Raw genomic sequence first — 57,431 nt, 5'->3', positions numbered from 1 at the left:
TTTTGTTACAGTACTTGCAGGATTAGCAATTTTCCCAGCGATTTTCGCATTAGGAGTTAAACCGACTGAAGGACCGGGATTACTGTTTATCGTCCTTCCAGCAGTATTTGCAAAAATACCATTTGGTCAATTTTTCTTTATTATGTTTTTAATTTTATTCTTCTTTGCGACTTTAACATCAGCAATTTCAATGCTTGAAATTGTAGTAGCATCTGTTGCGAAAGGTAATGAGAAGAAGCGTCCGTCAGCATCATTATTAATTGGTATTCTTATTTTTGCAGTCGGTATTCCATCAGCGTTATCATTTGGGATTATGAGTGACGTGAAAATATTTGGGAAAACATTCTTTGATTTAGTCGACTTTTCGGTAAGTAACGTATTGCTGCCGTTAGGAGTACTAGCTATTTCATTATTTGTACCAAATAAAATGAGTAAAGAGTTGTTGATGAAAGAATTAGAAGTGACGGAAACGAAGGGGAAAACGTTATTTAACATTTGGTTCTTCTTACTTCGTTATGTCATTCCGATAACTGTAATAATTGTATTTTTAAATGTGATAGGTGTATTTAAAATGTTTGCATAAAAAAAGGCGGGGATCTCCCGTCTTTTTTTATGTTGTTGAATGTAATAGACGATTATACGCTTTATAGGCTGTGGTGACTGCGAGGAATGAACCGATTAAAAATAAAACTGATCCGCCAAATGTAAATATCCGGCCGATAAATGTCGCTCTAGCTTCTTCTATTTTTTGTTGTAATTGCGTATTCATATTGATCACCTCGTAAACTATAGGCATTTAGTTATAGTCTATGTAGAATGCCTATATTGTGTGAAGTGTAAATAAAAAACCTCGGTAGGTACCGAGGTTTTTTATAATCCGATATAAGGAGATGGGTCGACTGCGTTTGTCTTGCCGACATTCCATTCTCCAAGATGAAGTTCGAAGTGTAAATGTTGTCCGTATGATTGGCCCGTGTTCCCCATAAATCCAAGCTGATCGCCTTGTTTTACAGTTTGTCCATTCGATACAGAACGGCTATTCATATGAGCATATACTGTCGTATATGTTTTTCCGTTTATACGGTGAGATAAATACACTACGTTTCCGTAACTAGATGATAATTCTGAGCGAATAACAACGCCATCTGCAGCAGCGATAATTGGAACCGTTCCCGAAGCGGCGATGTCAATTCCTTTATGGTTATCTAAAGAACGTACACCAAATCCGGAAGTTTTTGATCCAGCTGCTGGTTTGATAAAGCCACCGATGTTTGTATCATGTGGTGTTGGAGCTGCTTGAGTTGCTTGAGCAGATTTAGTAGCTTGTTGTTTGCGAGCCTCTTCTGCCTGGCGAGCTTCTTCCGCTTTACGAGCTTCTTCGGCCCGTTTTTCTTCTTCAATTGCTTTTTGCACAGCTTGACGTTGATTTTCTAAAATGCCTTTGGATTCTTCTAATCCTTCAATCTCTGAATCTACTTTTGCTACTTTCGTATGTAGATCGTTAATAAGAGTCTGTTGCTGCAGTTGGTTATTTTGTAATTCTTGTTGTTTTTGTTCTAGTTTTTGCTCAGATTCTTTCAGTTGTTGTTCTTTTTTCTCAACAGCTTCTTTTTCTGTAGTTACAGCATTTTGATCAGATGTTTGTTTTTTTACAATATCTGTATCGTTGTTTAATATTAAACTTACGGAGTACATATTATCAACAAGATCAGCAATGTTTGTAGAGTTTGTTAATACTTCTGTAATGATATTTGTACGCGGTTTTTCTTGCATAGATTGTAATCGTTGTTTAATAACTTCCTGACGTGTATCTATGTTTGTTTGTAATTGTTCTATATGTTTCTTTTTGTCAGTAATTACTTGTTGTGTTTTGCTAATTTCTTTTTTTGTATCGTTTAATTCAGCCTCGTTTTTATTAATAGAAGTAGTTAATTCATCGATTTTTTTCTGTAATTCTTGAATTTCTTTTTCTATTTGTTCTTTCTCGACTGATTTATTTTGTAAGTCACTTTGTTTGCCTTCTAATTCAGATTGAATGTTAGATAATTTATCTTGATTTGTTTCAGCGTATACGGGTGAAAGTAACGGGGAAGCAAAAATCGTTCCTGCTGCTAAAACACTAAACGCTGCAAATTTCTTTTTCATAGTTGTCTGACTCCTTTCCCTATGAATGTTATATATCATAAGAAGAAGAGTGTCTATCGTTGTAATCATAATGTAAAGAAAACTTTATAAAATTGCTAAGTTTTGTCGGAATTTATCATTTTTCAACTTTAATTGTCATAGTACTTACATTTTATTTATGGCTGTAATAAAGGTATATTTTGGGATTTATCTGTAAAATACAGGAGGAAAGTAATAGTTTTTATGGGGTGAAATAGTACTTAGAAAGCTAATAAAACACTAGTAAGGAATCGTTCTCATGTGAGGTTTTCTAACATGGGTTTATTTTTTGTCAAGAAAATTATTTGCATTCGGGGAAAGTTATTTTGTTGTCAGATTTTAAATTTTGATTTATGATTTTTAACAGGGACAAAATGTAGTGAATTGTCGAATAATATGTAATACTCTTAATTTCTTAGTTTTATAGAGATAGAATGAGAGATAGAGTGACACATCGAAGAGGGGGTTACAACAAATATGAAAAGAATAGGACTTGCATGGCAAATATTAATAGGGCTTGCGCTTGGTATTGCGGTTGGGGCGATTTTCTTTGATAATCCAGCTGTTGTTAAGTACTTACAACCAATTGGTGATATTTTCATCCGATTAATTAAAATGATCGTTGTACCGATTGTTGTAGCAAGTATTGTTGTTGGGGTTGCTGGTGTTGGCGATGTTAAAAAACTAGGTCGACTAGGCGGAAAAACAATTCTTTACTTTGAAATTATTACAACAATTGCAATTATTGTTGGTCTATTAATAGCGAATATTTTCCAACCAGGAAAAGGCGTAAATATGGAGCAGTTAACAAAGACAGATATTTCGAAATATACACATACGACAGAGCAAGTACAAAGTCATTCATTTGCAGATACGTTTGTAAATATTGTTCCAACGAACATTATGAAGTCATTGGCTGACGGAGATATGCTTGCTATTATCTTCTTCTCTGTACTATTTGGTTTAGGTGTAGCAGCAATTGGTGAGAGAGGAAGACCAGTTCTTCAATTTTTCCAAGGTGTAGCTGATGCAATGTTTTATGTAACAAACCAAGTTATGAAATTTGCACCATTTGGTGTGTTTGCACTAATTGGTGTTACAGTTTCTACATTTGGTCTTGCTTCATTAATTCCATTAGGGAAATTACTAATTGTCGTATATGGAGCAATGATCTTCTTCGTCGTAGTTGTCTTAGGACTTACAGCGAAAATATTTGGAATTAACATTTTCCAATTCTTTAAGATTTTAAAAGACGAGCTGATCTTAGCGTATTCTACAGCAAGCTCAGAAACAGTTTTACCAAAAATCATGGAGAAAATGGAGAAATTCGGTTGTCCGAAAGCAATTACATCTTTCGTTATTCCGACAGGTTATTCATTTAACTTAGATGGATCAACTTTATATCAAGCAATTGCAGCTATTTTCTTGGCGCAAATGTACGGTATTGATTTATCTATTACACAACAAATTACATTATTACTTGTATTAATGGTTACATCAAAAGGTATCGCAGGTGTACCGGGCGTATCATTCGTTGTATTATTAGCGACACTTGGTACAGTAGGTATTCCACCTGAAGGTTTAGCGTTCATTGCTGGTATTGACCGTATTTTAGATATGGCTCGTACAGCAGTTAACGTTGTAGGAAACTCTTTAGCAGCTGTAGTTATGTCTAAGTGGGAAGGTCAATATGACGCTGAAAAAGGACAAGCTTATTTAAAAGAGATTTCTGAAAAGGGTCAAGCTGCTTAATTATAATATGAACAAGCTCTCACATAATATGTGGGAGCTTTTCTGTATATAGAAGAGGAGTATACATAATGAAACGTAAATATGGTGACGGTTCTTCGTGGAAAAGACTAATAGAAAAGAGTTATAGGCTTAAGCAAGTGGAAGAGGGAATGCTCGGAATACTGGATATAAAAAAGGTGAGAGAGCCTAGTTGTAAAGAATATGATGGTAAAGAAATTTGTATTGCAAGTGATGGGTATATGTGGGTTCAATATTTCATTAATGGAAAGAACTTTGCGATTACAGCTATGTTAGATGATAGGCACAATTTAGTGCAATATTATATTGATGTGACGAAAGAATATGAAATAGACGATCGTGGTTTACCGTATTTTGATGATTTATATTTAGATGTAGTATTATTACCTAGCGGTAAGGTGTATGTATTAGATGAAGAGGAGCTAGAGGATGCTTATAAAAGTGGCGATGTCACGAAGGAAGAGTATGAGTTAGCTTGGTACACTACGAAATGGATATTAGAAGCAATAAAAAATAGTGAATTTTATTGGATTTCAATATTGGAAGAAGAAATCGAAAAGTTAAAATGATTATTGTATTCAAATTTTTGTATAATTACCAAAAAAATCTATACAAAAAATAATTGACTTTTGTTTTGTAAGCGAGTAAAGTTAGGGAAGAAATTATTATTAAAAAATAAATATGAAACCTTCTTATAAAGAGAGGCGGAGGGACTGGCCCTACGATGCCTCGGCAGCGGACTCGATTTCAGAGTGCTGTGCCAAATCCAGCAAGCATGTGCTTGAAAGATGAGAAGAGCGTTTCTTATAGATGTATAAGACCTCTTCTCATCGGAAGAGGTCTTTTGTTATTCATTAGAAAAAGGTTGAAACTAGGGAGAGATGGTACTTTGAAAGAAACGAGAGGAAATGGTTTAGCTTTATTACCACTTGGGATATTTTTGGCGCTATTCATTGGTTCTGGAATTATTACAGGTGATTTCTATAAATTGCCGATACTTGTAGCAATTTCAATTGCTGTAGGAATCGCTTTAGTGATGAATCGTAAAGAAAGTTTTAATGTGAAAGTCGAGCGGTTCGCTAAAGGTGCAGGAAATCCGGATATTATGATTATGGTATTAATTTTTGTGCTTGCAGGTGCATTTTCTGAAACGGCTAAAGGAATGGGCGGAGTAGACTCAACTGTTAATTTAGCGTTAACTATTTTACCGCCAGGATTTATCGTAGCTGGAATCTTTGTTATTGGTGCATTTATTTCATTAGCAATGGGAACTTCAATGGGAACAATTGCAGCATTAGCGCCGATTGCTGTAGGTATTAGTGGTCAAACTGATATCTCAATTGCGCTTGCAATGGCTACTGTTGTTGGGGGAGCGATGTTTGGTGATAATTTATCATTTATTTCAGATACAACAATCGCAGCTGTTCGTTCACAAGGAACAGAAATGAAAGATAAGTTTAAAACGAATTTTTTAATTGTGTTACCAGCGGCTATTATTACAATTGTACTATTAGTAATAGTTACTTCAGGAAGTGACACGCAAATTAAAGCACATAGCTTTGATTGGATAAAGATTTTACCGTACGCAGGAGTACTTATTACAGCGCTACTTGGCTGGAATGTACTTATTGTATTAACTGGTGGAACTGTATTATCTGGTGTTATCGGTCTTATAGATGGAAGTTACACGTTAGAAAGTTTCTTTAAAAGTGTAACGACTGGAATGGGCGGTATGATGGAGTTAGTATTACTTGCTATATTAATTGGCGGTATGGTTGAATTAATCCAATATAATGGTGGTATTCAATATTTAATGAATGTATTAACACGTAATATTCGTTCGAAAAAAGGTGCGGAATTTGGTATTGCTGGTTTAGTAAGTATGACGAATATGTGTACAGCGAATAATACGATTTCGATTATTTTTACAGGCCCGCTTGCAAAAAATATTGCAGATCAATATGAAATAGACCCTCGTAAATCAGCGAGTGTATTAGATCTTTTCTCATGTTGTGTACAAGGATTAATTCCGTACGGTGCCCAAATGTTAACGGCAGCAGGATTTGCAGCGTTATCTCCGGTTGAATTGTTGCCATATGCATTTTATCCAATCTTAGTTGGAGTATGTGGGATTGTTTCTATTTTAATTGGATTTCCAAGATTTTCTAAAGTAGCTGAGAAAAAAGAGTATCATAAAACAGCTTAATTTAATATGAATGTTAGTAATTAAAAAAACGTGCAGAGAATAAACTCTGCACGTTTTTTTGCGTAAAGGGCTGAATATGACTCGGTCTTAAGTCTGAGTTAAAAACGGTTCTTAAGCTCGTTATGGAAAGATGAAAAAATAGTTAAGATAAGAGTATCAAATCGAAGGGAGGCAAGCACAAGATGAAACAATTTCTAGCGTTTATCGCAGCCGGTATTTTGGCTTTAATTGCTCTTGGTAGTCTTGCTGGTATTGTAGGATTCGCAATCGGAGCAGGAGTTGTATATTGGAGCTATAAATCATTTGTGCGAGCTAAGTCATTTTTTGGAAAGTTAGCTTGGGGTATTGTTGGTTTAATCGGTTTATCCATTGCGCTTTCTCATTCACCAGCATTAATCGGTATCGCTGCTTTAGTGGTTTTATACTACGGATACCGTGAGTGGAAAAAAGAAAAAGATGTAGTTGTTGAATCTGCTCCAGAAAGTTCTAAACCATATAGCAACTTTGAAGATGAGTGGAACAAATTAATGAAAAACTAAAACAATAAATCAAATTATAAATAAAGTAGAAGAGAGGAAGATTTATAATGAAACAATCTTTATTCGGACGTGTACGCGATGCAATTTTAGCTGATTTTCATAACGTGTTAGATGAGAAGGAAAGAAAAAATCCAATTGCGATGTTAAACCAATATTTACGTGATAGTGAGCGTGAAATAACAAAAATTGAGAAGTTAATTGAACGTCATAAAACATTAAAATCTAACTTTGCTCGTGAGCTTGAGCAAGCACGTTATTTCGTTAACAAAAGATCAAAGCAAGCTATCATTGCTCAAGAAGCAGGCGAATTACAATTGCACGAACGTGCGTTAGAAGAGGTAGCTTATTATGAAGGGCAAGTAACTCGATTAGAAGAAATGTATGCAGGTGTTGTAGAGCAAATTGATGAGTTAGAGCGTCGTCTTTCTGAAATGAAAAATAAATTAAAAGAAATGCACGCAAAGCGTATGGAACTAATGGCACGTGAAAATATGGCACATGCAAATCGTCGTATGAATACTGCAATGCATAAAATGGATGAAAATAATCCGTTCTTACGATTTGAAGAAATTGAAGATCACATTCGTGACTTAGAAACTCGTATGAATGAAGAGCATGAGCGTGACACATTTGATATGAAAATTGCAAAACTTGAGCGTGAAATGAAAGAAAAGAATGATGTATCGTTAACGAAAGAGTTAACAAAATAATAGTAGTATATTATAAAACAGGCTTATGATATAGTGATAGGAGAAAAGGTGTTGGAAAGCAATGCCTTTTCTTCTATGTATATGTGACAAGAAGGGGGGAGCTGAAATGAAGAAACATTTTTCAAAGACACAATTAATGGGGATGCTCCTCATCATATTTGGATTCGGTCTTTTTCTTGATATGATACTTGGACATTTTGAACCAGGTGGTCTCATTTTTGCATTTATTATGCTTATGTTTGGAAGGCATTATCGTAAAAAGAATCGTTATGTACGGGGAAATGTATTTTTATTTGTTGGTGGTATCGTATTTTTATTCTTCTTATTTTCATCAGCAGCATTTGTTCTTGTCGTATTTGCTTGTTTAGCTTTAATTGGTTATCAATTGATTCAACAAGGGCATCAGCAAAAAGCAATGAAGGTTGAAATTAAAGAAAAAGGGATTATAGACGAAGAGAAGCAAATATATCGTACAGAACCATATTTGAAAAATATGTTTGTAGGCAATGTACGAATGATGGATCATATTTATGAACTTGAGGATATTAATGTTCAATACGGTGCTTGTGATGTGGAAATAGATTTAACTACTGCTATGATTCCAGAAGGGGAAACGGTAATTGTTATTCGGGGTGTCGTTGGTAATATTCGTTTATATGTGCCATATGATATTGAACTTTCTTTAAATCATTCTGTTATTGTCGGACGTGTGCTCTTGCCAGGTCATGAAGAGACAGGGTTTAACCGCAATGTTACATTTAGAACAGAGCAGTATAAAGAGGCTCCTCGTCGTATTAAAATTATTTCTTCGCTTGTCGTAGGCGACACGGAAGTGAGGAAAGTATAATGAAGAAACAAAAAAATATTTCGTGGATGTATATTCGTTATTCTATGTTGTCCTCAGTTAGTATCGCACTCATTTGTACAATTGTATATGTATGGAAAAGCGAGCAACAAGTGTATGATTTATTATGGAAGGAATCCATCGCTTCTGTTCCAATTGGCTTGTTTATTATGACTACAAGTTTACTTATCGGGGGAATTGTAGGATATGCAATCGGTTACTATATAGAGCAGCGTATACAAGGATTAAATACGTTTCTATTTGAAGTAGAGCGAGGGAATTTTCCGAGCGATGTTTCGTTTACTGCAGATGATGAATTTCATGAAGTGGAACGAAAAGTAATCGTTTTGGCTCGTCGATTAGAGGAGCAAGCTGGACTCTTTCAAAAAGTAACGAATGAACGAGCTCATTGGAATGAAGAGATGAGACAAGAAGCGATTTCTCAAGAAAGGCATCGTTTAGCAAGGGAGTTGCATGATTCAGTAAGTCAGCAGCTTTTCGCAATGTCGATGATGATGTCAGCGATTAATGAACAAATAACTGAATTTCCAGATGTGACAAAAAAACAATTACAACTTGTTGAAAATATGGTTGTAAATGCTCAATCAGAAATGAGAGCATTGCTCCTTCATTTACGTCCTGTACAATTGGAAGGTAAGAAACTGACAGAAGGTATAGAGGAATTATTAACGGAATTATCGCGAAAACAACATATGAAAATTGAATGGCTTATTGAGCCAATAGAATTAAAAAAAGGTGTAGAAGATCATTTATTCCGTATTGTGCAAGAAGCGCTATCAAATACGTTGCGACACGCAAAGGCAAAGAAAACAGAAGTGCGCCTTCGAAAAATTGATCAATATGCGATTTTAAAAATTATTGATGACGGCGTTGGGTTTGAAGTAGGCGTTAATAAGGCAGGTTCATATGGCCTAAGATCGATGCAAGAGCGTGTTCATGAAATTGGTGGGACACTCAAGGTGCTTAGTTTCCCGGCCAAAGGTACACAAATAGAAGTAAAAGTACCGATTATGATTGAGAGAGGGGGAGAAGTATGATAAAAGTATTGCTTGTCGATGATCATGAAATGGTTCGTATGGGTGTATCGGCATATTTATCTACACAGCCAGATATTGAAGTAGTAGGGGAAGCTGAGAATGGACGAAAAGGATCAGAATTAGCATTGCAATTAAGACCGGATATTATTTTAATGGACCTTGTTATGGATGAGATGGATGGTGTCGAAGCAACACGTGCTATTATTCAAGAATGGCCAGAAGCAAAAATTGTAGTTGTAACAAGCTTTTTAGATGACGAAAAATTGTACCCTGTTATTGAGGCTGGTGCGACCAGTTACTTATTAAAAACATCAAGAGCAAGTGATATTGCTGATGCTGTACGAGCTACTTATGATGGAGAAACAGTATTAGAGCCGAAAGTTACCGGGAAAATGATGTCCCGTATGCGTCAAAAGAAAGAGCAACCTTTGCATGATGACTTAACGGAAAGAGAGTTTGAGATTTTGTTATTAATTGCAGAGGGAAAAAGTAATCAAGAGATTGCGGACGAGTTATTTATTGCACTGAAAACGGTAAAGACACATGTGAGTAACATATTAAATAAATTGAATGTAAGTGATCGTACTCAGGCAGTTATTTATGCATTTAGGCATCAATTAACGAAGTGATAAAGTGAAGCTTTAATTGGCGGGGAATTCCTCGCTGATTATTGGCTCGCTACAATATAGATTTGGCGTTAAAACCATCGAATGTTTTTATTGACGATAAATAATGTAAGCGTTATCATTAAGGTGTTAACAGTACATATAAAGGGGAGAATGTATATGTTAGTTCAAACTATATTCGGAATGGATAAGTCTAAAAAATTAGGGGAGTATGTGAACGCATTACAAGCACTTTGTGAACAATATAATGTTGAAACAGATAAAATTGCGATTATTGAGGCAACAGAGGAATACTATTTATTTTTAGTAAAGCAAGAAGAGCGCTATGATGTTGTCAAGGTAGAAACAGTTGATACAAATATTGAATATTATACGAAAGCTTATAAAATAAGCAGTTTTAATCATACTGCTTATCAAATGTAAAAAAACTCCCTTTTGGGAGTTTTTTTAGGAGGCTTTTACTTCGTTAGATTCGATTAGTAATGGAACTTTTTTCGTACCGCTTAACTTAGCGATTGTAAGGCCAAGAAGAGCTCCTGCTAATGCTGGTATTAGCCAACCGATTCCTTCATTATATAAAGGGATAAATTCAAAATATGGTGTGATGAATGAAACTGAAATACCACCTTGTTTTAATCCATCAAATACGCTCACTACAGCTGCTCCGATTAAAGCACCTACATAAACAGAACGATATCCACCGAAGTATTTATGAAGTAATGATAGTAGTACGAGTACAATCGCAATTGGATACACAACAAGTAGAATTGGAACAGAGATTGCGATAATTTTTGTTAAACCTAAGTTGGCAACTAATAATCCTAATGCGCAAATGATACTCGCGAATGTTTTGTATGAAAATGTAGTCAATAATGTTGAAAAATATTGGCTGCACGCAGATACGAGTCCAACGCATGTCGTTAAACAAGCGAGTGTAACGATAAGAGATAATAGGAGCAAACCGTACGGACCGAATAATTGTTGTACGATAACAGTAAGTAGCTGTCCGCCATTTTTTGCATATCCGAGAGAGACACTAGTTGCCCCAAGCCAGCCTAGTGCACCATATACAAGTACGAGTCCTGTAGCGGCAATAAGCCCTGCTTTTGCTGTGGCGATGGCAATGGACTTACGATCATTCACACCTTTAGAGCGAATTGCATTTACAACGATAATTCCAAATGCAAGTGCTGAAATGGTGTCCATTGTTAAGTACCCTTCCATAAAGCCTTTGAAGATTGGAGAAGTTTGATACTCTTGCATAGCTGGTCCTGATTGCCCAAGTGGTGTAAAGACACTTTTAACAAACAATAAGAAAATTGAGAGTAATAAAATAGGTGTTAATATATTTCCAATACGATCGACAAGTTTAGATGGATTTAAACTCAGCCAAAATACGATAGTAAAGAATATGATTGTATATACAAATAGCACTAGGCTGCTAGAGCGGATTGTTTCTGGTAAGAAAGAACTAACACCCATTTCATAAGCGACATTTGCAACACGTGGGATGCCCATGGATGGACCGATGGCAATGTATACAACTACTGTAAAGAAAATTCCGAATAATGGATGGACATGACTTGCAAGTTGCTGCATCCCATTTCCTGATAGAGAAATTGCGATAACAGTTAGTAGTGGTAAGCCAACTCCTGTTAGTAAAAATCCAATCATTGCTGGCCAAAAATTTTCACCTGCGTTTTGGCCAAGCATGGGAGGGAAAATTAAATTACCTGCCCCAAAAAATAAAGAAAATAGCATAAGACCCGTGAAAAAAATATGTTTTTTTGATACAGTGTTCATTGTTTTTCCTCCTTTTTTAAATTCATTTGTAAGAACACAAAAAACTCGTCCCTAAAGAAAGGGACGAGTTATATTTACCCGCGATACCACCCTAATTTACACATGTAGAAATAAATCTATATGTATACGGCTTTGCAACGTACAACATGATACGTGTTCCTTGTAACGGGGGACGGCCGGTAAGAACTTACTGTAACATTCGGTTCTACTTCTCGGAGATGATTTTCGGTTACGCACTGAACGTTGGCTTTCAGCAAATCGCCAACTCTCTGGGGAACAGTTCTATAACGTACTCGTTCTCGTCAATGAATTTTTATTCAAGTATTCTGACAGTATTGTTGCATGTTTTTTTTAGAAAGTCAATATGTTTTTTTGAAAGATATATTTATATACGGAAATATCGAAAGTAATATTCGTTGTTGCAAAAGGAATAATGAATTGTAAAATGGGAGTAAAAATTTGTGGAGAATTGTAAAATTTATAGAGAAAGTTGATATTTATAGGAGTAAAGAAGGGATTATTTGAATTTACAGAGAATATTACAACAATCCACTTGCTGGAAAGAACAAACCAAAAGAGGTGACTGAAATGCTTGCGATGGGAGTATTATTTGGCATTATTGCTATAATTGGTTTTATGTGGTTATATTATTCGCGTTCGTTTAAACAAGCAGAAGTTTTACTCTTTCAAAAAGGTAGTTTGTTGACAAATCAGTCTAGATATTTAGTATGTCCGAAGTGTGGAAGTGCACAGGCCAGAAGTGGAGGATATCAAGAGTGTTGCAAAATTAGATTATGAAAGAAAGGAAGCCTCACATTATTTTGTGAGGCTTCCTTCCTTACAACTTCATGGCGCTCCAAATTGTCCATCGATCTCTTTCAATAATAGGAGAGACGTTTTGTAATGCGGTCTGTATATGTTGTAGAAGTTGAGAAAGTTCATCATCTGTTAACTCATATAGAATGGATCGACCTGTTCGAGGAGATAAATCTTGTAGCAATGCTTCTACAGAATCATGTATTTTTCGTACTTCCCATTGTGTTTGTGTGGGAAGCACGTGAAGAGAATGTTTTTGTAATTCTTTCTGTATCGTGTTGGTTTTTGGGCGTCTTTTTGACTCTATTTCAATGAGTTTTGGAAATATAGAGAAAAAATATCCACGAATGTGTTCGGGACTTCCTGGAACTGTACAATCTTCAATCGTTCGATCTTGTAAAATAAGTACACCGTTTTTATTTAATATACGAGAAGCTTCACATAAAAATGTAGGAATGTCTTGTAAATGATGAATAACTGCACGAGAAATAACTATGTCGAATGTTTCATTAGGGTATGGGATATTATGTGCATCACCGTGGATGAAAGAAATATTTGGAATGTTGCCGCAATTTTCTTTTGCAGCTTGTAATATTTCTTTTGAAAAATCAAGTCCCACAACATTTTTGGCTCCCATAAGAGCAAGTTCTTTCGTATAAATCCCGCCACCGCAGCCAATATCAATTATTTGCTTGTTTTGTATGTCTGTAATGTTTTTTACCATTTCAGCCCAAGAAATATGAGCGTTTCTTGTTGCGTATGTGTATTTATTATTTGGATCATGAAAATTAATGGACATGATAAAGACCTCCTTTCAATGATTAGTATAACTTATTTAATAGGATGTCACGTTTTTGTTTTATGTATGAAGATTATAAGAATTTCTTATCGTAAAAGGAGGATTAATTTGAAAGGGAAATATGTATTGTTGTTATTTGTTATGTTACTAGCAGCTTGTGGTCAAGCTGAGCAAAAAAAAGAAACAAAAAAAGTAGAAGAGACGGTGAATGAAGTGAAAGAAACAATAGAGGTAACCGTTATACAAAAAAAACATAAAGAGAAAAAGTTGCAGGAATCAGAAGCGAAGTTAGTAATAGACATTTTGGATAAAGCTGAGAAACAAGAAATAACCGGAAGCTTCGGTGAACCTGAATATGAAATACAAATTAGTAGAGATGGGAAAAAAGAAACTTATTATGCATGGTTAAGGGGAGAAGATAGACGAGGATGGGTGCAATATAAGAAAGCTATGTATATGTTGAATGAAAAAGATACGGAAAAGCTTTTGGCTATATTTCCAAATGTTTCAGAACAAAAAGAAGATGAGATGCAGGTAGGTCCTTTAACGGAAGTAACAAAAAAAGATTTGCAGATTACTACGTTTCATATTAAAGCGGGCGATCAAAACGTGAATTATATGGTACGGTATACGATTTCACAATCACTATACAACAAGTTAGTGAAGGAACGAGAGTATTATTTGCAACTCACTTTCCCAGAAAAAGTTCAAAAATTAATTGGAGCAAAAGAGAGTGAAATGATTTTAGGTGAAAAAGTAAAGGAAGGGTATAAGCAATATGAATTGAAGGCTACTGTTCCGATAAAAGGTGCTTCAGAATCACAATTAAAATCATTAGAAACATATTACGAAAAGTATGATTTGAAAATATTAAACAGTGAAAAAGAAAAAATAGGCGTGTTTCAAAATATAATTCAAATCGTTAAAGAGTATGGTGAAAAAATGAATTTTCAAAGATAAAGTGAGACTTTAATCGGCAGAGGATGCTCATTTTTCGTTGATTAATAGTCTTTGCCAATTCGGCGTTGATTCCCGCTTAACTTCTTTGTTCCAACTGAATTTTGAGATAAGATCCTTATTGGCTGTAACTGAATTGAAATTCTATATAGCCTTTCCTAGGAAATGATAATAGAGAGGGGAGAAGAACACCCTCTCTATTATTTTGCTTTTGCAGATGGCTCATTCATTGATTTTCGTGTAATAAGAAATGAAATCATAAGAGCGGAAAGAATGATAAGAGTGATAAGTAAGTGATTTGGCAACCAATCTAATAATAATACATAGCTCACTGTATAAAAAATAAGAGTTGAAGCTAAAAATGATAAAACACTTATTATGAGAGATTGTAAATTCATTCGTATATACCTCCTTTATTTATATTTTTGGCTAAAAATGGATTAAATAAACATTATTTCTAACAATAGAAAAAAATATGTCATAATAGAGAAAAGAACAAGCTTTGATGAATGAATAGGATTCATTAATGAGAGATAAAGGAGAGGAATATGAAAAATAATAAAAAAGGATTATGGGGAATTATTGTTGCGATAGGTCTATTTTTACTGTCTAAGTTAAAGTGGGTATTTGCAATTTTTAAATTAGCAAAGTTTTCAACGGTATTTAGTATGTTTCTATCGCTTGGCGCATACGCAGTTCTATATGGTTGGAAATTTGGAGTGGCGCTCATTTATTTGTTGTTTGTTCATGAAATGGGCCATTTATGGGCTGCGAAAAGAAAGGGGATCCCAACATCGCCAGCAATCTTTATTCCGTTTATGGGGGCCCTTATTGGAATGAAAGAGATGCCGAAAAATGCGAAAGATGAAGCTTACATCGCCTATATGGGGCCGCTTTTCGGACTTCTTTCATTTTTACCCGCGATTCCACTTTATATAATGACGCAAGAGCCGTTTTGGGCGCTTGTTATTTTGCTTGGAAGTATGATTAATTTCTTTAATTTAATTCCTGTTTCGCCGCTAGATGGTGGGCGAATTATTTCAGTTGTCAGTACTAAAATTTGGGGAGCAGGCCTTATTTTATTACTTGGCTATTCAATTTACTTTAAAAGTATTTTGGGAGGATTTATTGTTATTATCGGTTGTATGGAATTATACAGAGTGATAAAGAGAGATGAGCCGATTAAGGAATTAGGGCATAAAATTGATGGAATGAAAGAATATGTTGCTAGGCTTGAAGAGGAATTAAAAGAAACTGGAGCTGTACATCGGACTATATACATGATGCATCATGAGATGAATGCATTAAGACAAAGAGAACGGGAAAAAGAGTTACAAATAGGTGAACTTCAAAAAATGGAAGTGTTAGAGTATCTTTTACCGAAGTTTGAACCGTTAGATTATGTTCCATATGAAGATGAAAAAGATGAGTATACTATTCACATAAGAGAAGTATTTGAAGCGTCAGAAAGAAAATTAAATGAATGGAAAACAGAAAAGGAACAACAAGAAAACTATTATAAAGTGGATACGAAAACGAAATGGACAGTATTTGCTTGTTATATCGGATTAATAGCTATACTTGGTTATACAGCTTATGAAGGTTATATTGTTTTACAGGAGCATTTGCCAAGACGAAATGTGTAGAAAAATATTGTCGAAATGATAGGAAGAATTAATACAGGAATTATATTTCTACGAGAGAATGTTACAAGTATAGTCATACATTGTAATATCTTTAGTAGAGAAGGAGTTCTGTATATGAAGAAATTGTTAAGTGTATTCGGGATTATTATCGTAATGATCATTGCGAGTTATAGTCTTATGAAAGTGCTGTTACATTATGCGAATAAGCCTGCTGAGGTAAATACAATAGCTCAAGTAGAAGATGTGCAAGAAGAGACAAACGTGCTAGATTTTATTCGAATGACACATGAAAGCTATAATAATTTCTTAAATTACGGTAAAGCAGAGAATTATACAGACGGGGATTGGAAGCAATTTAAGCAATGGTTTCAACAACAAGAACCATCTTTAAAAAATATACATACGGAAATAAAGAATGAAAAAATAAAACGCGATGTAAATAGAAGCTATGAAATTGTAAAAAAAGGTGTGGAACTTCAAAATATTGAGTATGTAGTGTATGCCCACCGTGTATATCATGACTTGGATATTATCGTAAATAAATATAGAGGTGAAACGAATATCTGGGGGTATACGGAGTTTGGCGATGGGAAAGATAGAAAGGTAATTGAACAAGCTATACAAACAAAATAATAAGCTAGCTAGAATTCTAGTTAGCTTATTTTCTTTTGTAAATGCAATGTTCATATATTATTCACAAAAACAACGTGTTAATAGTGATTAAAATCACAATCTGCATTATAAGATTCAGTTAAACTAAAAACAGTTAAGGAAATAGAGGAGTGGGATACAATGTTAAGTGCAAAAACAATTGAAATCGTAAAGTCAACAGTACCATTATTACAAGAAAAAGGCGTTGAAATTACAACGAGATTTTATCAAATTTTATTTTCAGAACATCCGGAGTTATTGAATATTTTTAACCATACGAATCAAAAAAAGGGAAGACAACAACAAGCGTTAGCGAATGCTGTTTATGCAGCTGCAACGTACATTGATAATTTAGAAGCAATTATTCCGGTTGTAAAACAAATTGGTCATAAGCATAGAAGTTTAGGTATTAAAGCTGAGCATTATCCGATTGTAGGTACATGTTTACTACGTGCCATTAAAGAGGTCGCAGGTGCACCTGATGAAGTTTTAAATGCATGGGGAGAAGCATATGGTGTCATTGCTGATGCATTTATTAGCATTGAAGCAGAGATGTATGAAGAAGCTGCACATAAAGAAGGTGGATGGAAAGACTTCCGCAACTTTGTGATTGTTAAAAAAGTGAAGGAAAGCGATGTTATTACGTCATTTTATTTGAAACCTGAAGATGGAGGGAAAGTTTCTTCATTCATCCCAGGTCAATATGTAACGGTTCAAATCAATATTGAAGGTGAGACATATACACATAATCGTCAATATAGTTTATCTGATGCACCTGGGAAAGAATATTATCGTATTAGTGTAAAGAAAGAAAAAGGTGTAGATACACCAGACGGTAAAGTATCTAATTACTTACATGAACATGTAAAAGAAGGAGATGTTTTACCAGTAAGTGCACCAGCGGGAGATTTCGTGTTAAATATGGATTCAACGTTACCAGTTGTACTAATTAGTGGTGGAGTAGGGATTACACCGATGATGAGTATGTTAAATACGTTAATTGAACAAGATTCAAAACGTAATGTATATTTTGTTCATGCAGCAATAAATAGTAATACACATGCAATGAAAGAACACGTTAAGGCAGTAGAAAATGAATATGAACAAGTTAAAGCATATACTTGTTATTCTGCACCGACTGAAAAAGATTTAGAAATGAAGAACTTTGATAAAGAAGGTTTCGTTGAAAGCGAATGGTTAAAAACTATTATTCCGACAACTGAAGCAGAATTTTATTTTTGTGGTCCAGTAGCATTTATGAAGCATATAAATGCTGCACTAACTGATTTAGGTGTGAAACAAGAGCATATTCATTATGAATTTTTCGGCCCAGCAACAAGCTTACAATAAGACGAATGAGAATAAACAAAAAAACGAGGTATTTATTTTACCTCGTTTTTTATTTGTTCTCGTAATAAACGGTTAACTGTTTCACGGCGTATGCCTATCAGTTGACCAATTTCAGTTTGTGTTAATATTTCATATATAGGAATGTCACCTAAATATAATGTGAACCATTCTTGTAAACGATGAAGACGTTCTTTCGGCGAGACGGTTGTCAATTGATCAATTCGTTGTTGCATCATTCTTAATTTAGATTGCAATTGCATAGCGATGTTGGCATATGATTCGGGATTTGCTTGAAGTCTCTCATACCATTCACTACTAGTGATCGGTTCAACTTCTGTTTTTATTAAAGCGATAGCTGTACCGTGATATTCTTTCGGTGAAATCAAAGAATGATGAGGTATTGTTTCACCTGGAACGATAATGTTGAATAAAAATGGTGTTCCGTCTTCCTCTAGCCGAACTACTTTTAATAAGCCTGTTTTTATAAAGTATAAAGGACCGTCCTCGCCTTGACGGAATAGTACATCTCCTTTGTGTAGAATCAATGTTAGCCCCCCATTAATATGTTTCTATTTCTTCTATTTTAGCGTATATGTATATAGACAATATGCTATTTCAACAGCAATTTCATTGACGAAATGTATGCTATTACAGTAGTATACTATTTAGTGTGTAATAGTACTAGCAATGAATACGCTGTAGGGGGTTTAGTATATTGTTAGATGCGATGAGAATGACGGATATGAGAATTCCGGCGAATGCTATCATTCATGTAGAAGAGATGAAAGGTGGAGTCGTTTTATCCGTTGAAGTAGACGGCCAAATTATTTATACGATGGCTTATGATGAAGAAACAGATAGTTATGCTGAATTATATGATCGAAATGATAAGAGGGCGTGCCAAGTACATGAAGACTTTATGGGATGGTCACTTCTTCACTAAAAAAGATGTCAATATGACATCTTTTTTTATTAAATCGATAGAATATACAAAGAAATGAAATATAAGGATAAAATTTGTAATAATTGATTTTGCATTGTTAGCACTCTGTAACTGCAAGTGAACTATTTTTTCGCTATCATAAAGATAACAGTCGCAGTTATAGGAGTGGTCAACTTGAAGAAAGTACATATTTCAAATTATATGTTATTATGTGTTTGTTTAATTTTATTTGTTCTCCTCGGAGGATTTTTATATTCATGTGTATAAGAAAAACGCATTCTAAAAAGAATACGTTATAAAAGGGAAATAATGATTAATCTAGTTCCAAGAATAATTAACGTAATACGTAATAAATTAATTACGGCGTTACCACTTAGTTTTGTATTAATATAAGCCCCGATTTTTCCGCCGATCCATGCACCAGGAATAAGGATTAATGCATAAATCCAGCTGACATTTCCAAGTGAGATGTGAGTTGCAGAACTTACAATTGCTGATAGAAATACGATGAACATTGAAGTTGCTACTGCAATATGTGCTGGGAATGCAAAAAGAAGCATCATTGCTGGAACAAGTAAGGCACCGCCACCAATTCCAAATAACCCAGATATAAACCCAACTATAAAGGCAATAAAGATAGCAAGAAACGGTGGGAATTGATAGTGTACAGTATTTCCATCATTATCTGTAAAAGAACGCTTAATTACAGACGTATTTGAGAGGGAAAGAGGTTTTAATTTGTCTCGAAGCATAAGTAGAATTGAGACGAATATAAGGAAAATCCCAAAGTATAAAGAAAATGTGTCTTGGTTTAAAAATTTATTTGCCCATGATCCGATAATACCACCAGGGCCGCTTCCGATAAATAAAATAAGTCCACTTTTATAATCTACTCGTTTATGCTTCATGTAAGTAAGGGTGGAAGATAGTCCTGTAAAAACGACTGTTACCATAGAAGTCCCTACTGCAAGTTGTGGTGATAAACTGTGTAATCCAATTAATAACGGAACAATAATAATTCCGCCTCCAAGCCCAACTAGGCTGCCGACTGTCCCGGCGATTAGTCCGATGAAAAGTAACATGATGTATTCCAAAATTGCCAACTCCTCTAAATAACTTATCCACCAATTATTATACACGCTTTTTAATGAGAAATAGGCTTGTTCACAAAAAAGTCGTCTTCCTAGAAAAATAAGGAAGACGACTTTTGATTAGAAAACAAAATGTAATAGATAGTAAAACAGAGCAGCTAAAGAAGCTGAAATAGGAAGTGTAATAACCCATGTAATTAACATACGTTTTGCAGTTCCCCATTTTACCCCTTTCACACGGTGAGAAGCACCAACCCCTAAAATAGAAGAAGAGATAACGTGCGTCGTACTAACCGGTAAGTGAATGAATGTTGCACCGAAAATAACAAGTGATGATGATAAATCGGCAGCTACACCATTTACAGGACGAATTTTCATAATTTGTCCACCGACAGTTTTAATAATTTTCCATCCACCGACAGAAGTACCAAGCCCCATTGCGATAGCACAAGATAATTGTACCCAGAACGGAATATCGCTAGAAGTATGATAGTTATTAGCCATAAGAGCCATCGTAATGATTCCCATTGCTTTTTGTGCATCATTCGTACCGTGTGTATAGGCTTGTAATGCTGCAGTGAAAATCTGGAATATACGGAAGTTTTTGTTCGTTTTCGTTAAGTTAAAGTTTTTAAAGACCACTTTAAAAATACTGTATACGATATAACCAATAACGAAAGCGATAATTGGTGAAATGATTAAAGCTTCAAGAATTTTAATGAATCCTTTAAGGTTTAATGAGCTAATACCAGCAGCAGCAATGGCTGCACCTGCGATTGAGCCAATAATTGCATGCGAAGAACTACTTGGGATACCGTAGTACCAAGTAATTAAGTTCCATGCTATCGCCGCAAGTAAAGCAGCTAAAATTACAAGAGAACCATTTTGTAAAGCAAATGGGTCAACGATATCTTTTGTAATCGTTTTTGCTACACCTGTAAATGTCATTGCACCTAAAAAGTTCATAATAGCTGCCATAATAATTGCATGTCTAGGCTTTAGAGCTTTCGTTGAAACAGCCGTTGCAATAGCGTTTGCTGTATCGTGAAATCCATTGATAAAGTCAAAAGCTAAAGCGCAAATGACTACTAAAACGGTCAGTATCAAGAGTGTATCCATGATCAAACTCCTTACGCATTCTTCATAATAATTGTTTCTAATACGTTTGCAACGCTTTGACAGCTATCAGCTACTTCTTCAAGCTCTTCGTAAATCTCTTTAAATTGAATAATCTTAATCGGATCTTTCTCACGAGAGAATAAGTGCTTAATCGCATGACGACGAATATCATCGCATTGTGATTCGTAATCCTTAATCTTAATCGCGTTCGTACGAATGTCGACTAACTTCTTTTTAGACAGTAGTTCAACAGAATTTGCAATTTCAATTGCACATTGATTAATTGCTTCTACGAATTTAATCATGTATTCATCAGCTTCTGTAATAGAATACATTTCGAACAGACCAGCACTGTGATCTAATCCGTCTAATACATCATCCATACTCATTGCAAGTTGTAGGATGTCCTCACGTTCAATCGGAGTAATAAACGCTTTGTTTAGCTCCATAATGATTTCGTGAATAAATGAGTCACCTTTTGACTCATACTCTTTCATGCGCATAGAAAACTCTTTTAAATCGCTAGCATTTTTAATTTTATACTCCACGAAAAATTGCGCGCCTTCTTTTAAATTTTCGGAAACATTCATTAACATTTCAGAAAATTTATCTTTTTTTGATTTAAAGACCATTATTGTTACCCCCACAAAAGTAATATATGTAAAATATATTGGCTAATCAATTCTAACAAAAAACTGTCGTTTTTTAAAACATTTTATCGAAAAGTTTACAAAAACTTAACATAACTCTCGTTGTTCTATTAATAATATTAATATCCAATAGTGAATATCTTACTTGTAGAATGTCCTTTTCTTGCAAAAAGTATGAATGTAAAAGAAAAGCTTTACACTATAGGAATGACTACGTTATTATAATAAATTTAAAAGGCGGTATATTCTTCCTTTTAAAAAGAAGAGTGTAAATAAATGAAGGAAGTGAACGAATGAAATTGAAGAACACTCATTTTAAAAAAATGCTTGAGTGGTTCAATAAGAGGAAGAAACTTCGTAATTCATTAATTGTATTGGGAAGTGTACTCGTTACTCTATTTATTGCTGTAAATATAATAATTTCCATTCAAGACATATCTGAATTAAAACAAGCTGTTCCACAACCGACTTTAATTTATGATGCAAATAATGAGGTCGCAACTAAATTAGCTTCTTCGAAAACAGAAGGCGTTAAAAGAAAAGATATTCCTGATATTATGGTTCAGGCAATTGTTGCAGTAGAAGATAAGGGATTTTTTAACCATCATGGTATTTATTATAGTGGAATTATAAGTGCAGTTTTTAAAAATATTACAGCAGGAGAAGTTGTAGCAGGGGGAAGTACAATTACACAGCAGCTCGCGAAGAATGTATTTCTGACACAAGATCGTACATTTTCTCGTAAAATAAAGGAATACTTTTTAACGAAAAAAATAGAACGTACTTATACAAAAGATGAAATTATTGAAATGTATATGAATCAAATTTATTTTGGGGAAGGTGCTTGGGGGATAAAGAGGGCAGCTAAATCTTATTTTGATAAAGAGGTAAAAGATTTATCAATTTCAGAAGCTGCAACGATCGCGGGCTTAATTAAAGCGCCGTCTGCGTATTCGCCTTATAAAAACTTTAATAAATCAATTGAACGACGTAATGTCGTATTAAGTTTAATGAAGGAACAAGGATATATTTCTGAAGAGCAATACAATAAAGAAAAAGAGTCAGGCCTTGTATTAAAACGTGGGGTTGATGATAAATATAAAGGTAAATACTCCCAATATGTAGACTATATAGTTAGAGAAGCGATGGATAAGTATGAATTAACACAAAATGAAATTTTAGCAGGTGGTTATCGTATTTATACTGAGCTGGATCCGAAAAAACAACAAGCTGTAGAAGATGTTGTGAATAATGATAGTTATTTCAAAGATAGTGGCTCAGATCAACTTATGCAAACGGGTGTAGTCCTTATAAATCCCAAAACAGGCGGTGTTCCAGCTTTAGTTGGGGGGAGAGGACCATATCAGTTTTTACAATTTAATCATGCTACGCAATTAAAAAGACAGCCAGGTTCAACATTAAAGCCTCTAGCTGTATATGTACCCGCTTTAGAACAAGGGTATGAGGTATACGATATATTAAAGGATGAACCATTTCATATTAAAGAATATGAACCTAAAAATAGTGATCAGGCTTTTCATGGTAATGTGACAATGTACGAAGCGGTAGCAAAGTCGTATAATGTTTCTGCTGTGTGGTTATTAGAACAAATAGGATTAGATAAAGGATTGAAATCTTTAGAGCGATTTGGTATTCCATTAGTACCAGAAGACCGTACGTATCCAATTGCTTTAGGTGGGATGCATGTAGGGACATCTCCATTTGTAATGGCCCAAGCATATAGTACATTCGCTAATGATGGGGTTCAAGTAGAGGCTCATGCAATTAGAGAAGTTCAAAATGCTGAAGGGGAAATAATAGGGAAATGGTATAAGAAAGAGACACGAGTGACGAGTGAGAAAATCGCTCAAAAGATGACGTATTTATTAAAAGGTGTTGTAGAAAAGGGAACAGGTGGAAAAGCGAAAGTTAATAATGTTGATACAGCAGGAAAGACAGGGACGACTCAACTTGTAAATGGTCCGAGCGTAGGAGCGAAGGACTCGTGGTTTGTAGGATACACACCAGATTTAGTAGGTGCGATTTGGGTGGGATATGACAAAACAGATAGCGAGCATTATGTGCCAGGTGGTAGTCAAATTACGACGACGATGTTCCGGGACATCATGAAAAAAGCAAATGCAAACCCAGCCCAAAAAGCGTTCCAATTGTCGTTAATATCTGAGGCTGACTATAAAAAACAATTGCAAACAATTGAAGAAGAAAAGAGAAGAAAAGAAGAAGAAAAGAGAAGGCAAGAAGAGGAACAACAAAGGAAAAAAGAACAGCAAGAGTGGTTTGATAAAGTGAAAGAGTGGATTCCATCATTATGGTGAAAAAAGAGGCGAATTTCATTATTCGCCTCTTTCTCATGTGAAAAATAAAGTGAGCTCATAATGAGTGAGATAAATGCTACTATTCATTAAGAGTAATGTTCGTAATGCCAAAAGATTGAGAATCGTATGTGACGATTATTGTTCCTTTACTAATCGGTTCGTAAGGTAATTCTTCTTCATAACTACCATTATTTTCATTATGGATAGACAGCGTGATTTCATCAATTCCTTTATTTGTATAATGATCTTTAATCGTTTCAGCAATTTGAAGTAGAGTTTCGTAGTTAGAAGCTTTCGTAATAAGCATTCCTTTTATAACTTTTTTTTCATTATTTGTGGAATTGGAATAAGGGATGTCGTTTTGTTTCGTATACAAAAGTTTGTATGGAACTGTTTTTCTCTCCGCTTTTGAAATAGTGGAATATTTTAGAGTTAAAAAAAATCCTACACATAAAATAATGCATACCATAAGAGCAATCCAAATGCGTATCAGTGACATAACTCTCATTTTTCATCCCTCTTTCATATCTTTGACTTCATTATTTATCATACAAAATGAGGATTAAGATAGAGTAAATTTGAGGTAAAGAAACGTAAAGAAGGAGCACTTATCCTCCCAAATAAGTGCTCCTTTTTATTAAAAGAGAGATTTAATAGACAATCAAAATCACATCTATTACTTATAAATGTGCTTAGTCCTCCCAAAATATTTTCGGAAATTGTGGTTAGTAAATTCGGAAGACAGATAGTGTCGCAGTTGTATCGCCCGCAGGTCCTTGAGCGCCTTGAGGCCCTTGAGCACCAGTAGTCCCCGTAGTTCCTCCACCTAGTCAACCAGATCTATATTGAACTAGAATAGCTTGACCAAGAGCTTGAAGAAGTCTAACAAATTCTGTAAGTTCTGACTTAGGGATGTTAATATGGCTACATGCTCTTACTTCTCAACAATCATTACCATAAAATACTTTTCCTTTATTTTTATTGTTCATCTTTTCATTCTTTTCTTTCATAGAATCATTAGTCATTACTATATATTAAAATGAAATTTATACTAAATTCGTGATGGACAAACTACCATTTCTAAAAAAATAAGAAATTGGCCCACCTAGAAAGAAATAAGTAAGATATAGAGAAAGGTTTATATAATGTAAAGAAGAAAAGTGCAACATAAAAAACTACATGCTAATTGTTGGGAGTGTTTAACAATTGGCATGTAGTTCGTGGATTAGTCCTTTATTTACATTGATTTAATTTTTCAAGGGTTGTTTTAGGTAAGATTGGAATTGAAATAGTGAAAGTTGTACCATCTTCATTACTAGTCATTTTTAATGTGCCGTTATGATTTTGGATGATTTTTTTTGTTACTGACAAGCCTAGTCCTGTTCCCGAATCCTTCGTTGAGAAGAATGGATCAAAGATATATTCTTGAATAGCTGGAGGAATACCAATTCCATTATCTGTGAAAGTAATCCGAACGAAGTTATCAAGGCGATAACTAGTGATTTGAATAGAAAGAGGTTTGTCGCCTTGAGCATCGACGGCATTTTGAAATAGATTTAAAAACACTTGAACAAGTTCATGTCGATCAATATTGACTAAAATATCATCTAATTCATTAGAGAAGTTATAATCAATTGAAATGTTATGCAAGGAGACTTCACTAGCTAGTAACTGTTGAATATAGTCACGTAAAAATGTATTGATCGGAAACGGTTCTCTTGTAAATTCCCGTGTTTTTGAAACAGCTAAAAATTTTGTAATAATATTATTTGCACGATCTAATTCAGGGATAAGCAAGTTTTTAAATAACTCTTGATTTGATGTAGAAACGCTTTCTTGTAAAAATTGTAAGTATCCTCGTACTGTTGTAAGAGGATTTCGTACTTCGTGTGCAATTCCAGCTGCGATTCGCCCTGCTAACGAAAACTTCTCTGCATCACGTTCTGTATTTAAATAATGAAAGACACTAATAACTCTAAAAATCTCACCGTTATAATCACGAATAATTCGGTTATTTATAATACCGTAATTTTTGTCTAAAACTTCTTCATTATATATTTCTGTTCCCGTTCTTAATGTTTCAATTGCTTTAATTTTTTCTTCCGGCAAGTTTAGTAATTGTTGAATTGGTTTTCCAATAATATCATTGCGTATTACACCGAAATCATCTGCGGCAACTTGATTACATAAAGTAATATTCCCTTTACTATCGACAAAGGTTACATGATGTGAAAAGGCATCAAAAATATGAACAAAGTGTTTTTCAAGTTGTTCAAATAAAAATAATGAATCACAAGTAAGTTGAAAATTAGCTTCTTTATTTTCTTTTGGTATTTCTTGAATGGAATGAGTTGTTCTGGTTTTCTTTATTCGTAAACCAATATGTGGATTTTTGTATGTGAAATGATGTGGTAATTGATTCACAAGTTCTTCATAAAAACGCACTTTATTTTCTAGTTCTTCAATTCGTTTTTCATGAGATACAGTAGCATCGTTTGGAAGCATAAATAAATAACCCCTCATTTTAAAAATTCTTCCATATAGTATATCATATTTTTATAAGGATACTCTTAAAGAAAAGGCTACATAATGCAAAGTGTTTGGAAAGTGAATAGAAGATGAAGTTAAAAAGGGAGGGATATATGTGCTGTTCATTGGAGTGACAGGATGGGGAGATCATAATTCTTTATACATAGATTCCTATGAAAATAGAAATAAATTACGAACATATAGCGAGTATTTTCCTATTGTGGAAGTGGATAGTTCATTTTACGCGATGCAACCTGCACGAAATTATATAAAATGGGCAATGGAAACGCCGAAAGATTTTTCTTTTGTCGTAAAAGCGTATCAAGGAATGACAGGACATATGAAAGGTGAAATTCCTTTTTCTACGTTCGATGAGATGTTTGATTTGTATAAACAGTCTATTCTTCCTTTATTAGAAGCTGATAAATTAAAAACAATTTTATTTCAATATCCACCATGGTTTGATTGCAAAAAGAAAAATGTAGATTTTCTTCGATATACGAAAGAAAAAATGGAAGGTTTACCATGTGCAATAGAATTTCGAAATCAAACATGGTTTTATCCAGAAATGAGAGATAAGACGTTACAGTTTCTAGAACAGGAGAAATGGGTTCATACAATTTGTGATGAACCACAGGCTGGGATAGGTTCTGTGCCACTCGTGTTAGAGGTTACGAATTCAGACATGGCATTAATACGTTTTCACGGTCGAAATGTTCATGGTTGGCTTGATAAAGGGGAAAATTGGAGAGCGGTTCGCTGTTTATATCGCTACAACAATAAAGAACTGGAAGAATGGGTTGAACGACTAGAGCAATTAAAAAAGAAAACAAAGGATATATACGTACTGTTTAACAACAATTCAGGTGGGGATGCAGCAGATAATGCGAAACAGCTTATGAAAATGATGAACATTACATATGGTGAGCCGAAGCCGGAGCAATTAAATTTTTTTGAATGATAATAAACAAGAAAGGCACTGTACAAACAGGGGGAATGTACAGTGCCTTTCTATATGAAAAAGAGGGGTAACAATGTTACTGAGCGTTTGGTTGATTCATCAATTGTTGGCTTCATAATAAATGATAATGGTTATCATTATCATTGTCAATGGTTTTTCTAAAAATATATAAAAAACTTTGTATATTTTAAATAGAGATAAAAAAAGAACAGCGATTAATGCTGTTCTTTTCCGTTGACAAATTGTTGTAAATCAAAAGGAGTTATCGCCTGGATAAATTCTTTTGAGATAAGTGTTTGAACGAGAGTGCTCTCAGAGATAGAAGCACCTGTTTTCTTTTCATAAGCTTGTTTTAATAAATCAAGTTTTTCAGCCGTTTCTTTTGGTAATTCAATTGTAAGTGTGTTCATAATTTCTCCCCCTTAGTATTAGAGTACCACTACAGTATAGGAGAGACAAGAAAAGAGAATATGAAATATAAAAAAGGTTACCAAATTTTCAAATGGTAACCTTTTTTATGTATAAGAGTTATTAAGCAATACCGATATACTTTAAAGTTTTTGATGGAGTACTGTGATCAAAGAAGTGTTGTAAAAATGCAATATCAACACCTGATTTGTATGCACAATAACCCCAAGTTTTTCGAAGTGTATGTGAGCTAATCCCTTCTAATCCAACTTCTTTTGCAGCTTTGTTTAAAATGTACCATGCATGTTGTCTCGTAATAGATTTTGTTCCTTTTTGAGATTTTAACAATGGTTCATTACGTTTCCAAGTTTTACGTTCTTTCATGTAGTCTTCGATTGCGTGCTGTAAGTCTTCATTTACAGCAAACCATTTATGTTTCTTCACTTTTTCATTGTAAAATAAAATGGAATGGCGAACATTTTCATTTTCATCGATTACATCACTAACTTTTAATTGTAAGATTTCACTTACTTTTAAGCCAGAATTTACAGCTAATACGAATAATAAGCCATCACGTTTCGAAGATTGTAAAAGTATATTTTTGATAGTTTCTAATTGTTTTTCATTTTGAATAGGTTGTCCTGCTTGTTTCATTTCACGCACTCTCCTCTTTTATATGTGTAAAGGAAAGGATTAACTTGTTTCTTACTATAAAGGGAGAGTGTGAATTTCATGTGAACTCCTAGTGAAATTAAGACAAATTATTTGACTTCTTTTACTTTTTGTAAATTGAAATAGAATACAACACTGTTAGTCGTATTATACACACCGTATTCGGCATGATGGAGGTCTAAAATGTTTTTTACAATAGATAATCCGAGACCAGTACCTCCAGTGTGACGGCTACGTGATGCATCTAGACGATAGAAGCGATCCCAAATTTTTTCAAGACTTTCTTCAGGGATAGGGTTTCCTGTATTTTCGATTTCGACTTTTACGGTATCTTCTGCCTCTATAATAGAGACTTGTATTTTTTCTCCATCTGGCGTATAACGGATTGCATTACTTAGTAAGTTCACAACTACTTGCTCAATGCGACTGCGATTTGCTTTAACAAGTATAGAAGGGTCTGCATCGATGTTGACTTGTAAATGTTTTTCTTCCATGCTAAATAATAATTTTGTGTAGACTTGTTGCGTTAATTCACCGATTGAGAACGTCGTCATATCTAGTTTGTAAGTACCAGATTCCAACTTTGCTAATTCTAACATTTCAACAATCAGCCTGTTCATATTTTCTGTTTCTTCTAAAATAACATCAGTATAATACGAAGTATCCTTACTAACACCATCTTTAATTCCTTCTGCAAAACTTCTAATTACGCTCAGTGGTGTTTTTAATTCGTGTGACACGCCAGAAATGAATTCTTTTCTTGTTTTTTCCAATTGACGTTCACGTTCAATATCTTGTTGTAACTTTGTATTAGCGACATTTAATCGATCGATTCGATCTTTTAAATTTACAGATAATGTATTGATACTGCCAGAAAGCCCGCCAATTTCATCGTCAGCTGTAACAGGTAATTTCTCGCTGAAATCAAAATTAGCCATTTTTTTTGTAACACGATTTATTTTAATTAATGGCTTAACAATGATTTTTGAGTAGTAGAAGGATAACAAAATAATAACGAGAAACACGATAATTAAGGCATAAACATAATAATCTTTTAAAACGAGCATCGCTTCATTAACAGGCTGCAAAGATGCTATCGCAAAAGCGTATTCTGTAATCCTTCCATTTTCTATAATCGGTTTTACAAAGATACTATTTTTTATATTTTCTCCACCATCTAATATAAAAGTACTTAATTGGTTCGAGTTAGAAGTGCCCTCTCTAATCATATCTGCGAAATATTGAACGGCTTGTAATGTTTCAATATCATTTGCAAGACGAACCTCAGCTTTGGATGGGAGCTGTAACTTAGTTATAACACCTGTAAAGACGATTCGAGTTGTAGATTTGTATCGGCTTGCAAGTCTGTTCTTAGAAGGGTTACCATTAATTGACTGAAAATCCGAATAGAAATGTTCGTTCTGCCATTGATTATAATTCGTTCCTAATTTTTGTGGTGTGATTATATTATTCTCTTGTACGACTCCATCAACATTGATTATTACATCTTTTTTTAAACCTAAATTTTCGAATTTATTATATTCTTCTGGTGTTAAAAGATTATTGAGTGGAATGGAATACTGTTTATTATTGTTGGGATTAAATACATCGATATAGTAATTGTTATCACTTTTAATAATACCGTTAGAATCCAAAAACTGCATATCTGCATTTGTTTTATCATGAAATTCTTGTTTTAGTTTTCTAACCTGCTCATAACTTTTATCACTTTTATCATAATTATCTACGAATTTTTCAAAAGCAGTTTGAACTGTTTTTACTTTCTTATTAATATAAAATTTCTCTAAAAATAGAGATTGTCCTAGGAAAAAAAGTAGGAATATGATTGTAAATAAAGTGGATGTTAATAAAAATAGTTTAAAGACGATACTTCTGTTTTTCACTGCGTCACCTCTTATGAGAAATACTGTAAATGATTTCTTTATCCCGCCTTAACAGGTAATAAGACTCCTACTTCAAAATTCGGCAAATACAAGGGAGTTAGGCGGGAGATCAACTGCCCGTAAAATCCTGATTGGTTCAACTAATAATCAATGGGGAATGGGAAAAATCCCCACTGATTAAAGTTTCACTTTATTATAACAAACGTTACAAGAAAGTAGAGGGGAGAAATCTGTCTCTTTATAAAATAGTTATTTATAAAAAGTCACATAAAAAGAACTCGCCAGACGTATGACAAGTTCTTTAGTGTATTATTGTTGAATTGCTGCATCTAAAGCGATTTCAATCATTTCGTTAAATGTAGTTTGACGCTCTTCAGATGTTGTTTCTTCGCCAGTGAAGATGTGATCGCTAACTGTTAATACAGATAATGCATTTACACCGTATTTCGCTGCTAATGTGTAAAGAGCAGTTGTTTCCATTTCTACTGCTAATACACCGTAATCTCCAAGTTTTTTAACCATGTCCATGCTTTCACGATAAAACACATCTGCTGTTAAAACGTTACCGACACGAACGTGTAATCCTTTTTCAGTTCCAGCATCGTAAGCTTTCTTTAAAAGATCAAAGTTTGCAGCTGGTGCAAAATCAAATCCTGGGAATGTTAAACGGTTCATATTAGAATCAGTACAAGCCGTCATTGCGATAATAACATCACGAACTTTTACATCTTTTTGAATTGCACCGCAAGTTCCAACGCGAATTAAATTTTTAACTCCGTAGCTTTGGATTAATTCGTTTACATAAATAGAAATAGAAGGAACACCCATACCTGTACCTTGAACAGATACACGTTTTCCTTTATAAGTTCCAGTGAAACCTAACATACCACGTACGTTATTATAGCAAGTAACATCCTCTAGAAATGTTTCAGCGATATATTTTGCACGTAATGGATCACCAGGTAATAGAATAGATTCAGCGATTTCGCCTTGTTTTGCTTCGATATGTACACTCATGAAAAGTCCTCCTTATAATGTATTGATAGAAATCAATATCATTTGCATTATACACTACGAATCCTTTCAATTAAAATCTTTTTATTATTTGTAATATGTGCAAAATAGGAGGATTTCATAAATCATAATCTAGAATATATACCTTAAGAAGTTTTGTATGAACAGAGACAATAAAAATGGTAGGTGATGTTTTGAAAAATCTTGTCATTGGACTTATTGCGTTAGTACTTATTGTGGCAGGAGGATTTTACATAAAAAAATATCAAGAAAACGAAGAGACTGTAGGAGATGTTCAGGAAGTAAAGTGGGATGTGTCAAATGGAAAGGGAAATGAGAAAGTAGATATTTTATTTCAGTTGTTAAACAAAAAGAATAATGAAATTCGTGGTGTAAATGATCAAATTCGGGCAGTGATTGTAGATGGACAGTTAAAACACATACAACAAATTAAACCTACATTTGCAGGGAACGGGTCATATAAGTTATCTTCCAAAATAGCGAAAGACGAAGAATATACAATATTTTTATACGAAGATAAAAATAAGTCCGTAGAGTCATTCGCTAGGAAAGATTTTGGTAGAACGAAAGAGGAGAACAATAAGAAAAAAGTGAAATTTCCAATCGACAGTGTACTTACAAAAAAAATAGGAGAGTATGAAGTTTCTCTTTTATTTGGCGCATTACATCCGAATGAACCAGTTACGTTAACATTTCAGTTTCAAGCGAAAAAGGGTGAAAAATTGAAATTACATTCAGAGAGAGGAGAAGTAGAGTCACTCTATATCGTGGATGAAACGAAGGAGAACTTTTTATACGCTATGCCTGTAGATACGGATGAGCAATTACAATACCGGATTACATTTCCTGCCGAGGGCACGTATAAAATGTGGGGGAATTTCTATATAAATGGTAAGAAGTATGAAAAAGAATTTATTGTACAAGTTCAAAAAAGAAAAAACAGCTAAGAATTTAGCTGTTTTTTCTTTTTCCTATTAATTTTGTTACAGAGAGCATTGTAATTGGTAAAGAATGATTCTTCCTAAATGCTAAATATTTACCGCTCCATGCTGGTTTATATTTTTCTTTAAAATGTCGTAATCCGCTGAAACTATACGTATAACGAACGTTATTAAAGATTGCAGCAGCCACTCGTTCAGACCAGAAAGACTGTGTGGATAAACCAACATTTGAAAGTGGTGCCATACCAATATTAAAGGAGTGGTACTCATTTTCTTTTGCCCATTGGAATAAGTGGATGAAAATTGCGTCCATAATGCCGCTAGGCGCATCTGGATAATATCGCATTAAATCGACAGATAATGATCCGTTTTGATATACGGGCATGAATGTTGTGAATGCAATAATTTTTCCATCCGCATCAGATAATGTTGCGATAGGAGCGCGACTAATATATTCACGATCGAAGTATCCGAGTGAAAAACCTTTCTCTTTTTTTCCACCAAGCCATGCATCTGAAACTTTTCTTAACTCTTCATATAATTCGTCGGAGAAAGGTGGCTCATGAATAGAGAATGTATAGCCTTCTCTTTCAAAACGGTTGAAAGTAGCTCGCATGCCAGCACGTTTCTTTCCTGTTATTGTAAAGGTATTTAAATCAACAACAGCTTCTTCACCGAGCTTAAAGAAGTTATAACCAAAATCGTGATATAAACTCATCCATTTACTTTCAATTTGGTAGAATACACAAATGTATCCAAATCGATCAGCCTCAGCTAAAAACTCTTGCAATACAGTACGATAGGAGGAAGGGTCACCAATTGGATCACCTAGTACAATAAGTCGTTTTCCAGTTATTGAGAAGAGAATGAGTGCTTTTCCATCACTACTGAAAAAGAACTGCTTATCTCCTAAAAAACCTAAATGACTAAGTACATTTCCACCATGTTCATCTAAGAAGTTTTGTAATCTTTTATCATTAGCTGGTTGCCCGGGAAATTCATTTCGATAACGATTTGCAATGAGTGAACCAATTAGTAAAAAAGTAGGAACAAAAAAGGCAGCTGCTAATGCACTTCGTTTCACTTGTGTAATATTACGAACGACAAAATCAGGTTTGAAAGCTTCCTTTGCACCTGCAAATAAAATACCTAAGTTTTTATATAAATATAACGTTACAAGTAGGAATATAAAAACTTTTACGATATCGGAAAGTGAGACTTCCATTTTCTCACGTACAAACCTTTTACGAAGCATATACAATACAGCGAGTACGATTAATAAAATAAACGTTTCTTCAACATCAATTCCTTTTAGTGTATTAAAAATAGCCGCTCCAATTAAAGAAACAATCGTCATATAATAAGAACGTTTTGTTCCGTAATATATCCCCCGTGAAAGAATGAGTAGGAGAATACCGAATGTTAGTGATAAGCTAAAAGAAAATTGAATAAGGTGTTTTGGAGCTAGAATATGTAAGGCGTGTGCCCGATTTATACTTGTCGGTAGAATGGTTGATAAAATAACCATTAAGCCAGCAAATACTGTTAAAGCAGCAGATGCCCAAGAACCTAACTTTCCTAGAAAGTCACGCTGCAAGGTCCATATAACACCAGTTGTCTCTAATGCAGGCGCAATAAAAGGTTTATCTTCAAACTTTTTAATGGCTACTCCTGTCATTTCAAAAGCTGCAAAAATGAGACCAAGGCAGAATGGTAAGATGTAATAGACGAGACGATATAATAACATAGCAGGGAGTAAAACACCTGTATCGATGCCGTATTGCCCAAGCCCAGTTAAGAAGACAAGGTCAAATGATCCAAGGCCACCAGGAACAAGACTAACGACACCAGCTAAAGCAGCAATGACATATACGCCTAAAAACTTTTGGAATTCGATTTCAATGCCAAATAATAATAATATGACGTACATAACAATACCAGCAGATACCCATTCGACTAATGAAACTAATGAGTATAAAACGGTTGGGTTCTTCTCCTCTTCTTCTTGTCCCTCTGTTTGCGTCGCTTTTCTATTTTTTAATTTAGAAAACCCGATATATATAGGAACGAAAAGAGCAAAGAAGATAAGAACAGGCCATAGCCATGGTTTTTCATGCAAAATAAATCTCGTGTCTAATATTCCGATAAGACCAAGAAATGAAAGAATGGCTAATCCATTAATAAAGGCAGTTGTCATCCAAGCGATACTTTTAATAAGTTTTCCATTTTCTTTTATGTATGGACGATAAAGCATTGTGCGTACGCCGGCTCCAACGAGACCACCAAACCCGATAAATCCATTTAAAGTATTAGCAATCCACGAGATACGGAAAATCTTTTGGACAGGAATATCAGCTTTTAAGTAACGAAGCATAACATAGTCATAAAAGAACATTGTTGATACAGCGAATGCACCAAGTGTAATTGCTAAAAAGACTCCTCCAGTTGGAATGTTTTTAATTGTATCAATCGCTTCTAAAAAAGAAATGCCCGCTAATTCTTTTTTTGCTTGAAAGAATACAATTGTTAATACAACAAATGGGAAGATAATTTTCCCGATTTGTAAGAAACGTTTCCATGAAAACGACATAAATACAACTCTCCTTGTGTAAGAAAACTGAGACAATAATATTATTATGACAAACTTCAAGAAAAATAAAAAGGTAAATTCCTGTATAGGGGAGCTATTTTTTATATAGGTATATTTAAAAGAATATTTTGTTTATCAGAAAATTAAGTTAGAATAAGATAAAAAAAGGAGGAGAGGGGAGTATATGATTATAAAAGGTTATGTAGGATATGAGTTAGAAAAAGCGAAACCTAATACATCAGAGGATTTTTTTAACAGATCTGAAGTGACATATATATTAAATGATAAAGAGAAAACTTTTTCGGTTTTATACGTTCGATATTTTGAAGAAGTTTTACAAGAAATTACTCCTTTTGAAGGAAATCCAGTGTATAAAGTAGAAGAACAAAACATATATTTGCGCGATATTGTAGCGATATGTTGTTTAGTGAAAGATAGGGAGCTTCGTGCGCAAAAACGTTTGTATTTAAATAATATGGAAGAATTTCAACAATATTTTGATGAAGGAACGGTGTTGAAAGTACAAGAAATATTGGCTGAATTACATAAAAATAAAAGAGTAGAAATAGTGTGAAATGGCAAAGGAGAGAGAAAAATGTCTAATTTGATGGTTGAAAATCAAACAGAACAAGTTTCTATATTTTTAGAAGATGCTATTCATTTAATAACCAATTATGTAAATTATCATACGTTGCCTTCTTTATTAGAGGAGACACCGGCAGGGAACGAGCAATATTATAAAGGGTTATTAGCATCAATGAGACGACTTCTCGTTTTTTGCGAAGAAGGACATGATGCATGTTTTGTTTTGTTGAATAGTCAGCCATTTCGAAAAACAGCAGCTGAAAAAATTTTATATAAGATTTACCATCAAGTAATTGCAGAGTTTTTTTCACCGAAGAGTGATTATTGGTATGAAAATAGTCGGTCTGCATATACCGGAAAAAATTCTATCGTTTTTCAACAAACACCACCTGCATCATTGGGGCAAGTGATGAAGAGTTTAGAAGGTAAATTTCAATTGATGCGTGAAGAACTAGAATATTATGAGACGGATTATCAGACAAAGATGTTACACAAATATTGATTGGGGAAAAGAAGCTAAGGTGACTTAGCTTCTTTTCCTTTTGTACAGTTATATAAGGGATTTTCATTGAATATAGTTAAGTGGATAGCATTAGGGAGGTGCAACATGAATCAGCAAGGTGTATTTACAGATTACTTTCATGAAGTAGAAAATTGGTGTGAAAGTGTTCTTCACGTATTAGATAGCCGCGCAATGGAAGTGTATGATGTCCATATGCTTGCTTATAAAATTCAGACGTTGTTAGAGCGTATGAAAGAGCATGAGTATGAAACAGATGCAGAGTTTATGTATGAAATAAGTGATGATGTAGAACACATTCAGCATCACTTGCAGGAAGTATTTATGCAAGAAGAAGAGGAATATGAATTATATGAAAGAGGGGATAGCGAACGAGCTGTTCCAATTGGAGGACATACACTCCCGCCATTACCTTATCCGTATAATGCGTTAGAACCGTATATTTCTAAAGAAATTATGATGTTACACCATGATAAACATCATCGGAGTTACGTGGAAGGGTTAAATAAAGCAGAGAAGATGATGGAAGAAGCGAGAAAAACAAATCAATTTGATTTAATTAAGCATTGGGAGAGAGAAGCGGCTTTTCATGGGTCAGGTCATTACTTACACACGATATTTTGGAATAACATGAAAAAAGACGGTGGTGGAAGTCCAAGAGGTGCTTTTTCACAACAAATCGAACAAGATTTTGGGAGCTTTTTACGTTTCCAAAAACATTTTACAGAAGCGGCCTCTAAAGTAGAAGGTTCAGGCTGGGCAATTCTCGTTTGGGTGCCCCGGTCTGGAAGGTTAGAAATTTTGCAAAGTACACTTCATCAATTATTTACACAATGGGATACGATACCACTCCTTGTACTAGATGTCTGGGAACATGCGTATTATTTACAATACCAAAATCGAAAAGATGAATATATTAAAAACTGGTGGAATGTTGTAAATTGGCCTGATGTAGAAAAAAGGTTTGAAACTGCGAAACAAATTGAATGGACACCATATTAGACGCAAATTCTCTGCGTCTTTTTTAATGAAAGCAGAAGGAAGATTTCGTTCATATTTTAAAAGGCCAAGCATACACTTGTACAAAAAGTGCCAAAAGGACGTGGGGGGAAATATGAGACGAATTTGTGTAATCATTACGCTTCTTATTATGTACGCAAGCGTTATGCCAATTCCTACATATGCAAAGATGAACAGCAATGTCAGTGCTCGAAATGCTGTATTAATGGAGCAACAGTCTGGTCGTGTATTATACGGAAAAGCAGAACATGAACCTCAAAAAATTGCTAGTATAACAAAAATTATGACTGCCTTGTTAGCTGCTGAATCAGGGAAGATGAAAGAAATGGTGTCAGTTAGCAATGAAGCGGTGAGGGTGGAAGGATCAGCAATCTATTTAAAGCCTGGACAAAAAGTGAAGTTAGAAGATTTAGTATACGGACTCATGCTTAGATCTGGTAATGACGCAGCGCAAGTAATTGCTGAAAGTGTGGGTGGGAGTATAGATGGATTCGTATATTTAATGAATGAAAAGGCGAAAGAAATTGGAATGAAAGATACTCACTTCTCAAACCCTCATGGTTTAGATGGAGATGGATCACATTATTCGTCGGCTTACGATATGGCGTTATTAACGAAGTATGCAATGGGAAACGAGTCATTTAAAAAAATCTTTGGAACAAAAACGTATAAATCCGATTCTTGGGATTACCCGTGGAAAAATAAACATAAGTTGGTAACGTCTTATTATGAATTTGCAACAGGAGGAAAAACAGGCTTTACGAAGAAAGCAGGAAGAACGCTTGTTACAACGGCATCAAAAGATGGACTAGATTTAATTGTCGTAACTTTGAGTGCTTCTAGTGATTGGAATGATCATATGAATCTATTTGACAAAGGATTCGAACGTTTCAAGCAAACGAAAGTTTTAGGACAAGGAGCAATTGCTGAAATAAATGAAAAGAAGTATGCCAACCATGTTTATACGAAAAATAGTTTTTCCGTGCCGTTAACTGAAGAGGAAAGAAAGAACGTGTTATTAAAAGTTGAACTGGATAAAAGTATAACGCTTGAGGATGGAGTAAAGGTTGGAAAGACAGATGTTTATGTTGGCAATGAGAAAGTTGGAGAACGGAATTTATTTTATAGTAAACGGAAGTTAGTAGCTACAACGGGACTTTACTGGAATAATGTGAAAGAAATTTTTTCTTACATGATAGGTGTTGGGAACGATGGTTAATCTCGTATGGGTAGCGATGGCTGTCATTGGGATTGTATACGCCATGATAAATGGAACGATGGAAGAAGTGAATAAGGCTGTATTTGACGGAGCAAAAGATGCAGTAACGATTTGTATAGGACTTATTAGTGTTTTAGTATTTTGGCTTGGTTTAATGAAAATTGCAGAGGAAGCCGGATTGTTAAAAAAATTAGTTTCGCTTTTTATGCCGATAGTAAAAAGGTTGTTTCCAGAAATACCAAAGGACCATCCGTCCATGGGATTTATTCTATCAAATATGATGGCAAACTTTTTTGGTCTAGGTAATGCAGCAACCCCTCTTGGTATTAAAGCGATGGAACAACTAAAAGAGTTAAATGGAGGAAAGGATTCGGCGAGCCGTTCTATGGTGACGTTTCTAGCATTAAATACATCAGCTATTACATTAATTCCTACGACAGTCATTTCAATTCGAATGACGTATGAATCAGCCAATCCTACTGAAATTGTTGGGGTAACATTTATTGCACAAGTACTTTCTATGATTGGAGCGATTTGGATTGACCGCTATTTTTACCGAAGAAGGAGTAGAAAGGGGCGGAAAAAATGAGTATTGTAAATACAATTTCCTTATGGGTAATCCCTTGTGTAATTGGTTTTATCCTTTTATATGGCACGATAAAGAAAGTGCCGACGTATGAATCGTTCGTTGAGGGAGGAAAAGAAGGGATTCAAATTGCAATTTCCATTTTACCGTTTATGGTTGGAATGCTTGTTTCTATTTCTATATTCCGATCTTCAGGTGCGCTAGATGCAATGATATCAGTAATGAAGCCAATGCTAGATTTAATTCATGTTCCAGCAGAAATCGTTCCATTAGCACTAATACGCCCTATTTCAGGTTCTGCTGGTCTAAGTATTACGACTGATTTAATTGCCACATATGGGCCAGACTCATTCATTGGGAGATTAGCTTCTACGATGCAAGGGAGTACAGATACGACTTTTTATATTTTAACAGTATACTTCGGAGCTGTTGGTATTAGAAAAATGGGAGATGCATTAAAAGTAGGTCTTTTTGCAGATTTAATCGGAATTATTTGCTCGATTGTCTTTGTTTCCCTATTGTTTCAGTAAAGCTATTCATTTTTTATGCTATTTCGCGTATAATACGTATACGACCACTATTAAGGTGTAGCTTAATAGTGGTTTTTTTATGTGGTATTTTTGACAAAATGATGAACTTTTATTGTGAGAAATATGAAAAATATGGACAATAATAAAGGATAAAAACATGATTTGACCTTTATATGTTTAATATCATCGCTATGTTGTTTAAGTGAGATGGAGCGAATAACCGTAAAGCGTATGCGGTTGCCAAGTCTTTCTAATGTAAGGTAAGATAAATTCGAGGTGAAAAAAAGAAATGGAACGATTACAAAAAGTGATTGCGCAAGCAGGTATTGCATCGAGAAGAAAGGCTGAGGAATTAATTCAGCAAGGAAAAGTGAAAGTTAACGGAAAAATAGTGAAAGAGTTAGGAACAAAAGTAACTCCTCAAGATAAAGTAGAAGTAAATAACATCCCTCTTGAAAAAGAAGAACCTGTTTATTTTTTACTATATAAACCAACTGGTGTAATTTCAAGTGTATCAGATGATAAAGGTAGAAGTGTTGTAACAGACTTTTTCCCTGAAATTACACAACGTTTATTCCCAATCGGACGTCTAGATTATGATACGTCAGGAGTATTATTAATGACAAACGACGGGGACTTCGCAAATATATTAATGCATCCTAAATATAAAGTTGAAAAAACGTATGTTGCAAAAATAAAAGGCCCATTAACAGGTGAGAAAATTCGCATGTTAGAACGCGGTGTTGCACTAGAAGACGGTAAAACAGCACCAGCACATGTGAAAATTATTTCTTGGGACAAGCGTAAAGAAATGGCTATTGTACAATTAACAATTCATGAAGGACGTAACCGTCAAGTACGTCGTATGTTTGAAGCGTTAGACTGTAAAGTAGTGAAATTAAAACGTGAACGTTATGCTTTCTTAGAAGTAGGAAGCCTGCGACCTGGTGATGCGAGAGAATTGACACCACATGAGGTGAAACAATTACGCGCGCTTGCTTCTACAAAGCCAAGATAAGCTATAGAGTTAAAAATTCACCAGTGGAGTGCTCTGCTGGTGATTTATTCAATACAACATTTACAGAAGATAATACATAACATTTACCGAGGAGAGGAGAGGTAATATGAAGAAAAATCGCTTATTATTTCGCGTTATTATTCTACTCATTTTATGTGGTGCTGTAGGATTTACCCTTTATCAAGGATTCTTTGCTAATAAAGAGAAAATGCAAATCGGAAAAGAAGCACCTAACTTTGTTGTGACGGATTTAGAAGGGAAGAAAATTGAACTAAAAGATTTAAAGGGAAAAGGTGTATTTTTAAACTTTTGGGGTACGTGGTGTAAACCTTGTGAAAAAGAAATGCCTTATATGAATGAATTATATCCAAAGTATAAAGAAAAAGGCGTTGAAATCATAGCGTTAGATGCGGATGAAACGGATATTGCAGTAAAGAACTTTGTGAACCAATATGGTTTGAAATTCCCAGTTGCTATTGATAAAGGACAAAAGATTATAGGAACATATGGAGTAGGTCCATTACCGACAAGCTTTTTGATTGATAAAGATGGAAAAGTAGTGGAGCAAATTATAGGTGAACAAACGAAAGAACAGTTAGAAGGGTATTTAAAGAAAATTACTCCGTAATAAAGAAAGCCTTTACATAAGAGGTGCGTGTCTATAGTGCCTCTGGTTTAAAAATTCTGAGTATTGCGGTAACTCGAGGTTAGAATATACAATAGTACATATAGAGACAGGGGCGGTGAGAGTGTTGAAAGAAATTAAATGTGAATGTGGACATGTTAATCCGATAGGAACCGTTTTTTGTGAAGCTTGCGGGAAACCATTTGAAAGCAATGAAAATGCAAAACTATTGGATATGCGCTATGAGGGGAGTGCACGGAGATCTCTCACGCAAACAAAAACGATAGTCGATAAAATTTGGAGCTTTTTCTCTTCTGTAAAAGTGGGTGTATGGCTAATCGTAATAACTTTAGCTGCATCAGCGATAGGAACTATTTTTCCGCAAGAAATGTACATAACTCCAGGGATTGCACCAGCTGAATATTATAAACAAGAATACGGATTTTTAGGGCAATTATACTATCAATTAGGATTTAATAATTTATACGGTTCATGGTGGTATATGATTTTGATTGCTTCTATCGGTATTTCACTTGTGATATGTAGTTTAGACCGCGTTATTCCACTTTATAAAGCTTTAAAAAAGCAAGGCGTAAAAAGACATCCTAGCTTTTTAAAGAGACAGAGATTATATGGGACTGGTACACCGAAAGATGGTGACCTGGAAAGAGTGCAAAAGAATTTAAAGAAAAGAAACTATAACGTGAAAGTGGAAGACGGAAACGTTTTAGCAGAAAAGGGACGCTTCTCGCGTTGGGGTCCATATGTAAATCATATCGGTCTTATTATCTTTTTATTCGGTGCGATGCTTCGTTTTTTACCGAGTATGTACGTAGACGAAGCACTTTGGTTACGTGATGGTGAAACGAAAGAAATACCAGGGACGGATGGACAATACTACTTAAAAAACGAGAAATTTATAAAAGAAGTTTATGATAAAAGTAAGGACAAGGAAGTTTTTGAGGAAGCGATTGATCGTGTAGGCGATAAAATGATTGCGAAAAACTTCCAAACGAATGCTGTATTATATAAAGCTGTGGGCGAAAATATAGCAGGGCAAAAACCAAAGTTGGAAAAAGTAAAAGAAGCGGAAATTCGAGTAAATGAACCACTGAAATTTGATCAATTTGCAGTGTATCAAGTGGATTATAAAGAAAGTGAATTTAAAAGTATGTCCTTCAACTTGCAAAATAAAGAAAATAATCAAAAATGGGGACCGATTAAAGTAGATTTAACGAATCCTAAGGAAAAATATGATTTAGGAAATGGTTATTCTCTAGAACTATTAAGCTATTTTCCTGATTTTTATTTCGATGAGAATGGAAAACCAAATACAAAAACGAAATTACCGAACAATCCTGCATTTGTATTTAAAATGTTTACACCTGAAACACCAGATGGTGAAGTGAGTTTTGTTGGTATTCAGCAAAATATAGAACCTGATGGAAACAACAAATATAAAATGTCGTTTGCAGGTGTTGAAATGCAAAATGCAACAGCACTTACTGTAAGAAAAGATTTAACGCTTTGGATTCTCGGTATTGGAGGGTTTATATTTATGGTTGGTGTCATTCAAGGTATGTATTGGAATCATCGCCGTATTTGGATACAACGTGTTAATGATGAATGGTGGATTGCAGGGCATACGAATAAAAATTGGTTCGGTTTAAAGAAAGATATTGAAAGAGTAATAGAAGGTACAGCAATTCCACAGCCAAATGATAAAGTAATCGATAAAAAAATTAGTTAAGGTGGGGAAACGATATGGTGCAAATAAGTAGTAACTTTCTCTTTACCGCATTTATTTTATATTTAATTGCGACTCTATTTTTTGGTGGAGCCATTAAAGAAAAGGGTCATAAATGGGCAAATGTAGGAATAACAATTACAATTTTAGGGTTTATAGCACAAACAGTATATTTTGTTACAAGGTGGATCGCATCAGGGCATGCACCAGTTAGTAACTTTTTTGAATTCGGTACATTTTTCGGCATGATGCTTGTAGGAGCATTTATTGTAATGTATTTTATGTACCGTGTAAGTATAATTGGACTATTTGCATTACCAGTTGCGCTTTTATTAATTGCCTATGCAAGTATGTTTCCGAGGGAAATATCTCCGCTTATTCCATCTTTAAAAAGTAATTGGTTACATATTCACGTGACGACTGCAGCAGCAGGACAAGCAATTTTAGCGATTAGTTTTATTACGGGCGTTATGTATTTATTAAAAAATGTAGATCAATCAACGAGAAGTAAACGGACATTTTGGCTAGAGACGGTAGTATTTACACTTGTTTGTACAGTTGGATTTATTGGAGTAACAACGGTATTTTCTAGTATGAAATATGAAGCGAAGTTTCAATGGGTTGATAAAAATGAACAGCAACTGGAAATGAAGTACAATCTTCCGGCTTTAGTTGGACCGCATGAAGGGAAGTTACTGACAGAAAATAAATTAGAACCGGCAGTTGAAGTTCCAGCGATTGTAAATGCGAAGAAATTAAATACTGTTATTTGGTCAGTGTTAGTTGGAACATTACTTTATATTGTATTAAGACTTGTTTTACGGAAGCGAGTATCGGCAGCACTTCAGCCGTTAGTAAAGAATACGAATAGTGATTTACTAGATGAAATCGGATATCGATCTATTGCAATTGGATTCCCAGTTTTCACATTAGGAGCGTTAATTTTTGCAATGATTTGGGCTCAAATAGCGTGGACGCGTTTTTGGGGCTGGGATCCGAAAGAGGTTTGGGCACTTATAACGTGGCTCTTTTATGCTGCAGTACTACATTTACGATTATCTAAAGGGTGGCATGGAGAGAAATCAGCTTGGCTTGCAGTAATTGGTTTTGCAATTATTATGTTTAACTTTATTGTAGTAAACTTAATTATTGCCGGTTTACATTCATATGCATAGAGAAATAAAATAGGAGAGTGCATGTCACTTTCCTATTTTATTTTTGTCAACTTTTCTTCTTTTTTGAGAAAAACATGACAAAGTAGCGGTTGATTTTGTAAAATGATGTCGAGGACATTATATACTGTTCAAAAAAAATACATAGTTTTGGAAAAAAATTGAACAAAATTTATTATTCTTGTGAAGCATAATATGGGAAGTGAAACATTTAGAAGATTGCTTAAATAAACGAGAATAGCGCAACATAATAGTAAAGAAGGGTAGGTGTGAACCGCTGAAGTGAGAGTACGCAGCGGGTAGAGATGGAAAATGAATCAAGAATTTTAATTGTAGATGATGAGGATCGTATTCGTCGTTTATTGAAAATGTACTTAGAAAGAGAACAATACACAATTGAAGAAGCAGATAATGGTGATACAGCTTTAGAAATGGCGTTACAAAATGATTACGATTTAATCTTATTAGATCTTATGATGCCTGGTAAAGATGGCATTGAAGTATGTAAAGGGGTTCGTGAGAAGAAAGCGACACCAATTATTATGCTGACAGCAAAAGGTGAAGAAGTAAATAGAGTACAAGGATTTGAAGTTGGAACAGATGATTATATTGTAAAGCCATTTAGTCCACGTGAGGTCGTGCTACGTGTGAAAGCGGTATTACGTCGTGCTGTACCAACAACATTCTTTACACAAGATACAACGACAAAAGATGTTACTGTATTCCCGCACTTAACAATTGACAACGATGCACACCGTGTTACTGCAGATGGTAATGAAGTAAACTTAACGCCGAAAGAATATGAGTTACTATTATTTTTAGCGAAAGCTCCTGATAAAGTATTCGATCGTGAGCAACTGTTAAAAGAAGTATGGCAATATGAATTCTTCGGAGATTTACGTACAGTTGATACACATGTAAAGCGTTTACGTGAGAAGTTAAGCAAAAAATCACCAGATGCAGCGAAAATGATTGTTACTGTTTGGGGTGTAGGTTACAAATTTGAGGTTGTGAACGACTGATGCTTTGGAGAAGTGTAGTAGGGAAGTTATGGATGACCATATTACTTCTCGTTTCGTTTGTTCTTGGATTTGTTGCGATTTTACTTTCACAGTTTTTTAGAACGTATTATGTTGATATGAGTGAAGCTAGGCTTCAAAAAGTCGCAACAAGTGTTTCAGAGTTAATTGAAGAAGGTGCCGATGTAAAAACGATTGAGAATATCGCTTACAAATTCTCTGATCCACTTTCAAGGATTATTATTGTAGAAGATGGTAAAGAAATCTCTTCTTCACCGAAACAAGAAGGCTTAGTCACTCTTACAATGGATGACTTAAAAGAAGATAAAGAATTAGCGGCTGTGTTTACAGACAAAAAAGAAATTAAGAATAACATTAGAAAAGCCTCTAATAGTAGAAAAAATAAAAATACTGAAAATGATATTATGATTGTCGGAAAACCAGTGCAATCAAAAAATCAAAGTGCAGTGTTTGTATACGAATCTTTACAAGTGCCGATACAAGGTATGGAAAGAACGACTGATTTTATATTCTTATCAGCAGGGATTGCGATTATATTAACAACTTTCTTTGCATTCTTCTTATCTACTCGAATTACAGCACCACTTCGTAAAATGCGTGAGGTTGCTTTTGAAGTGTCGCGTGGGAAGTTTGATGCGAAAGCCCCTATGGTATCTCAGGACGAGATTGGTGAGCTTGCAACGGCCTTAAATCAAATGGGGAAACAGTTGAAGTTTAATATGAATGCCCTGCAGCAAGAGAAAGAACAGTTAGCAAGTATTTTGAGTAGTATGGCAGATGGGGTTATTACATTAAATCAAGAAGGTGAAGTTGTAGTAATCAATCCGCCGGCTGAACATTTCTTACAAGTTTGGCAAGAAGAAAAAGAGATAGAGCTCAGTAAAAAACTGCCTTCTGAACTTGTTGAACTATTCCATCTCGTTGTAGAAAGCGAACAACAACAAGTTGTTGAAATTAATTTACAAAAAGGGAACTATGTAGTTCTTATGACGCCGCTCTACAATCAAACGAAAATTCGCGGGGCTGTAGCAGTACTGCGAGATATGACGGAAGAACGTCGTCTTGAAAAGATGCGTCAAGACTTTATTGCGAATGTATCGCATGAACTTCGTACACCGATGGTCATGCTGCAAGGGTATAGTGAAGCAATTTTAGATGATATTGTGCAAACGAAAGAAGAAATTAATGAGTTTGTTCAAATCATTTATGATGAATCCGTTCGTTTAGGTAAACTTGTAAATGAATTATTAGATTTAGCACGCATGGAAAGTGGTAATGTAGAGTTACATATAGGTGAAGTGGACATACATCCGTTTGTTGAAAAAATTGGTCGTAAATTCCAAGGGATTGCAAAGGATAAAGAAGTTGAACTAACAGTTGATTTCAAAAATCCAATTGAACAATACCCGTTTGATGCAGATCGTATGGAACAAGTATTGACGAATTTAATTGATAACGCAATACGTCATACGAACGCAGGCGGACATGTAACACTTGTAATTGATACGAAAAATAATGGTCTCATTTTTGAAGTACAAGATTCGGGCGTTGGTATTCCAGAAGAAGATATTCCATTTTTATTTGATCGTTTCTATAAAGCTGATAAAGCAAGAACACGTGGAAAAAAAGGTGGAACAGGACTCGGGCTTGCGATTGCGAAAAATATTGTTCAAGGCCATGATGGTAAAATTTCTGTATCAAGTGTTGTTGGAGAAGGAACTACATTCTCTGTCTATTTACCGAATCGTATAATTTAGATATACGTTTTTAAAGTTGATAATGAATAAAGTTCTGCTGTTTTTTATTTTTTTGTAAACTCAATTAAATAAAGAATGGTAGAACTTTTTTCTATGTTGCTCGAATAAAGAATAACAAGAGAGGTGCTGTGAAGAAATGAAATTATATACAAAAACAGGAGATAAAGGAACGACAAGTGTAATAGGTGGTAGGGTTGATAAAGATGATATCCGTGTGGAAGCGTATGGAACAATAGACGAGGCGAATTCTCATATCGGATATGCAATGACTAAACTACAAGGCGGGCCTTTCGGAGATATTTACAATGAACTTGAAACGATTCAACATGAACTATTTGATTGCGGGGGAGACTTGGCGATAGTAGGTGAGAAGATACCTTATAAAGTAAAAATTGAAATGGTCGAAAACTTAGAAAGTAGGATTGATTCGTATATAGAAGAAGCACCGCCGCTAGAGCGCTTTATTTTACCAGGTGGAAGCGAGTCGGCAGCTGCTATTCATATTGCACGTACAGTTGTAAGGCGAGCAGAACGATGTATCGTGTCCTTACAAAAAGAAGGAAAAATAAATGAAGTTGTTCTAAAGTATGTAAATAGATTATCTGACTATTTATTTGCAGTAGCTAGAGTAATAAACGCTCGATTACAAGTAAAAGATGTAGAGTATAATCGCAGTGCAATCGTTTTTCGTGATAAGAAAGAGAAGGAAGTGGAGTGATTCACTTTCTTTTTTGTATACTTTTTTCTGTAATATACCAAAATAGAGAAGGTATGGTGGTAATTAGAAAACGGAGGATGTATATGAAAGTTTTAAAATACGGCATTATGTTATTGACAGTACTGTTTTTATCTCAATTACATGTGTACGCAGAGGGAAATCAATGGGCATGGCCTGTTGAAGGACAGATAAGTGATTATTTTGGGACAAGACACGGAAAACACTACGGTATAGATATAGCGGCACCGATCGGCACGCCTGTGTCAGCTATTCAAGAAGGGAAGGTAACAAAGTCTTATTATTCAAGTAGTTATGGAAACGTTATATTTATTAAACATGGAGAATATGAGGCTGTGTATGCACATTTAAATAAGAGATATGTAGTTCAAGGGGATTATATTTCAAAAGGAGAAAAAATTGGAGAAGTAGGGAACACGGGAGAATCGCGAGGTGCACACTTACATCTAGAACTTCATCAAGGAAGATGGACGATGGCGAAAAAGAATGCGATGAACCCATTGCTTGTTTTAAGTGAACAAAGAAATGAAGTTGTTTCTTCATCATTATATGTCGTACAAAAAGGGGATACTTTAGTTAGTATTGCACGGAAATTTAGTATGACACTTAAGGAAATTAAAGAAAAAAATGGATTGCAGCAAGAGCTAATTTATCCTAATCAACAATTATATGTTAAGTAAAGGCACCGTCTCAAAAATTAAACTTTGAATATTCTTAAATAAGGTTCAATGTAAATGAAATTATATGGGCGCTTCTCCTAGAAGTATTGAGTGAATTAGAGTATCTATATTTAAAAGAAAACCGTCCCAAAATTTATTTTGGGACGGTTTCTTTTACCAAAAAATAAAGACACATATAAATCCAGAAATAGCTAAATAGCTATATAAGTAAAAAACTTTTGTTCTTGTTTTCTCTTTTGTTCGAAACAGTACGATAGTCGGTTCAATTAAACCGATTGTCAAACAAAGTAGGCCAAGAAGCATACAACCAATCGAAATAGAATACAGGGCGATTTGTGGTGCTTGAAATGGAATCATCCATTTTAATAAAAATGCAATAAGTGCAGTGTAACAAATGCTACCGATGTATTTATTCAGTGGTGTATTAGAACGAAAGCCAGGAAGTTTTTTTAAGAAAGAGCGGGAAACAACTTCTGTTTGTAAAGATGTATGCTCTTCAATAATTTTTTGAGCTTCTTTTCCTTTTTGAAAAAGAGATAAGATCCAATTTCGCTCACCCTGAAAAATAAATTGAGAAGTTGTCAAATAGTGATCAATCTTCACTTTACTCCAACTCTTCCACGGATGACGCTCACACAATTTTAATTTACTTTCTGTTTTCTTATCATACTGATAAATACTGATGCCATCTTCATCGAAAGTAGCATAGTATGTCTCGTTTGAGAATGTGCCTAAATCAATTGGGCAGTAGAAAAGTAATTCTTTTTTTAAGTAAAAGTATTCTTTTCTTAAGTTTTTTTTCATTGCTTCTCGAATAGAATGTCTCTTTTCTTTTTTCATGACATTTCCTCCATAACTCAGAAAATGTTCTTATCTTAACAATTCAATATCTTATCACTTTTAATTATATATGACTAGGTAATTCAAAAGAGAAATGCCGAATAATAAAAAATATGGATTGTATTGTAAAATATTTCGCAATTCATTTGTTGTTACGAAAAATAAATAACTAATTTTAAATAAGTTACAATTTTTTAGTTCACAATGTTATGAGGTTGTTGTATAATGAAGGGGAAAATAGAATATCGGTCTATCTTCGGGGCAGGGTGAAAATCCCGACCGGCGGTGATGAACTATTTATGATTTTGTTCTAAGCCCGCGAGCCGTTAAGGCAGGATTTGGTGTGATTCCAAAGCCGACAGTATAGTCTGGATGGGAGAAGATGGAGGTTCAAGCGTTCAAAAAAGATATGGATTTGAACGTCTGTTTGATGTGCCTTAAATTCTCCCTTTGTGTAAAACACAAAGGGTTTTTTCGTTCTATGAAAAAATAGGCATAGCAGAACCTTTCCACTTTCCATGAGATGATCGATGGAAAAGGAGAGAGAAAGATGAAACAAAAAAACAGTGTAGTGCAGATGGTGAGTGTAGCGATGCTAAGTAGTATTGCATATTTACTAATGATGTTGGATTTCCCGTTCCCAGGGCTTCCGCCATTTTTGAAAATTGATTTTAGTGATGTACCAGCTCTAATTGCAGCAATTATCTTTGGACCAGTAGCAGGAGTGATTGTAGAGGCGATAAAGAACATTTTACATTACGGGATTCAAGGAAGTTTAACAGGAGTACCAGTTGGAGAAATTGCAAACTTTATTGCAGGATGTTTATTTATTGGACCAGCAGCTTTCTTATTTAGAAAGTATCGTACTGTGAAGAGTTTAACGACAGGATTAATGCTAGGGACAATTACAATGGCACTTATTATGAGTGTATTAAACTACATCATCATATTCCCGGCTTACACTTGGTTTTTAAATTCACCGGCTATGTCTAGCGAAGCTATCAGAACAACGGTTGTAACGGCAATCTTACCATTTAATTTAATTAAAGGAATTGTTGTAACAATTGTATTTGTAGCATTATTCTCACGCCTGAAAGTATGGGTGTTTGCAAAAATGAAAAATGCATAATATATATTAAAACCATTAGTAGTGTGGAACTACTAATGGTTTTTTATTAAGGAAAATAAAATTTAGATACAAAAAACGCCCCTCATCAATATGAGGGGCGTTTTTTGAAGTTAATAAAAGACTATTCGAATTTTAAAGCGTCTCCGTCGAATGATTCGTCAGCAACTTTAATTGAGTCAGTTGGACAGCCTTCGAATGCATCCATCATATCTTCAATTAATACATCTGGAATTTCAACGATACCTTGGTTATCGTCTAATGTTACAAATGCAATACCTTCATCATCATAGTCATAAATGTCTGGTGCAGCAGCGCCACAAGCACCACATGCAATACAAGTATCTTTATCAACGATTGTATATTTTGCCATCTTTTTTCCCTCCTGATAATATGTATGTGAAAAGCTCGCCATAAAAATTATAACCTTATTGTAAAACGGTTTGTGAAACTTTTCAACATAAAATTATAATGATAATGCTTATCAATTAGAGTGTCAACTTATTTTTGAATTATGTCATAAGATTTTCAAAATACGTAAATGTGATTTCGTTTGATACAATAGAATATATACAAGTATATAGTTCTTATATGATAAGTTTAATGAGCGACAGTAGATAGTGTAATTGTACTGAAAAGAATGAAGTTAAGATTGGAAGGTGGAAGCGGTCATGCAAATACAATATACTTTGTTGCATTGTTTAAAACAATTGAATGGTGAAAGAACCGTTTCTTCTATTTATTATTTACTAAAGGGCAAACGTTCTTCGCAAACTTTACAAGATGGAAATATGTTCCGGATTTCTTTTTTATTCGGAATATATAAATCATTAAATAGAAATGACTATGATGGTGAAGTTGTAAAGTTGTTGCAAGCGGATTTTATTCAAGAAATACATGAAAATACATATGTGTTAACACCTACGGGTAAAATGCAGTTACATAAATGGGAGGAAGTTTATGCTTTTCCAGCACATTTGCATGGTTTACATTATGGTGAATTAGGTGAAACATTTTGGAAAAGATTATCATTGATTATTCAAACCATATCAAATTTACAACAGAATAATACGAAGTTTATCCCAATTCAACAAGATACAGAAATAATGATGTGGGTAAAACGTTTTCTAACAGGAAGGCCATATAAAAGAAGTGAGTTGGCGAGGAAACTATGGACGGAAGTACATAATCTTTTGGAAAAGAGTAATGCGATAGAAGCGACGATTGTAACATATCGACTAACGGGCTATGAACGTATTGGTTGTACATTGCAACAATTAGCAGAAATTACAAAACAAGATATATTCAGGGTGTATTTTTTATTTTGGGGTACAATGCATTTCTTTATACAAGAAGTTCGTGATAAAGAAAATGAATTTCCACTATTAGCTGAAATTATATCTTATCCAAATGAGAGAGCTGAATTATTTAGTTTATCCACGAAAAAAACATATAATTTTTGGAGACAAGGGCGTTCTTTAGAAGAAATAGCGACGATTCGGAATTTAAAGGTTGCAACGATAGAAGATCATTTTGTTGAAATTGCTTTGCGAGAAAAAGATTTTTCTATTGAAATGTTTATGGAAAAAGAAAAGATAGACAAAGTAATAAAAGTAATTGAAGCATTACAAACGCGGAAGTTACGTGTTTTGAAACAAGCTGTTGGAGAAGATATCTCTTATTTTGAAGTTCGTCTTGTATTAGCGCGGATGGAGGGTGTAAATGAAACTTGAAGAATATTTATATAAGTGGTTTGGATATTCTGAATTTCGTCCAGGTCAAAAAGGAGTTATTACAGATTTATTAGAAGGAAAAGATGTGATAGCAATGCTTCCGACTGGAAGAGGGAAATCTATGTGCTATCAGTTTCCGGGGCTTATGCGAGAAGGAACAGTGCTTGTTGTATCACCGTTATTATCTTTAATGGAAGATCAAGTGACACAATTAAAGTATGTTGTGAAAAACCGAGTGATAGCATTTAATAGTTTTCGGACATTAAATGAAAAAAGAGAAGCGATGAAAAAATTATCTTCATATAAATTTATTTTTGTTTCACCAGAGATGTTACAGTCGGAGTTATTAATTAGGGAATTGAAGAAAATTCATATTTCATTATTTGTTGTTGATGAGGCTCATTGTATTTCTCAATGGGGTTATGATTTTAGACCGGACTATAAGAAACTAAATGTAGTTATTGAAAATATTGGTTCTCCTACAGTATTAGCATTGACAGCCACAGCGACAAAAGGGGTACTACAAGATATCTCAGACAGTTTAAATTTAAAGGGTGCCGCGGAACATGTATACTCTATTGACCGTCCTAATATTGCAATGGAGGTGCAATTTGTAGAGACGATAGAAGAAAAGAAAGAGGCGCTTTTGGAGCAGGTGATGTATTTACAAGGGCCGGGAATTGTATATTGTTCAAGTAGAGCGTGGACAGAAAGGTTAACGGAATACTTGAGAGGAAAAGGTGTTACTGGTGTAGCTTTTTATCATGGTGGTATGGAACATGAAGAGCGTATGTTAATTCAACAACAGTTTATGAACGATCAATTGCAGCTTGTAATATGTACAAGTGCATTTGGTATGGGGGTAAATAAGGCGAATACGCAATATATTATTCATTTTCATTATCCAACTAATATAGCTTCTTACTTACAAGAAATCGGAAGAGCTGGAAGAGATGGCGAACCGAGTATAGCTATTTTATTGTGTAGTCCGTTGGATCATGATTTACCAATTTCAATCATTGAGGATGAATTGCCAAGTAAGTCGCAAATACAATTTTTATTTTCTTTACTACAAGAAAGAATGTTTCAAACGAAAGAATTACCAATAGAAGATGTAGAAGAAATTTGTTATAATGCAGCAAGATTTAATGAGCAATATTGGCGTTTCGTTCGTTATCATCTCGAACAGGTTGGAATTATACAACAACGAAGATTATTATTAGAGAGTTTGTCAGATGAAATTATGAACCGATTAATAGCTGAAGTAGAGATAAGGTTGCGTAATAAATATAGTGAGCTAGAAAATATGAAGTCATGGATACGAGTTAAAGGATGTAGACGTGAATATGTGTTGCAACAGTTCGGTTATAGGAAAGAGAAAGAGTTAAATAATTGCTGTGATTATTGTGGTATTACAAAAGAAGATTATAAAAAAAGACGAGCGCAACAATCGGATTTCGACTATAATTGGGAAACAGAGTTACAAAAGCTTTTCGGCCTAGAAAAGATGGGGGAATGATGAACATTCAAAGGCATAATGTTGAAGATATGAGTCCGCAGGAAATAAGGCTGAATCTATATATAACACAGTTAATTATTATCGGTATTGGCTGTTTACTAGCATATATATTATTTCAAGATGTAAAAGAAGTGTTTAATTTATGGAGATGGGAACCAGTATCTATACTTATTATAGGTGGTTTGTTAGCGATTGGTATTGTGTTATTAGATTATGTTGCAATGCGAGTGTTTCCAGAGTCTTGGTTTGATGATGGTGGTATTAACGATAAGATGTTTCGAGGAATGTCGGTTCTGCATTTACTCATTATTACGTTCGTAATCGGTTTTGCAGAAGAATTTTTATTTAGAGGTGTAGTGCAGACTCATTTTGGAATTGTAATTGCGAGTTTCGTATTTGCAGTGTTACATATTCGTTATATAACAAAGCCATTTTTGTTTTGTTTCGTCTGTTTCATTAGTTTTGTCTTTGGTTATGTATTTGAATGGACAGGGAATTTGTTTATAACAATCTTTGCACACTTTCTTGTTGATTTTATAATGGGACTCCAATTAAGAAAATAAATGGAAGGTGGTGGTGAACAACATGAGGAAACGAATTCCTGATTTTGAAGAGGAATTAGAAGTTGAGCGAGTAGAAGAAAAAGAAAGTTTACCGCCGCGTAGTGAAATTCATAGAAATAAAGAGAAAAAACAAAAGTTTAAAATAAATCATATTTTCGTCCGGGTTTTAACATTTCTATTCATTCTGCTGCCGATTAGTATTTTGTGGTATACGGATAAATATATTCAGGTGAAGGGCGATAGTAATAATGCCGGGAAAAGTGCGTTTGAAGTAATCTTCTTTGATTCAGCTAAATCTGAGTCGCAGAAACAGTCTGAAAAAGCGATAACGCATACTGTGAAAGAGGGAGAAACTTTAGAAAGTATAGCGAAGCAATATTTTTCAGATGAAAATGGGGTTGAAGTAATTAAAAAGTATAATAACTTGCAAGAAGATGAAGTGAGTGCAGGTCAAGAATTAAAAATTCCGATAAAAGATAAGTCCACAAAGCAAGAGAGCTAGTGAATTAGGCGAACGCAGTTTGTTATAAAAGCCTAGGGTTATCTTTATGATGAGGGGAGTAAAAAATATGATATGGATTATATTATTCAGTACTCTCATAGGAATGGGGATTTTATTACTTCTTGTGATGTATAAAGAAGCGATGCGTAATACAGTGTTGGAACATACTTTAGTATTTAAAGAATTTCCGAAAAGTTTTCAAAAAGTAAATGTGTTTTTTATTTCTGATATTCATAGAAGAGTCATTTCGAATTTGTTAATTGAACAAGTAAAAGGAAAAGTAGATCTCGTAATTATCGGAGGAGATTTAGCAGAGAAAGGAGTCTCTTTATCAAAAATCTCTGCCAATATTCAAAAGTTAAGAGAGATAGCTCCTGTATATTTTGTGTGGGGAAACAATGATTATGAGATAGAATATCATGAATTAGATGCTTTATTATTAGAAAATAACGTAAAAGTTTTAGATAATACAAGAGTGGTATTTGAGTCTGAATTAGGTGAGAAAATTTGTTTGCTCGGTATAGATGATGTTGGATTGCACCGTGATCGTTTAGATTTGGCATTGGCGGATTGTAAAGAAGATGGTTTTCGTATCTTAGTTAGTCACAACCCTGATATAATAAAAAAGATGTCTGGAAATGAACAGATTTCACTTGTATTAAGTGGACATACGCATGGAGGACAAATCCGATTATTCCCATCTAAAAAATATTTAAAAGGTGGCGTATATAACCATTTGAATACGATTCTCTTTGTTAGTAATGGGTACGGAACAACATTGATACCACTTCGTTTCCGAGCGCCTGCTCAAACACATATTATTACATTGTGCGGAGGGAAATGATGCCAACTCTTAGTGGAAAATATAATATAAAAGCTGTTTCAAATATAATTGGAGTTCAGCCGAGTACGCTTCGCGCATGGGAAAGACGATATCAAATTATTGCCCCAAAGCGGAATCAAGCTGGGCATCGTTTATATACAGAAGAGCATATTCAAATTTTAAAATGGTTAATGGAAAAAGTTTCTTCCGGTATGATGATTGGACAAGCAGTTCAGTTATTAGAAGAGAATCGTTTGCAGAGTACAGTTCAAAAAGAGATACATTTCGATAAAGAAGTTGTTTTAGTGGACGATTTGCTACAAGCTTTGTTAAAATTTGATGAAATTACAATTGCTGCATTATTAAACGAAGCTTTTAGTATATATTCAACAGAAAAGGTTGTTGCCAGTATCGTTCTTCGAGTGACAGACAAATTATTAACGTCAAAAAATAATAATGAGATTTCAATGGTGCAATTTCAATATGCACTATCATTTTTACAAACGCGTCTAGGGATGGTGTATCACAATGCCTCAATGTTTTCTTTTTTACACAAAGTTATTGTGTTAGAAAAGAATGCATTGAAAGGATTTATTTTTTCAATTTATTTACGCTTAAAAGGATATGAGGCGATATATATTAGGACAAGCTTAGCTGAAGATGGTATGTTGTCAGCGGTAGAGGAAATACAGCCGAAATATGTATTTGTATCTTTTGCTGACGAACTAGAAATGAAAAAGACGATGAACTTTATAAATGTATTACAAGAAAAAAGGGAATCTCTTTCTGTTGGATTTATCGGAAAGCTAGGCGTTCTAAACCAGTTGGACATTGAAACAATCTTAATTGGTGATACGAAAGAAGAATGGGATGAATGGTTAAAAATGTCGGAATAGTTGTTCGAAAAGAACCATCTATTTTCTATTTCATATAATAAAAATTAGATGCATTGGTTACGTAGGGAGGGTATGAGATGAGGCTGGAACGATTAAATTACAATAAGATAAAAATTTTTCTAACATTTGATGATTTATCTGAAAGAGGATTAACGAAAGAAGATTTATGGAGAAATGCGCCGAAAGTACAGCAATTATTTCGTGATATGATGCAAGAAGCAAATAAGGAATTAGGATTTGAAGCAGATGGTCCGATTGCAGTTGAAGTGTTTTCTCTACAAGCACAAGGGATGGTTGTAATTGTAACGAAAGAAAATCAAGAAATTGATACGGATGATGAGTTCCGTGACGAGTTTATTGAAATGCAAGTGACTCTAGATGAAAGTGAACATATATTATATGAGTTTGCTACGCTAGATGACATAATTAACCTGTCGAATCGCTTATATAACCTTGGTGTAACTGGCGGAAAGCTATATACGTGGGATGAGCGCTTCTATCTTTGGGTGGAAGAAGAGGAACAAATTCAATTGTTAAAAGCGGATTTTATAGCTATTTTAGCGGAATACGGCAATCCGTCTACAGCAACTATTTATCGCATCATGGAGTACGGTAAAGAATTAATGGATTTTAACGCGATAGAACAAATACACAATTACTTTGTGAAAAAACAAAACCTCAGCTAATACAACATAGCTGAGGTTTTGTTTTTATTTGGATAAGGGAAGGGATGATAGTAAATACGCGAACATACTTTTTGAAAATAAAATATGCAGTTTTATGAGAGCGTTGCTGAGGAAAATAAAAAATATTTAAATATTTAAGTATTTTACTTTTCTAAAAGTAATAAAAGGACTATAATAATAGTGAAAACGCTTGCAACAGAAAATAGTTTGTATATATTTGTTAGCGTTTTCTATTGCATTCCAAATTTAAGGGTGTATACTAGGCAATGAAGGTTTACTAAACAAGTGAAATTACAGGGGGTTTACTTACTATGGTAGCCGAAAAGGGAACTCAAACAAAAACACAACAACAAAGGGAACAACATTTTGAACTATTGAATTCAACACAAAT

General features: G+C 34.4%; 60 protein-coding genes, 1 pseudogene, 2 riboswitches and 1 other annotated feature (2 of these 64 cut by a window edge). Of the genes and pseudogenes, 42 read left to right on the top strand and 19 right to left on the bottom strand.

Annotated elements, in window-relative coordinates:
- On the top strand, positions 1–583 hold the final stretch of the coding sequence (locus AC1Q8L_RS05085) for a sodium-dependent transporter (RefSeq protein WP_000665433.1). It extends 773 nt beyond the left edge of the window; 583 of the gene's 1,356 nt are visible here — the last part of the coding sequence; the start codon falls outside the window, past its left edge; it ends in the stop codon at positions 581–583.
- A gap of 27 nt (positions 584–610) precedes the next feature.
- Here AC1Q8L_RS05085 and AC1Q8L_RS05080 read toward each other — a convergent pair whose 3' ends face one another.
- The gene (locus AC1Q8L_RS05080; RefSeq protein ID WP_001095997.1) at positions 611–769 is read right to left on the bottom strand and encodes a hypothetical protein; all 159 of its coding nucleotides are present in this window, start codon (positions 767–769) and stop codon (positions 611–613) included.
- Between the two features lie 101 nt (positions 770–870).
- Positions 871–2,145 (bottom strand): murein hydrolase activator EnvC family protein, encoded by a 1,275-nt coding sequence (locus AC1Q8L_RS05075; protein WP_086387342.1) that lies wholly within the window; start codon positions 2,143–2,145, stop codon positions 871–873.
- 495 nt (positions 2,146–2,640) lie between these two features.
- Between AC1Q8L_RS05075 and gltP the strand changes: the two genes are divergently transcribed.
- From gltP to AC1Q8L_RS05030, 9 genes are all read left to right on the top strand, one after another.
- Positions 2,641–3,915, top strand: coding sequence for a glutamate/aspartate:proton symporter GltP (gltP, locus tag AC1Q8L_RS05070; RefSeq protein ID WP_000821130.1), 1,275 nt, complete (start codon positions 2,641–2,643; stop codon positions 3,913–3,915).
- Positions 3,916–3,983: 68 nt separating this feature from the next.
- A complete protein-coding gene (locus AC1Q8L_RS05065) occupies positions 3,984–4,502 on the top strand; it encodes a ribonuclease FAU-1 family protein (protein WP_000824653.1) in 519 nt (172 codons plus the stop codon).
- A 120-nt stretch (positions 4,503–4,622) separates the two neighbouring features.
- Positions 4,623–4,728: riboswitch (SAM riboswitch) on the top strand.
- 94 nt (positions 4,729–4,822) lie between these two features.
- Positions 4,823–6,139: a Na+/H+ antiporter NhaC family protein gene (locus AC1Q8L_RS05060; protein WP_000665470.1), complete on the top strand. Its 1,317-nt coding sequence runs from the start codon at positions 4,823–4,825 to the stop codon at positions 6,137–6,139.
- 182 nt (positions 6,140–6,321) lie between these two features.
- Entirely contained in the window at positions 6,322–6,678 is a 357-nt protein-coding gene (locus tag AC1Q8L_RS05055; protein ID WP_000808640.1) for a lmo0954 family membrane protein, read from the top strand.
- A gap of 47 nt (positions 6,679–6,725) precedes the next feature.
- On the top strand, positions 6,726–7,388 hold the full coding sequence (locus AC1Q8L_RS05050; protein WP_000814127.1) for a PspA/IM30 family protein: 663 nt from the start codon (positions 6,726–6,728) through the stop codon (positions 7,386–7,388).
- Between the two features lie 106 nt (positions 7,389–7,494).
- On the top strand, positions 7,495–8,235 hold the full coding sequence (gene liaF, locus AC1Q8L_RS05045; RefSeq protein ID WP_000716094.1) for a cell wall-active antibiotics response protein LiaF: 741 nt from the start codon (positions 7,495–7,497) through the stop codon (positions 8,233–8,235).
- Positions 8,235–9,290: a sensor histidine kinase gene (locus AC1Q8L_RS05040; protein WP_000744326.1), complete on the top strand. Its 1,056-nt coding sequence runs from the start codon at positions 8,235–8,237 to the stop codon at positions 9,288–9,290. Before liaF ends, AC1Q8L_RS05040 begins: the two co-directional genes overlap by 1 nt.
- Entirely contained in the window at positions 9,287–9,919 is a 633-nt protein-coding gene (locus AC1Q8L_RS05035; protein WP_000598707.1) for a response regulator, read from the top strand. Before AC1Q8L_RS05040 ends, AC1Q8L_RS05035 begins: the two co-directional genes overlap by 4 nt.
- A gap of 81 nt (positions 9,920–10,000) precedes the next feature.
- Positions 10,001–10,339 carry a DUF3922 domain-containing protein gene (locus AC1Q8L_RS05030; RefSeq protein ID WP_072939635.1) on the top strand — a complete coding sequence of 113 codons (339 nt, stop codon included), beginning with the start codon at positions 10,001–10,003 and terminating at the stop codon, positions 10,337–10,339.
- 24 nt (positions 10,340–10,363) lie between these two features.
- On the opposite strand, the gene brnQ3 is transcribed toward AC1Q8L_RS05030, so the two are convergent.
- Positions 10,364–11,719 carry a branched-chain amino acid transport system II carrier protein BrnQ3 gene (brnQ3, locus tag AC1Q8L_RS05025; protein WP_001099168.1) on the bottom strand — a complete coding sequence of 452 codons (1,356 nt, stop codon included), beginning with the start codon at positions 11,717–11,719 and terminating at the stop codon, positions 10,364–10,366.
- Positions 11,720–11,775: 56 nt separating this feature from the next.
- Positions 11,776–12,034: a binding site (T-box leader), on the bottom strand.
- 273 nt (positions 12,035–12,307) lie between these two features.
- On the opposite strand from brnQ3, the gene AC1Q8L_RS05020 reads away from it, so the two are divergent.
- Positions 12,308–12,517, top strand: a complete 210-nt coding sequence (locus tag AC1Q8L_RS05020) for a hypothetical protein (RefSeq protein ID WP_000880630.1) — start codon at positions 12,308–12,310, stop codon at positions 12,515–12,517.
- A 40-nt stretch (positions 12,518–12,557) separates the two neighbouring features.
- Here AC1Q8L_RS05020 and AC1Q8L_RS05015 read toward each other — a convergent pair whose 3' ends face one another.
- Positions 12,558–13,334, bottom strand: coding sequence for a class I SAM-dependent methyltransferase (locus AC1Q8L_RS05015; RefSeq protein ID WP_000026288.1), 777 nt, complete (start codon positions 13,332–13,334; stop codon positions 12,558–12,560).
- Between the two features lie 108 nt (positions 13,335–13,442).
- Between AC1Q8L_RS05015 and AC1Q8L_RS05010 the strand changes: the two genes are divergently transcribed.
- On the top strand, positions 13,443–14,294 hold the full coding sequence (locus AC1Q8L_RS05010) for a YhfM domain-containing protein (protein ID WP_000677052.1): 852 nt from the start codon (positions 13,443–13,445) through the stop codon (positions 14,292–14,294).
- Positions 14,295–14,491: 197 nt separating this feature from the next.
- On the opposite strand, the gene AC1Q8L_RS05005 is transcribed toward AC1Q8L_RS05010, so the two are convergent.
- On the bottom strand, positions 14,492–14,689 hold the full coding sequence (locus AC1Q8L_RS05005; RefSeq protein ID WP_001053359.1) for a hypothetical protein: 198 nt from the start codon (positions 14,687–14,689) through the stop codon (positions 14,492–14,494).
- 150 nt (positions 14,690–14,839) lie between these two features.
- Between AC1Q8L_RS05005 and AC1Q8L_RS05000 the strand changes: the two genes are divergently transcribed.
- The 3 genes from AC1Q8L_RS05000 to hmpA all read left to right on the top strand — a co-directional run bounded on the left by AC1Q8L_RS05000 (position 14,840) and on the right by hmpA (position 17,938).
- Entirely contained in the window at positions 14,840–15,937 is a 1,098-nt protein-coding gene (locus AC1Q8L_RS05000; RefSeq protein ID WP_000794493.1) for a site-2 protease family protein, read from the top strand.
- 114 nt (positions 15,938–16,051) lie between these two features.
- Positions 16,052–16,570: a hypothetical protein gene (locus AC1Q8L_RS04995; protein ID WP_000735528.1), complete on the top strand. Its 519-nt coding sequence runs from the start codon at positions 16,052–16,054 to the stop codon at positions 16,568–16,570.
- 159 nt (positions 16,571–16,729) lie between these two features.
- Positions 16,730–17,938: an NO-inducible flavohemoprotein gene (hmpA, locus tag AC1Q8L_RS04990; RefSeq protein WP_000947339.1), complete on the top strand. Its 1,209-nt coding sequence runs from the start codon at positions 16,730–16,732 to the stop codon at positions 17,936–17,938.
- Between the two features lie 32 nt (positions 17,939–17,970).
- Here the strand turns inward: hmpA and AC1Q8L_RS04985 are convergent, their stop codons facing one another.
- The gene (locus AC1Q8L_RS04985; RefSeq protein ID WP_000600585.1) at positions 17,971–18,483 is read right to left on the bottom strand and encodes a Crp/Fnr family transcriptional regulator; all 513 of its coding nucleotides are present in this window, start codon (positions 18,481–18,483) and stop codon (positions 17,971–17,973) included.
- Positions 18,484–18,653: 170 nt separating this feature from the next.
- Here AC1Q8L_RS04985 and AC1Q8L_RS04980 point away from each other — a divergent pair, with 170 nt between their 5' ends.
- Entirely contained in the window at positions 18,654–18,881 is a 228-nt protein-coding gene (locus tag AC1Q8L_RS04980) for a hypothetical protein (RefSeq protein WP_000883009.1), read from the top strand.
- 293 nt (positions 18,882–19,174) lie between these two features.
- Here the strand turns inward: AC1Q8L_RS04980 and AC1Q8L_RS04975 are convergent, their stop codons facing one another.
- The 3 genes from AC1Q8L_RS04975 to AC1Q8L_RS04965 all read right to left on the bottom strand — a co-directional run bounded on the left by AC1Q8L_RS04975 (position 19,175) and on the right by AC1Q8L_RS04965 (position 21,723).
- Complete coding sequence (locus AC1Q8L_RS04975; RefSeq protein ID WP_000455762.1) at positions 19,175–19,975, bottom strand: sulfite exporter TauE/SafE family protein; 801 nt, start codon at positions 19,973–19,975, stop codon at positions 19,175–19,177.
- 117 nt (positions 19,976–20,092) lie between these two features.
- Positions 20,093–21,091 carry an inorganic phosphate transporter gene (locus AC1Q8L_RS04970; RefSeq protein ID WP_000380276.1) on the bottom strand — a complete coding sequence of 333 codons (999 nt, stop codon included), beginning with the start codon at positions 21,089–21,091 and terminating at the stop codon, positions 20,093–20,095.
- Positions 21,092–21,102: 11 nt separating this feature from the next.
- On the bottom strand, positions 21,103–21,723 hold the full coding sequence (locus AC1Q8L_RS04965) for a DUF47 domain-containing protein (protein WP_000231445.1): 621 nt from the start codon (positions 21,721–21,723) through the stop codon (positions 21,103–21,105).
- Between the two features lie 311 nt (positions 21,724–22,034).
- Here AC1Q8L_RS04965 and AC1Q8L_RS04960 point away from each other — a divergent pair, with 311 nt between their 5' ends.
- Positions 22,035–24,077, top strand: a complete 2,043-nt coding sequence (locus tag AC1Q8L_RS04960) for a transglycosylase domain-containing protein (RefSeq protein ID WP_000769253.1) — start codon at positions 22,035–22,037, stop codon at positions 24,075–24,077.
- A 79-nt stretch (positions 24,078–24,156) separates the two neighbouring features.
- Here the strand turns inward: AC1Q8L_RS04960 and AC1Q8L_RS04955 are convergent, their stop codons facing one another.
- The 3 genes and pseudogenes from AC1Q8L_RS04955 to AC1Q8L_RS04945 form a co-directional block, all read right to left on the bottom strand.
- A complete protein-coding gene (locus AC1Q8L_RS04955; protein WP_001265579.1) occupies positions 24,157–24,585 on the bottom strand; it encodes a hypothetical protein in 429 nt (142 codons plus the stop codon).
- A gap of 217 nt (positions 24,586–24,802) precedes the next feature.
- Positions 24,803–25,087 (bottom strand): annotated as a pseudogene (locus AC1Q8L_RS04950) (hypothetical protein).
- A 223-nt stretch (positions 25,088–25,310) separates the two neighbouring features.
- Positions 25,311–26,582 carry an ATP-binding protein gene (locus tag AC1Q8L_RS04945; RefSeq protein ID WP_000937248.1) on the bottom strand — a complete coding sequence of 424 codons (1,272 nt, stop codon included), beginning with the start codon at positions 26,580–26,582 and terminating at the stop codon, positions 25,311–25,313.
- 139 nt (positions 26,583–26,721) lie between these two features.
- On the opposite strand from AC1Q8L_RS04945, the gene AC1Q8L_RS04940 reads away from it, so the two are divergent.
- Entirely contained in the window at positions 26,722–27,567 is an 846-nt protein-coding gene (locus AC1Q8L_RS04940; RefSeq protein WP_000897363.1) for a DUF72 domain-containing protein, read from the top strand.
- Between the two features lie 215 nt (positions 27,568–27,782).
- On the opposite strand, the gene AC1Q8L_RS04935 is transcribed toward AC1Q8L_RS04940, so the two are convergent.
- From AC1Q8L_RS04935 to deoD, 4 genes are all read right to left on the bottom strand, one after another.
- Positions 27,783–27,977 (bottom strand): DUF3924 domain-containing protein, encoded by a 195-nt coding sequence (locus AC1Q8L_RS04935; protein WP_001094860.1) that lies wholly within the window; start codon positions 27,975–27,977, stop codon positions 27,783–27,785.
- A gap of 121 nt (positions 27,978–28,098) precedes the next feature.
- On the bottom strand, positions 28,099–28,629 hold the full coding sequence (locus AC1Q8L_RS04930; RefSeq protein WP_000806236.1) for a tyrosine-type recombinase/integrase: 531 nt from the start codon (positions 28,627–28,629) through the stop codon (positions 28,099–28,101).
- 107 nt (positions 28,630–28,736) lie between these two features.
- The gene (locus AC1Q8L_RS04925; RefSeq protein ID WP_000797514.1) at positions 28,737–30,551 is read right to left on the bottom strand and encodes a sensor histidine kinase; all 1,815 of its coding nucleotides are present in this window, start codon (positions 30,549–30,551) and stop codon (positions 28,737–28,739) included.
- A gap of 309 nt (positions 30,552–30,860) precedes the next feature.
- Positions 30,861–31,568 carry a purine-nucleoside phosphorylase gene (deoD, locus tag AC1Q8L_RS04920; protein WP_000110707.1) on the bottom strand — a complete coding sequence of 236 codons (708 nt, stop codon included), beginning with the start codon at positions 31,566–31,568 and terminating at the stop codon, positions 30,861–30,863.
- Between the two features lie 176 nt (positions 31,569–31,744).
- Between deoD and AC1Q8L_RS04915 the strand changes: the two genes are divergently transcribed.
- Positions 31,745–32,533 (top strand): DUF8832 domain-containing protein, encoded by a 789-nt coding sequence (locus AC1Q8L_RS04915; RefSeq protein WP_000232599.1) that lies wholly within the window; start codon positions 31,745–31,747, stop codon positions 32,531–32,533.
- 4 nt (positions 32,534–32,537) lie between these two features.
- Here the strand turns inward: AC1Q8L_RS04915 and mprF are convergent, their stop codons facing one another.
- Entirely contained in the window at positions 32,538–35,117 is a 2,580-nt protein-coding gene (gene mprF / locus AC1Q8L_RS04910; RefSeq protein WP_000010853.1) for a bifunctional lysylphosphatidylglycerol flippase/synthetase MprF, read from the bottom strand.
- Positions 35,118–35,301: 184 nt separating this feature from the next.
- Here mprF and AC1Q8L_RS04905 point away from each other — a divergent pair, with 184 nt between their 5' ends.
- From AC1Q8L_RS04905 to AC1Q8L_RS04840, 14 genes are all read left to right on the top strand, one after another.
- Positions 35,302–35,691 (top strand): hypothetical protein, encoded by a 390-nt coding sequence (locus AC1Q8L_RS04905; RefSeq protein ID WP_000584360.1) that lies wholly within the window; start codon positions 35,302–35,304, stop codon positions 35,689–35,691.
- A gap of 21 nt (positions 35,692–35,712) precedes the next feature.
- A complete protein-coding gene (locus tag AC1Q8L_RS04900) occupies positions 35,713–36,204 on the top strand; it encodes a YpuI family protein (protein WP_000067551.1) in 492 nt (163 codons plus the stop codon).
- A gap of 105 nt (positions 36,205–36,309) precedes the next feature.
- Positions 36,310–37,224 (top strand): superoxide dismutase, encoded by a 915-nt coding sequence (locus AC1Q8L_RS04895; protein WP_001075742.1) that lies wholly within the window; start codon positions 36,310–36,312, stop codon positions 37,222–37,224.
- Positions 37,225–37,336: 112 nt separating this feature from the next.
- Positions 37,337–38,461: a D-alanyl-D-alanine carboxypeptidase family protein gene (locus tag AC1Q8L_RS04890; protein ID WP_023521493.1), complete on the top strand. Its 1,125-nt coding sequence runs from the start codon at positions 37,337–37,339 to the stop codon at positions 38,459–38,461.
- A complete protein-coding gene (gene spmA / locus AC1Q8L_RS04885; RefSeq protein WP_000247810.1) occupies positions 38,454–39,050 on the top strand; it encodes a spore maturation protein SpmA in 597 nt (198 codons plus the stop codon). The genes AC1Q8L_RS04890 and spmA overlap by 8 nt, the downstream gene beginning before the upstream one ends.
- Positions 39,047–39,577, top strand: coding sequence for a spore maturation protein SpmB (gene spmB / locus AC1Q8L_RS04880; RefSeq protein WP_000029514.1), 531 nt, complete (start codon positions 39,047–39,049; stop codon positions 39,575–39,577). The genes spmA and spmB overlap by 4 nt, the downstream gene beginning before the upstream one ends.
- Positions 39,578–39,866: 289 nt before the next feature.
- Complete coding sequence (gene rluB / locus AC1Q8L_RS04875; protein ID WP_000440553.1) at positions 39,867–40,595, top strand: 23S rRNA pseudouridine(2605) synthase RluB; 729 nt, start codon at positions 39,867–39,869, stop codon at positions 40,593–40,595.
- A 106-nt stretch (positions 40,596–40,701) separates the two neighbouring features.
- A complete protein-coding gene (gene resA, locus AC1Q8L_RS04870) occupies positions 40,702–41,223 on the top strand; it encodes a thiol-disulfide oxidoreductase ResA (protein ID WP_000742194.1) in 522 nt (173 codons plus the stop codon).
- A gap of 121 nt (positions 41,224–41,344) precedes the next feature.
- Complete coding sequence (resB, locus tag AC1Q8L_RS04865) at positions 41,345–42,970, top strand: cytochrome c biogenesis protein ResB (protein ID WP_000910517.1); 1,626 nt, start codon at positions 41,345–41,347, stop codon at positions 42,968–42,970.
- Between the two features lie 14 nt (positions 42,971–42,984).
- On the top strand, positions 42,985–44,142 hold the full coding sequence (gene resC, locus AC1Q8L_RS04860) for a cytochrome c biogenesis protein ResC (RefSeq protein ID WP_000250087.1): 1,158 nt from the start codon (positions 42,985–42,987) through the stop codon (positions 44,140–44,142).
- A 302-nt stretch (positions 44,143–44,444) separates the two neighbouring features.
- Positions 44,445–45,161 (top strand): DNA-binding response regulator ResD, encoded by a 717-nt coding sequence (resD, locus tag AC1Q8L_RS04855; RefSeq protein WP_000426861.1) that lies wholly within the window; start codon positions 44,445–44,447, stop codon positions 45,159–45,161.
- Positions 45,161–46,936: a sensor histidine kinase ResE gene (resE, locus tag AC1Q8L_RS04850; protein WP_000964683.1), complete on the top strand. Its 1,776-nt coding sequence runs from the start codon at positions 45,161–45,163 to the stop codon at positions 46,934–46,936. The genes resD and resE overlap by 1 nt, the downstream gene beginning before the upstream one ends.
- A gap of 136 nt (positions 46,937–47,072) precedes the next feature.
- Positions 47,073–47,654 (top strand): cob(I)yrinic acid a,c-diamide adenosyltransferase, encoded by a 582-nt coding sequence (locus AC1Q8L_RS04845; protein WP_000781271.1) that lies wholly within the window; start codon positions 47,073–47,075, stop codon positions 47,652–47,654.
- An 83-nt stretch (positions 47,655–47,737) separates the two neighbouring features.
- Positions 47,738–48,352: a peptidoglycan DD-metalloendopeptidase family protein gene (locus AC1Q8L_RS04840; protein WP_000866227.1), complete on the top strand. Its 615-nt coding sequence runs from the start codon at positions 47,738–47,740 to the stop codon at positions 48,350–48,352.
- Positions 48,353–48,505: 153 nt separating this feature from the next.
- On the opposite strand, the gene AC1Q8L_RS04835 is transcribed toward AC1Q8L_RS04840, so the two are convergent.
- Positions 48,506–49,192 (bottom strand): hypothetical protein, encoded by a 687-nt coding sequence (locus AC1Q8L_RS04835; RefSeq protein ID WP_000711798.1) that lies wholly within the window; start codon positions 49,190–49,192, stop codon positions 48,506–48,508.
- Between the two features lie 248 nt (positions 49,193–49,440).
- Positions 49,441–49,580: riboswitch (FMN riboswitch) on the top strand.
- 162 nt (positions 49,581–49,742) lie between these two features.
- On the opposite strand from AC1Q8L_RS04835, the gene AC1Q8L_RS04830 reads away from it, so the two are divergent.
- Positions 49,743–50,321: an ECF transporter S component gene (locus tag AC1Q8L_RS04830; protein ID WP_000810856.1), complete on the top strand. Its 579-nt coding sequence runs from the start codon at positions 49,743–49,745 to the stop codon at positions 50,319–50,321.
- A 121-nt stretch (positions 50,322–50,442) separates the two neighbouring features.
- Here the strand turns inward: AC1Q8L_RS04830 and AC1Q8L_RS04825 are convergent, their stop codons facing one another.
- On the bottom strand, positions 50,443–50,691 hold the full coding sequence (locus AC1Q8L_RS04825; protein WP_001151993.1) for a ferredoxin: 249 nt from the start codon (positions 50,689–50,691) through the stop codon (positions 50,443–50,445).
- 298 nt (positions 50,692–50,989) lie between these two features.
- Here AC1Q8L_RS04825 and AC1Q8L_RS04820 point away from each other — a divergent pair, with 298 nt between their 5' ends.
- From AC1Q8L_RS04820 to gudB, 8 genes are all read left to right on the top strand, one after another.
- Positions 50,990–52,051 carry a YpbB family protein gene (locus tag AC1Q8L_RS04820; protein ID WP_001167017.1) on the top strand — a complete coding sequence of 354 codons (1,062 nt, stop codon included), beginning with the start codon at positions 50,990–50,992 and terminating at the stop codon, positions 52,049–52,051.
- Positions 52,041–53,570, top strand: a complete 1,530-nt coding sequence (gene recQ / locus AC1Q8L_RS04815; RefSeq protein ID WP_098311863.1) for an ATP-dependent DNA helicase RecQ — start codon at positions 52,041–52,043, stop codon at positions 53,568–53,570. Before AC1Q8L_RS04820 ends, recQ begins: the two co-directional genes overlap by 11 nt.
- Positions 53,570–54,133, top strand: a complete 564-nt coding sequence (locus AC1Q8L_RS04810; protein ID WP_001025783.1) for a CPBP family intramembrane glutamic endopeptidase — start codon at positions 53,570–53,572, stop codon at positions 54,131–54,133. The genes recQ and AC1Q8L_RS04810 overlap by 1 nt, the downstream gene beginning before the upstream one ends.
- A 22-nt stretch (positions 54,134–54,155) precedes the next feature.
- Positions 54,156–54,635, top strand: coding sequence for a LysM peptidoglycan-binding domain-containing protein (locus tag AC1Q8L_RS04805; RefSeq protein ID WP_001231555.1), 480 nt, complete (start codon positions 54,156–54,158; stop codon positions 54,633–54,635).
- 67 nt (positions 54,636–54,702) lie between these two features.
- Positions 54,703–55,479: a metallophosphoesterase gene (locus AC1Q8L_RS04800; RefSeq protein WP_000637796.1), complete on the top strand. Its 777-nt coding sequence runs from the start codon at positions 54,703–54,705 to the stop codon at positions 55,477–55,479.
- Positions 55,479–56,354 carry a MerR family transcriptional regulator gene (locus AC1Q8L_RS04795; protein ID WP_001142717.1) on the top strand — a complete coding sequence of 292 codons (876 nt, stop codon included), beginning with the start codon at positions 55,479–55,481 and terminating at the stop codon, positions 56,352–56,354. Before AC1Q8L_RS04800 ends, AC1Q8L_RS04795 begins: the two co-directional genes overlap by 1 nt.
- A 77-nt stretch (positions 56,355–56,431) precedes the next feature.
- Complete coding sequence (locus AC1Q8L_RS04790; protein WP_001235396.1) at positions 56,432–57,040, top strand: genetic competence negative regulator; 609 nt, start codon at positions 56,432–56,434, stop codon at positions 57,038–57,040.
- A gap of 311 nt (positions 57,041–57,351) precedes the next feature.
- Positions 57,352–57,431: the 5' portion of an NAD-specific glutamate dehydrogenase gene (gene gudB / locus AC1Q8L_RS04785; protein WP_000225172.1), read on the top strand. It continues 1,207 nt past the right edge of the window; 80 of the gene's 1,287 nt are visible here — the first part of the coding sequence; the start codon lies at positions 57,352–57,354; the stop codon falls past the right edge of the window.

The sequence above is a fragment of the Bacillus sp. GW823-FHT06A11 genome (assembly GCF_058795355.1).
Note: the sequence above shows the minus strand (reverse complement) of the source record. Positions and strands in the feature narration are given on the sequence as shown.

What these genes read in the sequence shown, in the direction of transcription:
- AC1Q8L_RS04840 (WP_000866227.1), top strand. Translation starts at nt 47,738, where the DNA reads ATGAAAGTTTTAAAATACGGCATTATGTTATTGACAGTACTGTTTTTA.
- resE (WP_000964683.1), top strand. Translation starts at nt 45,161, where the DNA reads ATGCTTTGGAGAAGTGTAGTAGGGAAGTTATGGATGACCATATTACTT.
- AC1Q8L_RS04835 (WP_000711798.1), bottom strand. Translation starts at nt 49,192, where the DNA reads ATGAAAAAAGAAAAGAGACATTCTATTCGAGAAGCAATGAAAAAAAAC.
- AC1Q8L_RS04795 (WP_001142717.1), top strand. Translation starts at nt 55,479, where the DNA reads ATGCCAACTCTTAGTGGAAAATATAATATAAAAGCTGTTTCAAATATA.
- AC1Q8L_RS04995 (WP_000735528.1), top strand. Translation starts at nt 16,052, where the DNA reads ATGAAGAAATTGTTAAGTGTATTCGGGATTATTATCGTAATGATCATT.
- AC1Q8L_RS05015 (WP_000026288.1), bottom strand. Translation starts at nt 13,334, where the DNA reads ATGTCCATTAATTTTCATGATCCAAATAATAAATACACATACGCAACA.
- gltP (WP_000821130.1), top strand. Translation starts at nt 2,641, where the DNA reads ATGAAAAGAATAGGACTTGCATGGCAAATATTAATAGGGCTTGCGCTT.
- AC1Q8L_RS04945 (WP_000937248.1), bottom strand. Translation starts at nt 26,582, where the DNA reads ATGCTTCCAAACGATGCTACTGTATCTCATGAAAAACGAATTGAAGAA.
- AC1Q8L_RS04930 (WP_000806236.1), bottom strand. Translation starts at nt 28,629, where the DNA reads ATGAAACAAGCAGGACAACCTATTCAAAATGAAAAACAATTAGAAACT.
- AC1Q8L_RS04960 (WP_000769253.1), top strand. Translation starts at nt 22,035, where the DNA reads ATGAAATTGAAGAACACTCATTTTAAAAAAATGCTTGAGTGGTTCAAT.
- resD (WP_000426861.1), top strand. Translation starts at nt 44,445, where the DNA reads ATGGAAAATGAATCAAGAATTTTAATTGTAGATGATGAGGATCGTATT.
- AC1Q8L_RS04805 (WP_001231555.1), top strand. Translation starts at nt 54,156, where the DNA reads ATGAGGAAACGAATTCCTGATTTTGAAGAGGAATTAGAAGTTGAGCGA.
- rluB (WP_000440553.1), top strand. Translation starts at nt 39,867, where the DNA reads ATGGAACGATTACAAAAAGTGATTGCGCAAGCAGGTATTGCATCGAGA.
- AC1Q8L_RS04820 (WP_001167017.1), top strand. Translation starts at nt 50,990, where the DNA reads ATGCAAATACAATATACTTTGTTGCATTGTTTAAAACAATTGAATGGT.
- AC1Q8L_RS04955 (WP_001265579.1), bottom strand. Translation starts at nt 24,585, where the DNA reads ATGAGAGTTATGTCACTGATACGCATTTGGATTGCTCTTATGGTATGC.
- AC1Q8L_RS05075 (WP_086387342.1), bottom strand. Translation starts at nt 2,145, where the DNA reads ATGAAAAAGAAATTTGCAGCGTTTAGTGTTTTAGCAGCAGGAACGATT.
- brnQ3 (WP_001099168.1), bottom strand. Translation starts at nt 11,719, where the DNA reads ATGAACACTGTATCAAAAAAACATATTTTTTTCACGGGTCTTATGCTA.
- AC1Q8L_RS05065 (WP_000824653.1), top strand. Translation starts at nt 3,984, where the DNA reads ATGAAACGTAAATATGGTGACGGTTCTTCGTGGAAAAGACTAATAGAA.
- AC1Q8L_RS04830 (WP_000810856.1), top strand. Translation starts at nt 49,743, where the DNA reads ATGAAACAAAAAAACAGTGTAGTGCAGATGGTGAGTGTAGCGATGCTA.
- AC1Q8L_RS04845 (WP_000781271.1), top strand. Translation starts at nt 47,073, where the DNA reads ATGAAATTATATACAAAAACAGGAGATAAAGGAACGACAAGTGTAATA.
- liaF (WP_000716094.1), top strand. Translation starts at nt 7,495, where the DNA reads ATGAAGAAACATTTTTCAAAGACACAATTAATGGGGATGCTCCTCATC.
- AC1Q8L_RS05080 (WP_001095997.1), bottom strand. Translation starts at nt 769, where the DNA reads ATGAATACGCAATTACAACAAAAAATAGAAGAAGCTAGAGCGACATTT.
- AC1Q8L_RS04810 (WP_001025783.1), top strand. Translation starts at nt 53,570, where the DNA reads ATGAACATTCAAAGGCATAATGTTGAAGATATGAGTCCGCAGGAAATA.
- deoD (WP_000110707.1), bottom strand. Translation starts at nt 31,568, where the DNA reads ATGAGTGTACATATCGAAGCAAAACAAGGCGAAATCGCTGAATCTATT.
- recQ (WP_098311863.1), top strand. Translation starts at nt 52,041, where the DNA reads ATGAAACTTGAAGAATATTTATATAAGTGGTTTGGATATTCTGAATTT.
- AC1Q8L_RS04970 (WP_000380276.1), bottom strand. Translation starts at nt 21,091, where the DNA reads ATGGATACACTCTTGATACTGACCGTTTTAGTAGTCATTTGCGCTTTA.
- resC (WP_000250087.1), top strand. Translation starts at nt 42,985, where the DNA reads ATGGTGCAAATAAGTAGTAACTTTCTCTTTACCGCATTTATTTTATAT.
- AC1Q8L_RS05035 (WP_000598707.1), top strand. Translation starts at nt 9,287, where the DNA reads ATGATAAAAGTATTGCTTGTCGATGATCATGAAATGGTTCGTATGGGT.
- AC1Q8L_RS04800 (WP_000637796.1), top strand. Translation starts at nt 54,703, where the DNA reads ATGATATGGATTATATTATTCAGTACTCTCATAGGAATGGGGATTTTA.
- AC1Q8L_RS04905 (WP_000584360.1), top strand. Translation starts at nt 35,302, where the DNA reads ATGATTATAAAAGGTTATGTAGGATATGAGTTAGAAAAAGCGAAACCT.
- spmB (WP_000029514.1), top strand. Translation starts at nt 39,047, where the DNA reads ATGAGTATTGTAAATACAATTTCCTTATGGGTAATCCCTTGTGTAATT.
- AC1Q8L_RS05050 (WP_000814127.1), top strand. Translation starts at nt 6,726, where the DNA reads ATGAAACAATCTTTATTCGGACGTGTACGCGATGCAATTTTAGCTGAT.
- AC1Q8L_RS04790 (WP_001235396.1), top strand. Translation starts at nt 56,432, where the DNA reads ATGAGGCTGGAACGATTAAATTACAATAAGATAAAAATTTTTCTAACA.
- AC1Q8L_RS05020 (WP_000880630.1), top strand. Translation starts at nt 12,308, where the DNA reads ATGCTTGCGATGGGAGTATTATTTGGCATTATTGCTATAATTGGTTTT.
- AC1Q8L_RS04965 (WP_000231445.1), bottom strand. Translation starts at nt 21,723, where the DNA reads ATGGTCTTTAAATCAAAAAAAGATAAATTTTCTGAAATGTTAATGAAT.
- AC1Q8L_RS04895 (WP_001075742.1), top strand. Translation starts at nt 36,310, where the DNA reads ATGAATCAGCAAGGTGTATTTACAGATTACTTTCATGAAGTAGAAAAT.
- AC1Q8L_RS05000 (WP_000794493.1), top strand. Translation starts at nt 14,840, where the DNA reads ATGAAAAATAATAAAAAAGGATTATGGGGAATTATTGTTGCGATAGGT.
- AC1Q8L_RS04825 (WP_001151993.1), bottom strand. Translation starts at nt 50,691, where the DNA reads ATGGCAAAATATACAATCGTTGATAAAGATACTTGTATTGCATGTGGT.
- spmA (WP_000247810.1), top strand. Translation starts at nt 38,454, where the DNA reads ATGGTTAATCTCGTATGGGTAGCGATGGCTGTCATTGGGATTGTATAC.
- mprF (WP_000010853.1), bottom strand. Translation starts at nt 35,117, where the DNA reads ATGTCGTTTTCATGGAAACGTTTCTTACAAATCGGGAAAATTATCTTC.
- AC1Q8L_RS05040 (WP_000744326.1), top strand. Translation starts at nt 8,235, where the DNA reads ATGAAGAAACAAAAAAATATTTCGTGGATGTATATTCGTTATTCTATG.
- AC1Q8L_RS04890 (WP_023521493.1), top strand. Translation starts at nt 37,337, where the DNA reads ATGAGACGAATTTGTGTAATCATTACGCTTCTTATTATGTACGCAAGC.
- AC1Q8L_RS04900 (WP_000067551.1), top strand. Translation starts at nt 35,713, where the DNA reads ATGTCTAATTTGATGGTTGAAAATCAAACAGAACAAGTTTCTATATTT.
- AC1Q8L_RS05005 (WP_001053359.1), bottom strand. Translation starts at nt 14,689, where the DNA reads ATGAATTTACAATCTCTCATAATAAGTGTTTTATCATTTTTAGCTTCA.
- AC1Q8L_RS05055 (WP_000808640.1), top strand. Translation starts at nt 6,322, where the DNA reads ATGAAACAATTTCTAGCGTTTATCGCAGCCGGTATTTTGGCTTTAATT.
- resA (WP_000742194.1), top strand. Translation starts at nt 40,702, where the DNA reads ATGAAGAAAAATCGCTTATTATTTCGCGTTATTATTCTACTCATTTTA.
- AC1Q8L_RS04915 (WP_000232599.1), top strand. Translation starts at nt 31,745, where the DNA reads ATGGTAGGTGATGTTTTGAAAAATCTTGTCATTGGACTTATTGCGTTA.
- AC1Q8L_RS05030 (WP_072939635.1), top strand. Translation starts at nt 10,001, where the DNA reads ATGTTTTTATTGACGATAAATAATGTAAGCGTTATCATTAAGGTGTTA.
- hmpA (WP_000947339.1), top strand. Translation starts at nt 16,730, where the DNA reads ATGTTAAGTGCAAAAACAATTGAAATCGTAAAGTCAACAGTACCATTA.
- AC1Q8L_RS04935 (WP_001094860.1), bottom strand. Translation starts at nt 27,977, where the DNA reads ATGAACACACTTACAATTGAATTACCAAAAGAAACGGCTGAAAAACTT.